This is a genomic window from Streptomyces sp. NPDC001508 (assembly GCF_040298665.1).
Classification (GTDB): domain Bacteria; phylum Actinomycetota; class Actinomycetes; order Streptomycetales; family Streptomycetaceae; genus Streptomyces.
Genome location: NZ_JBEPAP010000064.1, coordinates 1 through 56,510, shown reverse-complemented (window position 1 = coordinate 56,510; position 56,510 = coordinate 1). Strand labels below are relative to the sequence as shown.

35 protein-coding genes and 6 pseudogenes are annotated in these 56,510 nt (G+C 70.7%); 25 read left to right on the top strand and 16 right to left on the bottom strand.

Features of this window, described 5'->3' with window-relative positions:
• Positions 1 to 76: 76 nt before the first annotated feature.
• The 4 genes from ABT245_RS37325 to ABT245_RS37310 all read right to left on the bottom strand — a co-directional run bounded on the left by ABT245_RS37325 (position 77) and on the right by ABT245_RS37310 (position 10,493).
• Positions 77 to 6,037, bottom strand: a complete 5,961-nt coding sequence (locus tag ABT245_RS37325; RefSeq protein WP_502982262.1) for a beta-ketoacyl synthase N-terminal-like domain-containing protein — start codon at positions 6,035 to 6,037, stop codon at positions 77 to 79.
• Positions 6,038 to 6,183: 146 nt separating this feature from the next.
• Complete coding sequence (gene fabD / locus ABT245_RS37320; RefSeq protein WP_351742908.1) at positions 6,184 to 8,394, bottom strand: ACP S-malonyltransferase; 2,211 nt, start codon at positions 8,392 to 8,394, stop codon at positions 6,184 to 6,186.
• 46 nt (positions 8,395 to 8,440) lie between these two features.
• Positions 8,441 to 9,253 (bottom strand): enoyl-CoA hydratase-related protein, encoded by an 813-nt coding sequence (locus tag ABT245_RS37315; RefSeq protein ID WP_351742905.1) that lies wholly within the window; start codon positions 9,251 to 9,253, stop codon positions 8,441 to 8,443.
• Positions 9,254 to 9,260: 7 nt separating this feature from the next.
• The gene (locus tag ABT245_RS37310) at positions 9,261 to 10,493 is read right to left on the bottom strand and encodes a hydroxymethylglutaryl-CoA synthase family protein (protein WP_351742902.1); all 1,233 of its coding nucleotides are present in this window, start codon (positions 10,491 to 10,493) and stop codon (positions 9,261 to 9,263) included.
• A gap of 187 nt (positions 10,494 to 10,680) precedes the next feature.
• Between ABT245_RS37310 and ABT245_RS37305 the strand changes: the two genes are divergently transcribed.
• Positions 10,681 to 11,418 (top strand): 4'-phosphopantetheinyl transferase family protein, encoded by a 738-nt coding sequence (locus ABT245_RS37305; RefSeq protein ID WP_351742899.1) that lies wholly within the window; start codon positions 10,681 to 10,683, stop codon positions 11,416 to 11,418.
• 6 nt (positions 11,419 to 11,424) lie between these two features.
• Here the strand turns inward: ABT245_RS37305 and ABT245_RS37300 are convergent, their stop codons facing one another.
• From ABT245_RS37300 to ABT245_RS37285, 4 genes and pseudogenes are all read right to left on the bottom strand, one after another.
• Entirely contained in the window at positions 11,425 to 12,183 is a 759-nt protein-coding gene (locus ABT245_RS37300; protein ID WP_351742896.1) for a thioesterase II family protein, read from the bottom strand.
• A gap of 43 nt (positions 12,184 to 12,226) precedes the next feature.
• The gene (locus ABT245_RS37295) at positions 12,227 to 19,252 is read right to left on the bottom strand and encodes an amino acid adenylation domain-containing protein (RefSeq protein ID WP_351742893.1); all 7,026 of its coding nucleotides are present in this window, start codon (positions 19,250 to 19,252) and stop codon (positions 12,227 to 12,229) included.
• Between the two features lie 80 nt (positions 19,253 to 19,332).
• On the bottom strand, positions 19,333 to 19,791 hold the full coding sequence (locus tag ABT245_RS37290; protein WP_351742919.1) for a group II truncated hemoglobin: 459 nt from the start codon (positions 19,789 to 19,791) through the stop codon (positions 19,333 to 19,335).
• Positions 19,792 to 19,878: 87 nt separating this feature from the next.
• Positions 19,879 to 20,224 (bottom strand): annotated as a pseudogene (locus ABT245_RS37285) (IS110 family transposase); the annotation flags it as partial.
• A 400-nt stretch (positions 20,225 to 20,624) separates the two neighbouring features.
• Between ABT245_RS37285 and ABT245_RS37280 the strand changes: the two are divergent.
• Positions 20,625 to 21,215 carry a YdeI/OmpD-associated family protein gene (locus tag ABT245_RS37280; protein WP_351742890.1) on the top strand — a complete coding sequence of 197 codons (591 nt, stop codon included), beginning with the start codon at positions 20,625 to 20,627 and terminating at the stop codon, positions 21,213 to 21,215.
• Between the two features lie 333 nt (positions 21,216 to 21,548).
• Here ABT245_RS37280 and ltrA read toward each other — a convergent pair whose 3' ends face one another.
• From ltrA to ABT245_RS37255, 5 genes are all read right to left on the bottom strand, one after another.
• Complete coding sequence (gene ltrA / locus ABT245_RS37275) at positions 21,549 to 22,913, bottom strand: group II intron reverse transcriptase/maturase (protein WP_351742887.1); 1,365 nt, start codon at positions 22,911 to 22,913, stop codon at positions 21,549 to 21,551.
• Positions 22,914 to 23,528: 615 nt separating this feature from the next.
• Positions 23,529 to 23,861, bottom strand: a complete 333-nt coding sequence (locus tag ABT245_RS37270; RefSeq protein WP_351742884.1) for a hypothetical protein — start codon at positions 23,859 to 23,861, stop codon at positions 23,529 to 23,531.
• A gap of 47 nt (positions 23,862 to 23,908) precedes the next feature.
• Positions 23,909 to 25,279 carry a TauD/TfdA family dioxygenase gene (locus tag ABT245_RS37265; protein WP_351742881.1) on the bottom strand — a complete coding sequence of 457 codons (1,371 nt, stop codon included), beginning with the start codon at positions 25,277 to 25,279 and terminating at the stop codon, positions 23,909 to 23,911.
• A gap of 98 nt (positions 25,280 to 25,377) precedes the next feature.
• The gene (locus tag ABT245_RS37260) at positions 25,378 to 26,298 is read right to left on the bottom strand and encodes an AMP-binding protein (protein WP_351742878.1); all 921 of its coding nucleotides are present in this window, start codon (positions 26,296 to 26,298) and stop codon (positions 25,378 to 25,380) included.
• Positions 26,277 to 26,750: an AMP-binding protein gene (locus ABT245_RS37255; RefSeq protein ID WP_351742917.1), complete on the bottom strand. Its 474-nt coding sequence runs from the start codon at positions 26,748 to 26,750 to the stop codon at positions 26,277 to 26,279. The genes ABT245_RS37260 and ABT245_RS37255 overlap by 22 nt, the downstream gene beginning before the upstream one ends.
• A 291-nt stretch (positions 26,751 to 27,041) precedes the next feature.
• Between ABT245_RS37255 and ABT245_RS37250 the strand changes: the two are divergent.
• The 7 genes and pseudogenes from ABT245_RS37250 to ABT245_RS37220 form a co-directional block, all read left to right on the top strand.
• Positions 27,042 to 27,222 (top strand): annotated as a pseudogene (locus ABT245_RS37250) (hypothetical protein); the annotation flags it as partial.
• 185 nt (positions 27,223 to 27,407) lie between these two features.
• The gene (locus ABT245_RS37245; protein WP_351742875.1) at positions 27,408 to 28,199 is read left to right on the top strand and encodes an IclR family transcriptional regulator; all 792 of its coding nucleotides are present in this window, start codon (positions 27,408 to 27,410) and stop codon (positions 28,197 to 28,199) included.
• 79 nt (positions 28,200 to 28,278) lie between these two features.
• Positions 28,279 to 30,579, top strand: a complete 2,301-nt coding sequence (locus ABT245_RS37240) for a CaiB/BaiF CoA-transferase family protein (protein ID WP_351742872.1) — start codon at positions 28,279 to 28,281, stop codon at positions 30,577 to 30,579.
• Positions 30,576 to 31,388 carry an enoyl-CoA hydratase/isomerase family protein gene (locus ABT245_RS37235; protein WP_351742869.1) on the top strand — a complete coding sequence of 271 codons (813 nt, stop codon included), beginning with the start codon at positions 30,576 to 30,578 and terminating at the stop codon, positions 31,386 to 31,388. Before ABT245_RS37240 ends, ABT245_RS37235 begins: the two co-directional genes overlap by 4 nt.
• A gap of 166 nt (positions 31,389 to 31,554) precedes the next feature.
• Positions 31,555 to 32,403, top strand: coding sequence for an alpha/beta fold hydrolase (locus tag ABT245_RS37230; RefSeq protein WP_351742866.1), 849 nt, complete (start codon positions 31,555 to 31,557; stop codon positions 32,401 to 32,403).
• An 80-nt stretch (positions 32,404 to 32,483) separates the two neighbouring features.
• On the top strand, positions 32,484 to 33,338 hold the full coding sequence (locus tag ABT245_RS37225; RefSeq protein WP_351742863.1) for an alpha/beta fold hydrolase: 855 nt from the start codon (positions 32,484 to 32,486) through the stop codon (positions 33,336 to 33,338).
• Positions 33,338 to 34,294: a quinone oxidoreductase family protein gene (locus ABT245_RS37220; protein ID WP_351742860.1), complete on the top strand. Its 957-nt coding sequence runs from the start codon at positions 33,338 to 33,340 to the stop codon at positions 34,292 to 34,294. The genes ABT245_RS37225 and ABT245_RS37220 overlap by 1 nt, the downstream gene beginning before the upstream one ends.
• Before the next feature lie 70 nt (positions 34,295 to 34,364).
• Here ABT245_RS37220 and ABT245_RS37215 read toward each other — a convergent pair whose 3' ends face one another.
• A complete protein-coding gene (locus ABT245_RS37215; protein ID WP_351742857.1) occupies positions 34,365 to 35,888 on the bottom strand; it encodes an AMP-binding protein in 1,524 nt (507 codons plus the stop codon).
• A 168-nt stretch (positions 35,889 to 36,056) separates the two neighbouring features.
• On the opposite strand from ABT245_RS37215, the gene ABT245_RS37210 reads away from it, so the two are divergent.
• The 12 genes from ABT245_RS37210 to ABT245_RS37155 all read left to right on the top strand — a co-directional run bounded on the left by ABT245_RS37210 (position 36,057) and on the right by ABT245_RS37155 (position 50,870).
• Entirely contained in the window at positions 36,057 to 37,313 is a 1,257-nt protein-coding gene (locus ABT245_RS37210) for a Rieske 2Fe-2S domain-containing protein (RefSeq protein ID WP_351742854.1), read from the top strand.
• Between the two features lie 115 nt (positions 37,314 to 37,428).
• The gene (locus ABT245_RS37205) at positions 37,429 to 38,766 is read left to right on the top strand and encodes a M20 family metallopeptidase (protein ID WP_351742851.1); all 1,338 of its coding nucleotides are present in this window, start codon (positions 37,429 to 37,431) and stop codon (positions 38,764 to 38,766) included.
• Positions 38,763 to 39,710: a DODA-type extradiol aromatic ring-opening family dioxygenase gene (locus ABT245_RS37200; RefSeq protein ID WP_351742848.1), complete on the top strand. Its 948-nt coding sequence runs from the start codon at positions 38,763 to 38,765 to the stop codon at positions 39,708 to 39,710. The genes ABT245_RS37205 and ABT245_RS37200 overlap by 4 nt, the downstream gene beginning before the upstream one ends.
• The gene (locus ABT245_RS37195; protein ID WP_351742845.1) at positions 39,707 to 40,558 is read left to right on the top strand and encodes an IclR family transcriptional regulator; all 852 of its coding nucleotides are present in this window, start codon (positions 39,707 to 39,709) and stop codon (positions 40,556 to 40,558) included. The genes ABT245_RS37200 and ABT245_RS37195 overlap by 4 nt, the downstream gene beginning before the upstream one ends.
• 196 nt (positions 40,559 to 40,754) lie before the next feature.
• The gene (locus ABT245_RS37190) at positions 40,755 to 41,756 is read left to right on the top strand and encodes an NAD(P)/FAD-dependent oxidoreductase (protein WP_351742842.1); all 1,002 of its coding nucleotides are present in this window, start codon (positions 40,755 to 40,757) and stop codon (positions 41,754 to 41,756) included.
• Between the two features lie 5 nt (positions 41,757 to 41,761).
• Positions 41,762 to 42,082, top strand: a complete 321-nt coding sequence (fdxA, locus tag ABT245_RS37185; RefSeq protein WP_351742839.1) for a ferredoxin — start codon at positions 41,762 to 41,764, stop codon at positions 42,080 to 42,082.
• Positions 42,083 to 42,639: 557 nt separating this feature from the next.
• Positions 42,640 to 43,605, top strand: a complete 966-nt coding sequence (locus ABT245_RS37180; protein WP_351742836.1) for an ABC transporter permease — start codon at positions 42,640 to 42,642, stop codon at positions 43,603 to 43,605.
• Positions 43,602 to 44,492: an ABC transporter permease gene (locus tag ABT245_RS37175; protein WP_351742834.1), complete on the top strand. Its 891-nt coding sequence runs from the start codon at positions 43,602 to 43,604 to the stop codon at positions 44,490 to 44,492. The genes ABT245_RS37180 and ABT245_RS37175 overlap by 4 nt, the downstream gene beginning before the upstream one ends.
• A 71-nt stretch (positions 44,493 to 44,563) precedes the next feature.
• Positions 44,564 to 46,144, top strand: coding sequence for an ABC transporter substrate-binding protein (locus ABT245_RS37170; protein ID WP_351742832.1), 1,581 nt, complete (start codon positions 44,564 to 44,566; stop codon positions 46,142 to 46,144).
• Between the two features lie 10 nt (positions 46,145 to 46,154).
• Positions 46,155 to 48,056: a dipeptide ABC transporter ATP-binding protein gene (locus tag ABT245_RS37165; protein WP_351742829.1), complete on the top strand. Its 1,902-nt coding sequence runs from the start codon at positions 46,155 to 46,157 to the stop codon at positions 48,054 to 48,056.
• On the top strand, positions 48,053 to 49,495 hold the full coding sequence (locus ABT245_RS37160; RefSeq protein ID WP_351742826.1) for an amidase: 1,443 nt from the start codon (positions 48,053 to 48,055) through the stop codon (positions 49,493 to 49,495). The genes ABT245_RS37165 and ABT245_RS37160 overlap by 4 nt, the downstream gene beginning before the upstream one ends.
• 112 nt (positions 49,496 to 49,607) lie before the next feature.
• Positions 49,608 to 50,870 (top strand): metal-dependent hydrolase family protein, encoded by a 1,263-nt coding sequence (locus ABT245_RS37155; RefSeq protein ID WP_351742823.1) that lies wholly within the window; start codon positions 49,608 to 49,610, stop codon positions 50,868 to 50,870.
• A 270-nt stretch (positions 50,871 to 51,140) separates the two neighbouring features.
• Here the strand turns inward: ABT245_RS37155 and ABT245_RS37150 are convergent.
• A pseudogene (locus ABT245_RS37150) lies at positions 51,141 to 51,460 on the bottom strand (hypothetical protein); the annotation flags it as partial.
• Positions 51,461 to 51,587: 127 nt separating this feature from the next.
• Here ABT245_RS37150 and ABT245_RS37145 point away from each other — a divergent pair.
• A pseudogene (locus ABT245_RS37145) lies at positions 51,588 to 51,734 on the top strand (FAD-dependent oxidoreductase); the annotation flags it as partial.
• Here ABT245_RS37145 and ABT245_RS37140 read toward each other — a convergent pair.
• Positions 51,693 to 53,162 (bottom strand): amidohydrolase, encoded by a 1,470-nt coding sequence (locus tag ABT245_RS37140; RefSeq protein ID WP_351742914.1) that lies wholly within the window; start codon positions 53,160 to 53,162, stop codon positions 51,693 to 51,695. The pseudogene ABT245_RS37145 and the gene ABT245_RS37140 sit on opposite strands and share 42 nt — an antisense overlap.
• 217 nt (positions 53,163 to 53,379) lie before the next feature.
• Between ABT245_RS37140 and ABT245_RS37135 the strand changes: the two genes are divergently transcribed.
• The 3 genes and pseudogenes from ABT245_RS37135 to ABT245_RS37125 form a co-directional block, all read left to right on the top strand.
• The gene (locus ABT245_RS37135; RefSeq protein ID WP_351742820.1) at positions 53,380 to 54,342 is read left to right on the top strand and encodes an NAD(P)/FAD-dependent oxidoreductase; all 963 of its coding nucleotides are present in this window, start codon (positions 53,380 to 53,382) and stop codon (positions 54,340 to 54,342) included.
• A 797-nt stretch (positions 54,343 to 55,139) separates the two neighbouring features.
• Positions 55,140 to 55,846: pseudogene (locus tag ABT245_RS37130) on the top strand ((Fe-S)-binding protein).
• Positions 55,843 to 56,434 (top strand): annotated as a pseudogene (locus ABT245_RS37125) (LUD domain-containing protein); the annotation flags it as partial. The pseudogenes ABT245_RS37130 and ABT245_RS37125, both read left to right, overlap by 4 nt.
• Positions 56,435 to 56,510: the final 76 nt, after the last annotated feature.

Genomic DNA, 56,510 nt, shown 5'->3' with positions numbered 1-56,510 from the left:
GCACCCTCGTCACCGTCCTGCACGCCGAACTCGACCTCGTCCCCGTGCCGCCCTACCAGTCGCTGCTGGTCCTCGGCTACGACGACATCTGCCGCCGTCGGGCGTAGACGGGCGCGGGCAGGGGCGGGCGTACCGGGACTCCCGCCGGACGTGCGGCCGGGTCGAGTGCGGAGGCGACGAGGTGGGCGTTGGTGCCGCCGAGCCCGAAGGAGCTGAGCCCGGCCACCCGCCGCTCGGGCGGTGCCGTCCACTCCTCGGGCTTGGTCACGGGCCGGAACGGCGAGTGGGCGAAGTCGAAGCGCGGGTTGGGTGTGTCGCAGAAGAGGGTGGGGGGCACGAGTCCGTGCTGCAGGCTCAGCGCGACCTTGATCAGACCCGCCACACCGGCCGCGCTCAGCAGATGGCCGACGTTGGCCTTGAGGCTGCCGATGGCGCAGCGGCCGTACGGCTCCTCCGCGCCGGCGAACGCGTCGGTGAGGGCCTTGAGTTCCATCGGGTCGCCGATCCTGGTGGCCGTCCCGTGCGCCTCCACGAGCCCGATCTCCTCGGCCCGTCGCCCGGCGGCGGTCAGCGCCTTGCGGACGACGGCGCTCTGCGCGGCCGGGTTCGGTGTGGTCGTGCCCATGGTGTGGCCGTCGTTGTTCACGGCGACCGCCTCGATCACCGCATGGACACGGTCTCCGTCACGCAGGGCGGCCTGAAGCGGCTTCAGCAGTACGGCACCGCAGCCTTCCCCCGGTACGATCCCGTCCGCCTGCTCGTCGAACGGCCGGCAGCGCCCGGTGGGCGACAGCACCCGGGCGGCGCTGAACTCCAGGTAGGGGCGCTCGTCCAGCAGGATCTCCACCCCGCCGGCCAAGGCCAGCTCCGCCTCCCCGGACAGCACGCTGCGGCACGCCAGCTGCACGCTCACCAGGGACGACGAACAGGCGCTGTCCACCACCAGATTGGGGCCCCGGAAGTCGAACCGGTGCGCCACCTGGGCGGCCAGGAAGTTCTGGTCGGACTGCAGCACATCGGGCCGCAGCGGCGCACGCAGGGGGTACGAGGAGATCCGCCCGCCGACGAAGACGCCCACGTCCCGGCCGCGCAGTTCCTCGCCCCGGTAGCCGGCGTCGGCCAGACAGTCCCGGGTGGCTTCGAGGAACAGCCTGATCCCCGGGTCCAGTACGGTCGCCTCCTCGTCCGTGAGCTGGAACGGCTCGGGGTCGAAGAGGTCGAGCCCGTCGAGGAATCCGCCCCACTTCCCGGTGCTCCGGCCCAGTTCGTACTCGGGCCGGTAGAAGGCCTCGGTGTCCCAGCGTCCGGACGGCACCTCGGTGATCGAGCAGCGGCCCTCCAGCAGGTTGCGCCAGTAGGTGGCGACGTCGGGGGCGCCGGGGAAGCGGCCGGCCATGCCGATGACGGCGACCTTGCCGTCGGAGCGGCGGTCCGGGGCGGATACGGCGGCGGGGGTGGCCGTCGGAACCGGGGCGGGCGGCTCGGGTGCCTTGACGACCGGTTCGGGTGCCTCGATGGCCGATTCGGGGCGTGGGCCGAGGCCGAGGGACGTCAGGTGCTCGTGCAACTGCTCCACGGAGGGGTACTCCAGCAGCAGCGACGGAGGAAGACGCCGGCCGACGGCCTCCTCGACGTGCTCCAGCAGTTCGCCCAGCATCACCGACTCCACGCCGAGGTCGGCGAAGTCGGCGGTGATGTCGAGATCGGCCTCCGGGGTGCCGAGCACCGCGCACACCAGCGGGACCAGCCAGGCGGGGCCGCTGTCGGTGTGCGGGGTGTCCGGCGCTTTGTCCGTGGCTGCGGGCGCCGACGGATCCGCCGTCGCGACCGCCGGCTCGCCGGCCCGTGTGTCGAGCAGTGTCCCGGTGTCGAAGGAGGCGTCCAGGGGAACGGCCGGCAGAACCGTGCCGCCCCAGGGCATGGCGATGACCTGCTCCAGGATGCGCAGCCCCTCGGCGTCGCCGACGGTGTCCAGGCCGACCGGCGCGCAGACGTTGCCCTTCCCGCGTGCCGCGCCGCTCTCGGTCCACATGGGCCAGGCCACGGAACGGAAGTGGGCGCCGCCCCGCCGTAGGCGGTGGGTGAGGAGGAGGTCCATCGCCGCGTTGGCGGCTGCGTAGTCGGTGACGCCCACGGCGAGGCGCGGGACTAGGGCGCAGGCCGAGGAGAACGCCACGAAGAAGTCGAGCCGGTCGCCTTCGCACAGGGTGGCGAGCGTCTCCAGACCGTCGGTCTTGGGCGCGAAGGTGGCGCGGATGGCGGCGGTGTCCTTGCCGACGAAGGCAGGCCGGCCGTCCCCGAGCCCACCCGCACAGTGCACCACACCACCGAGGGGCCCGAGTTCCGACCGCACCCGCTCCAGGAAGGCGCCAAGGGCGGCCCTGTCGGTCAGCGGACCGGTATGGACCAGGACGCGCGCGCCGAGCTGTTCCAGTCGCCGTAGGTGCGCGACGGCCTCCGCCTCGGCGTCGCCGAGCGCCTCGGGCGTGTCCCACTGGTCCCGGGGTGGCAGCGGCCTGCCGCCGAGCACGGCGATCGCCGTGGCTCCGCGCTGGACGAGGTGGGCGGCGATCCGGGCGCCGATGCCCCGGGTGCCGCCGGTGACGACATAGGTGCGGCCGGGGTCCGGGGTGAGAGGGGCGTGCCGGGCCAGAGTGGGGCGCAGGACGGGTTCGTAGCGCAGTCCGTGCCGGTGACAGATCTCGGCCCGGTCACCCGGCCGGTGCCACTCGCCCCACAGCGAGGCGGCCAGCTGTTCCGCGCCGGCGGTGGGCAGGTCGGTGTCGACGACGGTGGTGTCCAGCCGCTGGTACTCGGCGCCGAGACAGCGCAGGAACCCGGCCGTGCGGGCGCCGGACGGGGAGGGGGCGGGGCCGTCCAGGTCCTGGAGTCCGCGTACGGCCTGGATGCCGCGCAGCCTGGCGCCGGGCCGGGCGCCGACGAGCCGGCGGAGCAGCAGCAGGCGGGCGGTCCAGGGGCCGGGCTCGTCGGGGTCGGGCCGGTCGAGGTCGGTGAGGTCGATCCAGCCGTCGATCACCGGATGCCGGACGAGCAGGTCATCAGCGACGGCGTCGGCCTGGCTGTCGTCGGCGAACTCCCTTGAAGGGCTGGGGCTATCACCGTCGATGGCATGGTCGCGGACGAGGACCGGGACGAGGGTGCCCGGCGGTGCCGTACGCGCGAGTGCGTCGAGCAGACCTCGCGTCTGCATGCCGTACAGGCACACCACGACCCCGTCGGCCGGACCTGTCCCGGTGGTCACCTCGCCGGTGGGCATCCACTCGCGGCGCAGCAGCACGGCGTCGTCGGCGTCCTGTTGACCGGCCGGCGTCTCACCCACAGGGTCGGCGTCCTTTCGGCCGGACGTACTGTCCTGCCAGGCGGCGGGCCGGCCGGTGTCGCCCTCCTCGCGGATCCAGCACCGCATGCGGGCGAAGGGATACGTCGGCACAGAGGTGATGCGCGGCGCGGTGCCGGGGTGCAGCCGGGCCCAGTCGACGGGTCCGCCGGCCACCCAGTGCCGGGCGAGTGCGGCCAGGTCGGGGCCGGGGCCGTCCGGGAGCAGGCGTCCCTGTGGCCGACCGCTGTGCGGTGCCCGGCCGCGTACGACGTCGTCGGTGCCCTGGTCCCGGCCGGCCGCGAACTCCTCCAGACGGGCGGCTGCCTCATCCCCGTCGGCGACGACGAACGCGAGCCGCTCGCGCAGTGGCTCACGGCCGACCTGCAGGGTCCAGGCGACGTCGGCGAGGGCGGCCGTGCCCGGTCGGCGCAGCCATGCGGCGAGGCGGGACGCGCAGTCCTTCAGCCGCGGTTCGTCGTGTGCGGAGAGCACGAGCAGTTGGGGAGCCGGAGCCGGGCCGGCGTCCGTGTCGCGGTGGGCGGGGTACTCCTCCAGCACCACGTGGGCGATGGTTCCGCCGGCACCGAAGGAGCTGATGCCCGCGCGGCGGGGGCGCGGTGCGCCGTCCGGTCCCGTGGGCTGCTCCCACGGTGCGGCGGTGCGCTGGGCGCGGAAGGGTACGGCGTCCCAGTCGATGTTCGGGTTGAGCTCCTCCACGTGCAGGGTCGGGGCGAGGGTGCGGTGCTCCAGCTGGAGCAGGCTCTTGGTGAGCGCCGCGATGCCGGCAGCGGCCTCGGCGTGCCCGATGGTGGACTTCACCGAGCCGATCGGCAGGGAACCCGGCGGACGGGCGTCGCCGCCGAACACCCGGGTGAGGCCGTTGATCTCGACCGGGTCGCCGAGCGCGGTCCCGGCCCCGTGCGCCTCCACGTAGTCGATGTCGCCGGGCCGCAGCCCCGCGTCGGCGAGGGCGCCGCGGACCACCTCGCTCTGTGCGACGGGGGACGGCACGATGTAGCCGTTGGTGCGTCCGGCGTGCACCACGGCGGTGCCCCGGATCACCGCGCGCACCCGGTCGCCGTCGTCCAGGGCACGCGCCAGCGGCTTCAGTACCAGGACGCCCACCGCCTCCGCCGGCACGAACCCGTCACCGCCCGCGCCGAAGCTGCGGCAGCGCCGGGAGCTGGAGGTCAGCGACATGAGCCGCTGCTGGACGAACTTGTTCGGGTGCAGCGAGAGGTTCACGGCACCGGCGAGGGCCATCTCGCAGTCACCGGCGCGCAGCGCGCGTACGGCCAGGTGCAGGGCGGCCAGCGACGAGGAGCACATGGTGTCGACGGCGAGGCTCGGGCCGTGCAGGTCGAGGATGTACGAGACCCGGTTGGCGATGTTGCCGAGCGAGCCGCCGGAGTAGCCGGGGCGACCGCGCAGGGTCTCCTCCACGCCGAAGAACGCGTAGTCGGCGTACATGGCGCCCGCGTAGACGCCGACCCGGGACCGATGCTGCTCGCGCAGCCGCTGCCTGGGGTAGGCGGCGTTCTCCAGGGCGGCCCAGGCCGTCTCCAGGAACAGCCGTTCCTGGGGGTCCATGAGGGAGGCGTCGCGGGGGGTGATGCCGAACAGCAGCGGGTCGAAGCGGTCGACACCGTCGAGGAAGCCGCCGATCATGTCGTCGACGGGCCAGCCGGGCCGGTGCCGTTCGGCGGGCAGGCCGGTGACGCAGTCGTGTCCGGAGACCAGTTCGGTCCAGAACGTCTCCAGGTCCGGGGCCTGGGGGTAGCGGCCCGCGACACCGATGACGGCTATCGCGCCCTCGGCCGTTTCGTCTGTCACCGGCACTGGCGCCAGGGCCGGTCGTACGGCACCTTCGGGCCGTTCCGCCTCCTCCCTGCGGCGCCGGGCTCCGCAGCGGTGCACGGCGTCCTCGGCCACCCCGGCCATGTCGCCGTGCTCGAAGAACAATGTCCGGTTGCGGATCCCCCATTCCTGAGCGAGCAGCCGGTTGAGTTCGCCGATCTGCAGCGAGGTGAGTCCGTACTCGACGAAGGGGGTTCGGGCGTCGAGTTCGTCCCGGGGTATGCCGGACACCTCGGCGTACCGGTCCAGGAGGGCGGTCTCCAGGGCGGCCACGCGCAGGGCGGTCCCCGTGTCCTCGGTCCTGGTGGCGACCGGTGCCGGAGTGTGCGGCGCGGGCACGTCCGCAGCGGCGAACGGGTACACCGGCAGGGCGACGCGGGCGCGTCGCGTACGCCAGTAGGTCTCCCAGGGCAGATCGGCGCCCTCGGCCCACAGCCGGGCCGCCTCGGCGGCGGTGGTGGGGACGCCGCCCGGTGCTCTTCCGGCCTGCCCGGTGTGGACGGCGGGGTCGGGGCGGCCGGCGAGGAAAGCGCCGAGCGCGGCGACGACGCCGGCGAGATCGGGGTGTACGACGGCCAGCCGGTGCCGCATGGGCACTCTGCCGGTCTGGGTCGTCCAGGCGACGTCGGCGGCAGCGGGCGCCCGTTCCTGGCGCAGCAGCCGGTCGAGGCGGTCGCGCAGGTCGCGGGCGGCGCGGGTGAGCCGGTCGGGGTCGCCCGCCGATACGAGGACGACGCACGGGTCGGCCGGAACCGCCCCGCTGCCGCCGGGCAGCGCGTCCGGGGGCGGCGGGACGGACGTACCGCCGCCGAGGTGGATGCCGATGTCGGTGCGCTCCATAGGGTTCATGCCGTCTCACTCCACGGGTGTCGGCCTCTGCTCGGTCCGTGTCGGTCCCGGGCACGCCGTATGCCCGTGGGTCCCGTGTGCGGGATGCCACTGTCCGTCGCAGACCGTATCGGCGATTGCTTGACATGTCCGCTGGTTCATGGGCGCATTCCGGCCCGACTCGGCGCCCTCGCGGCCAGCAGTTCCGCGGCGTTTGTCAGGACGTGTCCGGCCACCGCGTCGGGGCTCCGGGCGGCCCACTCGGCCAGTGCGGTGCCGGCCGTCGCGCGGTTGAAGTGCGTCAGCTCGGGATCGCAGGGGAGTTGGTGGTCCAGGGGCCGTACGGGGTCACCGCCCGCCGTACGGCGGGCGGTCTCGCGTGCATACCAGCGGAACACGTCGGCTGTGCGGACGCGCCCGTCGGCGCGGTCGGCCGCCGGCAGTTCCGTGACCGGTCTGCCCAGTACCTGCTCCTCGATGTGCCGTCGTCGCTGTTCCGGGACGTCGGCGAAGTACCGGTGTTCGCGCAGGAGTCGGTGCAGCAGACCGGCCCGGGCGGGGAACAGGGTGCCGTGGCGGACGACCCGCGCACGGACCCCGAGGGTGGCGTGGCGTTCGGTGGGCGCCCAGGTGACGTCGTCGTCGCCGGCCCGCGCGAGGGTGTGCTTGAGACCTTCGGCCAGTCGGGCGGCCGGTGCGCAGGCGGTCAGCGAGGTGGCGACGAGGAAGGCGGCGCCGAGCGCGAACGCGGTGGCGGCCTGTTCCGGTGTGCCGACGGCACCGCGCAGGCCCACGTGTACGGGTTCGGGGCCCGGGCCATGGGCGGCGAGCACGGCCACGGAGGGCAGGAGTTGGTAGACGTCGGCGCCGTCGGTGTGCCAGCCCTGCGGGGTCTGGACGGCCAGGTCCGAGGCGACGGGCAGATCGCGGGCCGCTTCGGCTTCCTCGGCCGACAGGCCGCCGGTGCGGACGAGTTCGGCGAGCAGGGCCGGGGTGGGTGGTCGCAGGAAGGCGGCGGCCTGGTCGAGGCCGGTGACGCGGGCGATGACGTGCCGCACTGCGACCGGAGTGCCGGCCGGGCCACGCCGGGCGCCGGTGAAGCGGAACCGGACGAGTGCCGCGTCGGGACCGTGCGGGTAGTCGGCCTCGACGTATCGCACCTCGTGGGCGAGGAGCTGAGTGACCAGTTCTTCCGCGTCCGGTCCGGGGCGCAGCCCGGTCCCCCACCCCTGGCGGCCCGCCTCGCCGTAAGACGCCCCGTCCGAGGCGTCGAGGACCGGATCGGCGAAGGCGGCCATCCCGGCTGCCCGAGCCTCCCGGCAGACTTCCCCCCGGACGGCCCCGTCCCCGGTCCCGGACGCGACCCAGGCCAGCTCGGCTCCGTACCGCTCCCGGAACCGCGCCGCGCCCAGCCGCTCCTTGGACACCGGCCGGCGCCGCAGCCGATGGCGCTGCCCCGTATCCCCGGCGTTCCCCAGCGTTTCGGGCACGGCTCCGGTGTCACCCTGCCCTTCGGCCGGCGGCGGCGTCAGTTCCGTCCGGGCCGTCGCCCACAGCTTGGTCAGCACGCTTCCGGGGCCCACCTCGACCAGCTCGGTGACCTGATGGTGGATCAGGTAGTCCAGGCTCTCCCACCAGCGCACGCCGCGCCACATGTGCTCGCGCAGCCGGGTGGCGATCCGGTCGGCGCGGTGGGGGCGGGCGGTGACGTTGGAGATGACGGGGACGCGGGGTTCGTGGAAGGTGACGGTGCCGAGGACGGTGCCGAGTTCGTCCGCCGCCTCGGCCATGTACCGGGAGTGGGCCGCGACGCTGATGTGGAGCAGCACGCACTTGCCTGCGCCCTCGCGGCGGAGCACCGGCGCGAGCGCGCGGACCGATTCCTCGGGTCCCGAAAGGACGGTCTGGGCGGGCGAGTTGTGGTTGGCGATGTCGATGTCGTCCACGCCCTCGCGGCGCATGATGTCCCGCAAGCGCTCGATGCCGAGCCCTACGACGGCCAACATGCCGCCCCCACTCGCGCGGCCCATGATCTGGGCGCGGGCGACGACGAGACGCAGCCCTGTCTCGAAGTCGAGGGCACCGGAGGCGTAGAGCGCGGTGTACTCGCCGAGGCTGTGCCCGATCATGTAGTCGGGCTGTGGCTTGCGGGCGGCAAGGTCGAGGTAGGTCAGCGCGCTGATGGCGTAGAGGACGGGTTGCAGGACGCGCGTGTCGCGCAGCGCGGCCTGGTCGGCGCACAGTTCGCGCACCGAGCGACCGAGCACGGCGTCCGCGCGGGCGAGCATCGCCGGGTACCGGTCGAAGAGGCCGGCGCCCATGTCCTTGCGCTGTGAGCCCTGGCCGGGAAACGCCCAGACGGCTCTCATCGACGGCCCTCCCTGTGGTGCGGTCGGCGACGGCCGGACATCAAGGTCACCGCTCCCACGGATAGCGCCCTTCGGCGGCGAACCGTGCGATGCCCTCGCGGACGCCCGGCACGGCGGCGAGCCGGGCGAACTCGGTGACCGCGCGGTGCTCGGTCTCGGCGGTGAGGGGGTGCAGCGCCGACAGGTAGCCCTTGGCTTCCCCGATCATCCGGGCGTCGACCTTGGTCAGCCGGGACAGCAGTCGGCGCACCAAGGGGCCCGGGTCCGGCGAGAGTTCGTCGGCGAGTCCCCGGTCCACGGCCTCCCTGGCGGTGAGCGGCAGGGTGGTGAGGGTCATGGTGCCGACGGTGCGGAAGCCAGTGCGGCGGATCAGGAACGGCAGCACACTGCACGGCAGCAGGCCCCACAGGGTCTCGGGGAGGCTGAACACGCCGCGTTCGGTGGAGTGCACGAGATCGCAGGCGGCTGCGAGCCCGACCCCGCCGCCCGCCACCCGCCCGTCCACACAGGCGAGGGTCAGCATCGGCACCTCGGTGAGCCGCCGCAGCAGCCGGAAGAATCCCGACCCGTCGGGCGCGGCCGAATCCACGTCCCGCTCGTGGACCGGCTTTTGTGACGCGTCCGGGTTGAAGCTCTCGTCCCCCGCCGCTTCCGCCATGTCCATCCCGTTGCAGAACACCCGCCCGGGCGAGTCGAGCATGACCAGTCGGCAGGTGCCGGACTTCTCGGCGGTGTCCAGGGCCTCGTGCAGGTCCGCGATCAGGTCGGAGTCGACGGTGTTGCCGCGCTCGGGCCGGCTCAGGGTGATCCGCAGGACGGCGGGATCCTGGTGCTGGACGCGGACGGTGCCGTGGTTCATCGGTCGGTCAGCTCCAGGAGTAGAGGCGGTGGAAGTTCTCGATGCGGTCGAGCATCAGCAGTCCGGCTCCGTCGAACAGGTCGGCGTACAGGTCCGCGTAGGGCTTGGTGTCGACGTCCAGGTCCCGCACGCCGAACGCGCGGTCACCGCCGAGTTCGGTGACGGCGTCGTACTCGTCCATGGTCAGCGGCCGTCGGGCATCGAGGGCGGCGCCGATCCGCATGCCGCCGACAGTGGCCACGGCCTCCCCGCCGAGGACGCCGCTGAAGAACTCCGACGCGCACCCGGAGCCGTAGGAGAACAGCCCGATGCGGCACGGCAGTTCGGGGCTGCCGTGGTCGAGGAGGGAGCACAGGGCGAGGTAGAGCGAGGCGGAGAAGAGGTTGCCGACCCGGGCGCCGTATTCGAGGGTGGGGACGACCCGACGGGTGAAGTCCTCGGCCGCCTCGCGCGGCCCCAGGCCCTTGTGGGTGCGGAGCAGCTTGCGGTGGGCGCCCTTGACCATGCCGGCGAACGGGGTGTGCAGCACCAGGTGCTCGAAGCTGTCGACCACGTCGGCACCGGCCACGCGCTCGCGGTAGGCGGCGAAGCTGCGTTCCAGACAGGTCAGGTACGACAGCAGGGACACATCGGAGTCGACGACGTCGAGGTCCGGGCGGGGCCGGAGGGTGTCCATGACCTCGAAAGTGTGCAGGCCGCTGGCCCCGGGGTCGAGTTCCAGGACGCGTGGTGCGCGGCCGACGAGGAGGGCGACGGCGCCGGCGCCCTCGGAGGGTTCCCAGTAGGTGCCGCGGGCCGCGGCGCTCGGTGCGTCGGCGGCGATCACCAGGGCCTTGGCGGCGCCGATGGGTGAGGCGCCGATGATGCCGGCGGCGGTCTGCAGCGCGGCCGTGCCGCCGTAGCAGGCGTGTTTGACCTCGAAGGAACGGCAGCGGGAGCTGAGGCCGAGGTGGTGGTGGATGTAGGTGGAGATGGGTTTGCCGAGGTCGAGCCCGGACTCGGTGCCGACGACGAGGAGTTCGATGGCGTCACGTTCCTCGGGGGTGAGCCGGTCGAGGAGGGGCTTGGCCGCGTTGACGGCGTTGGTGACCGCGTCCTCGCATGGCAGGTTGACCGACTTCTGGCGCATCATGAGGTTGTCGAACCGGGTCATGTCCAGGCCTCGGCCGCGGAAGAGTTCCGCCACGTCGAAGCAGGCACGCGCCACATAGGCGTTGATCGCCTCGATGCCGACGGCCATGGTCGCTCCCGCGGTCGGGGGCCTCACACCGGGCCCCGGCTCTCCCGGTTGTAACCGTCGCGGGCGCTTGGGATCTGCTCACTTTTGCACGGCGGGGCCGCTCCGTGCGCCGCAGGCTCGGTGTCCCGTGCGAGGAGTCCGACGGGCCTGGAGTCGTCGTACGGGCCGATACCGGGGGGAGGCCGCTGTGCCCGACAGGTCGCCGAAACCTCCCCTTCCCCTGCACCGGACGGTCACCGGCACCCCCCTCGCCCATGTGTGGGCCGCCGCCCCGGACACATACGGCGACGGCACCTTGCTGTCGGCCGAGGAACGACGGCGTCTTGCGGCCTTCCGCCGGGAACGTGACCGCCGGCTGTACATCACGGCTCGTACTCTGCTGCGCACCGCGCTCAGCCGCTGCGTGCCCGATGTCCCGCCCACCGACTGGCGGTTCACCACGGGACCGTACGGCCGGCCCGAGCCCGCCGGGCCGCAGACCGTGCCCCGGCTGCGCTTCAGCATCGCCCACGCCCCGGGCCTGTCCGTCTGCCTCGTCTGCCCCGAGCTGGACTGCGGCATCGACGTGGAGGTCCGCGACCGCACGGTCGACCCGGTGCGCGTGGCCCGCACGATGTTCCACCCCCGTGAGGCCGCGCAGGTGCTCGCCGCACCGCCCGGCGAGCGCGGCGCCGTGTTCCTGCGCCACTGGACGCTCAAGGAGGCGTACGGCAAGGCACGTGGCCTCGGCTTCCTGCTGCCCCCGGACTCCTACGCCTTCACGCTGCTCGCGTCCGCCGCGCCCCGGCTCACCGCCGCCGACGACGACGGCGCGCGGTGGCAGTTCGCCCAGTGGCCCCAGGGCGACCGGCACCTCGTGGCGGTGGCGGTGAGCCGGGGCGACGGGCCGGACGTGACGGTGGTCCGGCACTCCGGCTCGCCGTGACGCGGTTCAGGACACAGCCTGCCGGATGTCGGCGCGGAGGTCCTGCCGCAGGTCCGAGCGCAGCGGCTCGGGAAGCCCGGCCAGGTAGAAGTGGTCGCCGTCGTACACCCGCATCCGGAACGGGCCGTCGCTCGTGGTCTCCCACAGCCGCAGTTCCAGCGGGGTGACTTCCGGGTCCCGGTCGCCGGTGAACCCGGACAGCGGGCAGCGCAGCCGGGGGCCCGGCAGCGGCCGGTAGCTCTCGTTGAGGTGGAAGTCGGCGCGCAGCGCGGGCAGGAACATCCGCATCAGGTCGCGTTGCCGCATCACCTCCTCGGGTGTGCCGCCCAACTCGGCGACGACCCGCAGGAAGTCGTCGTCGCCGAGCCCCGCGAACGCAGGACGCCGCGCCGCCAGATGCGGGGCCCGCCGCCCGGAGACCAGCAGCCGGCGCGGGCCGCGCGCCGGGTCGTCCTGGAAGCGGCGGGCGACCTCGTAGGCGATGGCCGCCCCGGTGCTGTGGCCGAACAGCGCATACGGCCGGTCCAGGTGGGGGGCGAGACCCTCGCAGAGCGGGCCGATGAGGTCTTTCATGCGTCGGTAGGCGGGTTCGGCGACGCGGACCTCGCGGCCGGGCAGGATCACCGGGCACACCTCGATCTCCGGCAGCAGCAGTTCCCGCCACGGCCGGAAGAAGCCCCCGCCGCCACCGGCGTGGGCGAAGCAGAACAGGCGCAGCGGTGCGTCGGAGGTGGCGTCGCCGCTCTTCAGCCAGGTACCGGTCACCGGTGTCCCTTCGCTCGGTCGTGTCGCGGGCAGGTGGGCCCGGTCATCGGGCGGTGCCTTCGGCGGAGCGGAGCACGGCATGGCCGTACGAGCCCGTCGCCGAGACGGCGTTGACGAGCGCCCGCAGGGGCGCGTCCGGTGTGACAGGCGTCCAGGGCCGGGCGGTGTCGGCGACCGTGAGCCGGGTCCAGTCGGCCAGTTCGGTGCGCCGGGGCGCCACGGCAGTCGGTGCCAGCGTGCGTTCCCGCAGTTGCAGGAGCACCTTGGTGAGCTGGGAGAGTCCGGAGGCCGCTTCCAGGTGGCCGATGTGCGGTTTGACGGTTCCCACGAACAGCTTGCCGAAGGCACCGGACGGGCGCAACGCGGCGAGCAGGGCGTCCAGTTCGGCCGCGTCGGCCAGCAGGGCACCGGAGGCGGCGCACTCGACGTATCCGATGTCGGCTCCGCCGAGCCCGTGCCCGTCCAGCATGCGGGTGAGAGAGCGGGCGAGCGGGCCGGCGGCGGGCATCCCGAACGGTCCCGGCCGCCCGGCCGCGCCGGCACCGGTCGCCTCGATCACCCCGTGCAGTACGTCGCGGCGCTCCACGGCGTCCCGGAGCGGGCGCAGCAGCAGGGCGCCCGCGCCCTCACCCGGCGACCAGCCGCCGTCCTCGGCGGCGAAGGCACCGGCCGACGGCGCTTGCGCCGCCAGCCCCAGGTCCCGTAGCAGGGCCAGGTGGTAGGGGTGGGCGACGACATTGACCCCCGTCACCACCGCGGCGTCGCACTCCCCCTGCCGCAGGCTGGTCACGGCGAGGTGCAGGGCGGTCAGCGACGAGGAGCAGGCGGTGTCCACCGCGACGGCCGGGCCCTCGAACCCGAAGCAGTGCGCGATCCGCGCCGGGAGGTCCGAGGCGGCACCCGCCTGGCGGGCCGGCCCGCCCGCGCGCCACTGTGCCTCGCCCGCCTGACGGTGATCGTGCCACATCGCCGCCGTGAACACGCCGACCCGCTCGCCGTCCCGGGTGAGACTGCCGGGCGTGTGCCCGGCGTCCTCCAGGCACTGCCACACCACGGGCAGCAGCAGCCGTAGTTGTGGATCCAGACCCTCGGCTTCCTGGGGCGAGACGCGGAACATACGGCCGTCGAAACCGTCGTCGCCGCTCAGGTAGCCGCCGTACGGCAACGCGTCCGCACGGTCGGGTACGGTGCCGGCGGCAGCGGCGAGCGCGGCCAGTCGCTCGGCGGGCAGCGGGCCGAGCGTACGGCGTCCCGACCGCAGGATCTCCCAGAACTCGTCCAGACCGCCCCCGCCGGGGTACCGGCCGGCGGCACCGATGACGGCCACGTTTGCCGGTGCCGGCCGGACGCCCGGGCCGGCCCCGGTGATGATGTGCCGCTCCCGGGACGGCTGGACGTGCGGCGCGGAGTTCTGCGGCAGCGGGCCGGCGAGGAAAGCATGCAGCAGCCGCTGGCCCGGATGCAGCCGGAAGGCGTCGCGGACACGCTCGAAGGCGAGGCTTCCAACGGCGCACAGGCCGACCCCGCTCTCCTGCTGGCCGCTCATCAGCAACTGCCCCATGTAGCCGGCCTCGATCGCCAGATACAGCTCCGACTCCTGGCCGTACAGCGGCTCGATACCGCGCGGTTCGGAGATCAGGTACACCTCGAACGCCGCACGGTCGAAGACGGGCCGGTTGTACGAGAAGTGGACGGTGCGGTCGATCCCGGGGCGGGCGGTGACGCGTTGCAGGGCGTGGTCGTCCGGCCGGTGGTAGTACAGGCCGCCGGGGATGCCCTCGACGGCGCCCGGCTTGATGTGCAGGTAGGTCTGTACGGCGTAGGTGTCGCCGGCGGACGCGTACAGCCGGCGCGGGCCGTCACCGGCCGGCCGGGAGCGCAGGGCGCCCAGGAAGCGGAGGAAACTGTCGTGCGCGAGCGGGCCGTCGGCGAAGTCGCGGTGTGTGGCGCGCTCGCGGTACCGCTCGGCGGGCGGGAGCGGGCCGTCGAGCGCCAGGAGGGGTTCGTCGGCGTGCCGCCGACGCAGGTGCCAGGCGGCGGACTTGAAGCGGTCTCGGTCCTCGTGGGAGAAGAACTCCACGGGCTCCGGGGCGGGTTGGGGTTCGACGGTGGCGGGCTCCGGGATCTCCGTCGCACGCTGCGGGTCATCGGCCGCCGGTGTCGGGATCCCTGCCGTGGGCCCCGGGGTGCCGGCCGTCGGCTCCGGGACCGCCGCCGCCCTCTTTCGGACCGCTGCTTCCGGCTCCGGGAGCCCTGCGTGCGAGGCGGTCCGGGCCGGCTCGGTCCGGTCGCCGTCGCCCGCGAGATGGCGGGCCATTCCGGCGACGGTCGGCTCGGCCAGCAAGGCCGAGACGGGGACACGGCGGCCGTAGCGGGCCCGGAGCGCCGAGGACAGCTGGGCCAGGGTGAAGGAGGTGGCGCCCTGGTCCCACAGGTCGAGCGTCGGGTCCAGCTCGGGGACGCCGATGAGACCGGCGAGCAACGAGCCGATCTCTTCGGTCAGTTGGCCTGCGGGCGGGAACACCGGGACGTGTCTGCCGTCGGCCTGCTCAGCCGGTGTGTCCGGGCTCGACGCCGGCCGTTCCGGCTCCCCGGGCGCGGGCAACGGCCACGGCAGTGAGTCCCGGTCCAGCTTGCCGTTGCCCGTCGCCGGGAACGACGGCAGGAAGGCCACGAAGTTCGGGACCATGTAGTCGGGCAGGGTCTGGGCGGCGTGGGCGCGCAGCTCGGTCACGGAGGGCCGGGCGGTGCCCGGTTCGGCGAGCAGGTAGGCGACCAGCCGCCGGTCCCCCGTGCCGTCAAGGCGGGCCACCACCACCGCGTCGTGCACGGCGGAATGGCTGCGCAACCGGTGTTCGATCTCGCCGAGTTCGACGCGGAAGCCCCGGATCTTCACCTGGTGGTCGCGCCGCCCCAGGAAGACCATGACGCCGTCGTCGCGGAAGGCCGCCCGGTCGCCGGTGGCGTACATGTGCGACTGCGGGCCGCCCGCGAAGGGCTCGGGGGCGAATCGCTCCCGGGTCAGGTCCGGCCGCCCGTGGTAGCCGAGGCTGAGGCAGTCGCCGGCGATGTAGAGGTCGCCCTCCTCGCCGGGCGGGCAGGGCTCCAGCCGCTCGTCCAGGATGTAGTACCGGGCGTTGTCGATGGGCCTGCCGTACGGGATGCTGCGCCACTCGGGATCGATGTCGCCGATGGGGTACCAGTTGGACCAGACCGTGGCCTCGGTGGCGCCGCCGAGACTGATCACCCGGGCCCCGCCGAACACACCGCGCACGTCGTCGGGCAGGGACAGCGGGATCCAGTCGCCGCTGAGGAAGACCAGCCGCAGGTCGCCGGTGCCGGGGTGCCCGCGGTGTTCCTGGAGGAGAGGCGCAAGCCGGGCCAGGGTGGTGGGCGCGGAGTTCCAGAAGGTCACCGGTTCCCGCAGCAGGGCCTCGATCATCAGCTCCGGGTCGCGCTGTTCGGCCTCGTCGGCGATGTAGAGGCCGGCGCCGTACCCGAGGAGTCCGAGGATGTCGAAGACGGACAGGTCGAAGCCGAGGGAGGTGACGCACAGCCCGGTGTCGCGAGGGCCGAAGCCGAAGGTGCGGTGGCACCAGTCGAAGAGGTTGTGCAGGGAACGGTGGGCCACCACCACGCACTTGGGCCTCCCGGTGCTTCCGGAGGTGAACAGCCGGTAGGCCACGCAGTCCGGTCCGGTGACGGGCTCGGGGTCTCCCGGGTCGGGCAGGTGCGGGCCGGTGTTCTCCGGCGCGTCCAGGTCGAGGACGCGCACGTCGTCCGGCACGTGCCAGCCGGGGCCGCCCGCCGTGACGAGGAGATGGCCGGCTCCGGTGTCCTGGAGCATGCCGTGGGCGCGCTCGCGGGGCAGCGAGGGGTCCACCGGGACGTAGGCGCCGCCCGCCTTGAGGACCGCGAACACGGACACCGCCATGGCCGGGCCGCGCCGCACGGAGATCCCGACGGAGGTGCCGTCTCCGACGCCCGCCTGCCGCAGCCGGCGGGCGATCAGGTTGGCCCGGCGGTTCAGCTCGCCGTAGGTCATGGTGCCGTCGCGCCAGCGCAGCGCCACCGCGTCGGGGCGGCTGTGTGCCTGCCGTTCGAAGAGCAGATGGACGGGGCCGTCGGCCGGGTAGGGGCGGGCGGTGTCGTTCCAGGCGTACAGGAGGCGGTGGCGCTCGTTGTCGGCGCGGTCCGTGGCGGACCCGGCGCGGGAGGATGTGTCGTCGCCCAAGGCGTCGGCGCCCTCGGCCCGACGTGGGGGCGAATCGACGCCCTCCGCGGGACCGGCGGCCTTGTCGCCCTCGCCGGCCAACCCCGTGAGCAGGTCGGCGTACCGCTCGAAGGCCGCGTCCAGCACCCCCTCCCCGAAGCGATCGTCCAGCGCGTCCCACGCCAGGTGCAGGGTCGCGCCGTCGTCGACCGTCACGCAGTCGAGCGCCACGTCGGTGGTGGCCGTGCCCGAGGGGCCGGGCCGGACACCGGCCGGCAGCGGGTGGCCGGAGAGGTCGAGCACGGTCGTGAACACCACGGGATACTCGAAGCTCTCGTCCCTGCGGCGCCGCATGACGAGCGAGCGCATCTCGGCCAGCCCTGCACCGCCGCCCTGCTCCAGGTCGGCGGCCATCTGCCGGTGGCAGGCGCGGGCGACGGTGGCGAGGTCGGTACCGGGTGCCGGTGAGCGCACCCAGGTCAGTTCGGTGAACTCGGCGGGCCGCTCCGTGTCCGCTCCGGTGAAGCACACCACCGGGAGCGCGAACGGCTCGTCGCAGGTGGCGCCGAGTGCGGTGCAGTAGGCGGCCAGGAGGGCGGCGTCGAGGCTCACTCCGTGCCGCCGCGCCCAGGCCGCCAGGGCCGTACGGTCGGTAAAGAGGCGCTCGCGGCGCCGAGGGCGCTGCGGTCCCTGCTCGTCCCGCAGCGGCGGGCCCGCCGGCAGGCCGGCAAGCCGGTCCCGCCAGTACGCACGGGCCTGCTCGGGCACGGCCCGGGGCGCGCGGGGCAGCATGGTCGGCGCGGGCGGGGCGCCGACGGGGTCGGCGTACCGGTGCAGCAGTTCGCGGGCCAGCAGCACGATGCTGCGGGCGTCCCCGACGAGCAGGTCGACGGCGAGGTGCACGGTGGCCGGGCGGCCCGGTGCCCGGACGACCCTGAGGTCGGCGTGCGCTGCCCGGTCGAGGCCGAAGGGCCGGTAGGTCATGTCGGCGCGTACGGCGCGGTCGACGTCCTCGGCGTCCGCGCCCTCGGGGACGTCCAGGACGGGGATCCACGCGTCCGCCGGCGCCGTGGACAGCACGCCGAGCGTGCCGTCAGCACCGGTCCGCAGGCGCAACGCCTCGTGCGCGGTGACGAGATCGTGCCAGGCGGTGCGCAGCCGTTCGAGGTCGAGGTCGTCCACGTGAAAGCTCTGGTGGTACTGGCAACCGCGTCCGGTGTGTCCGTCGAGCCGGGCCACGAGGTACGCCTGCTGCAGTTCGCGCGCGGGCACGGCGATGTCTGGGGCCGGTTCGCACAGGCCTTGCAGGAGCCGGCAGAAGCGGCCGAACAGGGCGTCGGGCGCGCCCGGCGGGAAGAGGGTGTCGGCCGTGTCCCAGCGGAAGTCGAGGCCGCCGTCGCGTTCCCGCATCTGGTGGTCCAGCGCGATCCCGGAGGTCTGACCGACGACGAACCGCTCGTGGTCGGTCATGCTGCCCCGCCCGGCACCGTCGAAGTGCAGGTCCAGCAGGCTGGTGAACACCACGGGCAGCGCGGGCGCCTCGGTGCCGTGGGCGCGCAGCTCGCGCAGCACCTCGACGCTGCCGACGGTCGCGTGCGACAGCGCCTCCCACACCCGCTGGTGCGTGGCACGTGCGGCGTCGTCCAGGGACGGGGCGAGTGTGTGGGCCTCCATGACGAGCAGACAGCCGGAGGTGTAGGGACCGACGAGTCCCTCTGCCGCGGACGGCAGCCGGGGCCGGTCCGTGGTCGTCAGGACCAAGGTGAACGGGTCACCCGAACCGGCCGGCGTCAGGGCCTCGGTGAAGGCGGTCAGCACGAGCGAGGTGGGTGAGACGCGCAGCTCGGCGGCCCGGGCGCACAGGTCCCTCCACTGGGCCGGGGTGAGCCGGCCGCGGCGCGGGGTGCGCAGATGGCCGTCGAGGCCGGGCGGCGGCTCGGGCGGCTCGGCGAGCAGGACGGCCGGGCCGCCGGGCAGGCCCTTGAGCCGTTCGGCGGCCCGGGAGAGGGCGGCCCGGTGGGCGGTGGAGGCTCGGTGACGGGCGAGGGCGTCCAGGGTGTCGCGGAGGCTGAACGGCGCCTCGGGCAGCCGGTGGCCGTCGTCCGTGCAGGCCTGCCACCAGTGGTGCAGCAGCAGGTCGGTGCCGTGGGCGTCGGTGACCGTGCCATCGAGGCTGAGATGGACCACGGCGCGTCCAGCAGGCTCCCGGCAGATCTCGACCTGGAACGGCGGCCAGTGGCCGGGCGGGTAGCGGTGGTGCGACAGGCGGCGCCGTACGGCGCTCGCCTCGGTCTCCAGTGCGTCTGCGTCCACGGTCTCGTGGACGACGGGCTCGGGCACCCGCACGCTCTCCTGGACCCGCTGGTGGCGTCCGACCCCGGTCATCCTGAGGGCGTCGAAGTGCTCCACGAGCCGCCGCCAGGCCCGGGCGAGACGGTCGACGTCCAGCCCGTCGACGGCGAACTCGTGGTAGTGATGGCAGCCAAGGGCATCCGGGTCCAACTCCGGGTACTTGCCGACGACGTACGCCTCCTGCATGGGGGTCGCCGGGGCGGGTTCGTACCGCAGTTCCGGCACGGCCACCACGTCGACGGGGCCGGCGGCGGCGCTTTCGCCGTCCTCGCCGGCTGCCCCCTCGATCCAGTCGGCGAGGTGGCGCGGAGTGCGGCAGTCCAGGAGCCGGGAGAGGGGCACCTCCCTGCCGAACTCGGTCTCGATCTCCAGCATCAGCCGCACTGCGGCGAGCGAGGAGAGTCCGGCGTCGGCCAGCTCGGTGTCCGGGTGCAGTGGCCCGGCCTGGGTGACCAGTGGCTCCAGGATGCCGAGCAGCCGCTCACAGGCCGTGCTGGCGGTCACCTCGGCAGATGACTCGGGGACGGGCTCCGCGGGCTTCAACGCTCCCCCTTGGTTCGGTGGTCGGTCTCAGCAGGGCCGGTTCACCACTCCCAGCGGCCCAGCACCGGATACGGCGGCTGAAGCATGGGGTGGTTCTCGTCCTGCGAGGCCCTGGTGGTGAAACCGGCCGCCTTCTCGACGTTGGCGGTGAACGCCTTGCGGAAGCGGTCGTCGCCGGGCAGCCCGGCATCGTCGGCCGCTTTGATCATCAAAGTGACGAAGCGTTCACTCTGTTCCGGGGTGATCCGCATGCCGACGTGGGCCCTCAACAGCGCGATGAATCCGCCGAGTTCGTCGGTGTAGCGGGCCGGGCCGCCGAGCATCTCGACGAAGAACGCGGTCAGGTGGTCGGCATGGTGCGGTGATCCGGCACGGAACAGGTCGCCCAGCAGCGGGTCTCCGAGAACCAGGTGGTGGAAGTGCTCCGCGAACCGCCGCAACACCTCTTCACCACCGACGTGTTCGTACATCGTCGTCATTACGTCCGCCCTTCGGTGCACCGCTCGACCAGCGGGGACGGTACAGGGGACGCCGGATCCCGACTGCTCAACCTTGTGCACCGCAGGCGGGCGGTCCACTAGCCCCACGCGGGCGGCGTCGGCGATGACCGCGGCGTCCTTGGCGTCGGTTTTCGCCTCGCCCGAGTAGAGGTCGGCGATCCGCCGCATGGCGAGTCCGGTCAGTCGACCTTGCAGCCGACATCGCGGAGGACGGTGAGCGGGAAGGCGCCGATGGAGGCGGCTGGTCGACGATGACGAGCGCAGTGCCGAACTTCGCGGCCGGCTTGTCGAAGACGGCCCGCAGCTTCGGCTCTCTGTTGGGCAGCTACTTGTCGAAGACCTTCTTGCCGACCGGGGCGAGTCCGAGGCCGTGGTGGGCGGTCTTGCCGACGTCCAGGCCGAGGAAGGCGCCCACGTAGCCGATGTCGAACATCGTGCTCCCAGCTGCTTCGGTGCGGTGCTGGCCAGGGAGTCGGCGCCGTACGCGCGCATCCACGTTATGCGGACCTGCCGCCCGCAGGGTGCCGGGCACTGCACTCGGCGGGGCGGTAGTCGGACCTCCCATCAGCGTCTCCAACGGCACCGCTCGAGCCTGGTGACACCACTGCCCAGGTCATGTCTTCGATAGGGAGGGGGACCAGTCACGCCGAGCCCGGAGGCCAGCGGCCCTCTTGCAGGACCGCGAAGAGGATAACGGGGAGGGGCGTCGCAGCCTGTCCAGTCGGCGCACGTCCTCCTCTCCCCTCCTTCGGGTATGCGTCGCCCCGCAACCGGGTGCGCGCCGTGTCGGGTCGTTGTTGACCCGGTCCGAGCCGTGGGATTTCATGAAGGCCATGTCTGAGGGATCACAGAAGCAAGCGAATCCGGTTCTCTTCTTCGCAACGCAGGAGGAGTGGGAGAAGTGGCTGGCGGAGAACCACTCGGAAGTGCCGGGGGTCTGGTTCAAGATTCCCAAGGACGGCTCCGGAATCGACGGCGTCGACTACGCGCACGCGCTGGAGTCGGCGCTCTGCTACGGCTGGATCGACGGGCAGAAGAAGAAACTGGACGAGCAGCACTGGCTGCAGCGCTTCACCCCACGGCGGCAGGGTAGCAAGTGGTCGAAGGTGAACCGAGAGAAGGCCACCGATTTGATCGAGCGGGGCCGGATGCGACCCGCCGGTCTGCGCGAGGTGGAGAAAGCCAAGGCTGACGGCCGTTGGGAGGCGGCTTACACGGCCCCGAGCAAGGCGACGGTACCCGACGACCTCCAGGCCGCCCTGGACGCGGCACCGGCGGCCCGCGACTTCTTTGCCGCTCTGGACGGCCGCAACCGGTACGCGATCCTGCACCGAGTAGAGGATGCCAAGAAGGCGGAGACCCGGGCGGCCCGCATCGAGAAGTTCGTCGCCATGCTCGCCGAGGGGAAGAAACTCTATCCCTGAGCCGCGCGGGTCAGACCCTCCGGCTCCAATCGGGATGCGTTCGCGACATGGGTTCGGACGCCCGTATAGAGCCTGCCGACGCATACGCCCGTCGGGCCCATCTCTCTGGCTCTGACGTCGTTCAGTAGGATCCGCGATCATGGGGAGCCGTCACGGTCGGTTACTGGAGCAGGATCATCTTCCTGAGCAAATCGAACTCTGCGCACCCGAAGAGTCGCTTTTTGATCTTTTTGATGCGATTCACGGCGCCCTCCGTGCCGCCGGAGCTCCAGCGAAGGGTGAGCCCGGCAGTGACGGCGTCGAGGTCGCCGGTCAGCCCGCGGGCGGAGCCGGTCAGTCCAGGCAGGTCCGCCGCGAGGGCCTCGTCAATCCAGACGGGCAAGAGGACGCCGGTCTGCTGAGTGAGGGGGTCCGGTAGGAACGGACCCGTCCTGGTCGCCAGACGCGCGGTGCATGGGTGGTCCAGACCCACTGGGCGAAGAACCGGGGTCGTCGTGCGACGGCCTGGTTCCACGCCGTCTGGGCTTTCTTCCTGCCCCGCAGCCGTTTGAACTTCTTGCGCATCCACCGCATCACGTAGGAGTTGACGCGTTCCAGGAGAGGATGGAGGGCCGACTGGTAGAAGGCCCCGTAGTACGCCATCCACCCGCGAATGATCGGGTTGATGAACCGTGCGAGGTCCGCTTCGGTCAGGCTGGTGCGGTGGTGCAGCCGCCAGGACCGCACCTCGGAACTGATCCCGCGCAGGGCTTCCCCGCTGATCGCGGGAAGGAACGACCGGAACATCTGGCCGTCCTTGCGGACCGCGGAGCGTGTGCGGAAGGTGAACCCCAGGAACGTGAACTCGGTGTCCTCGTACGAGGCACGCCGGTTGGCGTCCTGGCAGTACACGATCCGTGTTTTCTCCGGGTGCAGTTCAAGCCCTACCTCGGCCATCCTCTTCCTGATCGCCGCGAGCACGAAGCGTGCCTGGCGTTCGCTGACGCAGTGGACCACCGCGTCGTCCACGTACCGTTCGAACCCGATGGCGGGGAAGTTCCGCGCCATCCAGGCATCGAAGGCGTAGTGGAGGAAGAGGTTGGCGAGGACCGGCGAGACCGAGGAGCCCTGGGGCGTCCCCCGGTCCCGCTCGCGCTGAGTCCCGTCGGGCAGCTGCAGCGGTGCGGCGAGCCATCGCCGCACATACAGCAGGACCCAGGACTGGGACGGATCAGTGTGGGCGGCGACCGCCTTGAGGACCAGGTCCCACGGAACACTGTCGAAGAATGCGCGGATGTCCAGGTCGATGACCCAGTCCGCCTTCCAGCAGCGCTCCCGGCACCGGCCCACAGCATCGATCGCCGACCGCCCGGGGCGGTAACCGTAGGAGTCCGGATGAAAGACCGGCTCGGCCTTCGCCTCCAGCACCCCGGCGACCACCGTCTGGGCGATACGATCCCCGATCGTGGGCACGCCCAAGATCCGGACGCCCCCTTTCTTGGGAATCTCCACCGCACGCACCGGGGGTGGAAAGTAGGTGCCGGAGGAGAGGCGATTCCAGATCCGGTACAGATTGTTCTTCAGATCCTTCTCGAACTTTTCCATCGACACCGCATCCACACCCGCCGCGCCTTTGTTCGACCTGACTTTCTCGTACGCCTCCCAGACGGACTGCTTGGAAATATTGAACGGCTTACCTGATGCTTTCAACTCGCTCACGCGACTCCTCCCGGGTAACGCCCGGTTGGTCGAATAAACACAGTCACGAACGACCCGGCCCCTTCGCTCCGCCCTCATTACAGGGGTTTCATCACTACTACGAGCCGGTCCGCCGGCGTGCCTGGCGTCGGTACTCAGTCCCTCGCGGCTTCGGACCGCCCGGGACGCTCCCTCTCTCCCCGCTCGCCAGCGGAGACGTATCCGGGCCCGCCTTCTCCTGTTCCGTACGAAGGCCGCAGACCGGGCTCGCGTCGCCTGCATGCCGGACACCGCCTGGCCAATAAACGGGCACCCGCCAGACTCATCCCGGGACTGCCTTGACACCCCGGTTCTGATGTCAACTCTACTTTTCGACACGTCAGCAGCGATTCACTTGCGCTCGCCTTCCCGATCCCCACCTGACGCCTCAATGGACGCCTTTTCCTCATCGTTCACCACGGCAGTCTTCAGCTAGCGCAGCATGAGGTGGTTTAAATCCTCCCCCCGCAGGGCGAATTTGAGGGGCCAAAACCCTCATCCTTCGTACAGCATCGCTACAAGAAGAGTTCCTACATGCTTCTTCCTTTCGCGTTCAGGACACAACAAGGCCGTGAAGTTTGTGGCTGGGTCTCGTTGTCAAGGGCCTGTGGGCGCGAGGATGTCGATGCCGGTGGTGGCTTTGTAGCTGGTGCGGTCGGTGCGGGGGCCTCGTGCCTGGTACTTGGAGATGGCGCGTTTCACGATGCGGGGGCTGATCCGCAGTCGCCGTGGGGGCAGCAGTGCGGCCAGGACGTGCCGTCCGATCGTGCCGGCCAGGTCGATGACGGTGTCGGCGATGACGCCCGCGGCGAGGATGAGCTGGTCGCGGGCGGCTTGGAGAGCGATGCTGAAGCCGGCCCGGTCGGGGTCGGTGCCCGGCCGGTGGACGTCACCCGAGCACCGGCGCACCAGGTCCCCCGTGCGATACATCCGGGCGCCGGTTTCGCCGAAGGGATCGGGTACGAAGCACGACGCCGTCAGGGAGGGCCGGGGCCGGGATCCAGTGGCACGTATGCCGCCCCCGCACGCCACACTCCGAGGAACGCGGTGATGAGTCCGGCGCCACGGTTGAGCTGCACACCGACCCGGTCGCCGGGGCCGACGCCCCGTGCAAAGAGCCGGCCGGCCAGTCGGGCGGCAGAGCGGTCGAGTTCGGCGAAGGTGAGGTCGCCCTCGCTTCCCCGTACGGCGAGCCGTTCGGGGTGTTCGCGCACGGCCCGCTGGAAGCGGCTCAGCGGATCGGCCGACGCGCTGGTCGCAGCGCCCGTGCAGCGGCAACGTTCCACTGGTGGGGTGGGACGCACGGTCCGGTTCCTCTCGTCTACGCCGAGGTCGCGGCGAGTCGGATGCTCGGCCGGCAGGCGTCGATCTCCACGGGGGTTGCCCATGGCCACGACGATCTTCCGCTCTCCTCGGAACGGGTCACGTCCGTGGGCGGCCAGGATGTTGTCGACGAGCAGCAGATCGCCCGCCTCCCATCGCTCCCGTACGGTGGCGGCGTCGTAGGCGGCTCGGACGGCCTGAATGTCCTGCCTCGTCGGCGGTTCGCCGTCTCCGAAGGCCGAGTTGAAAGGCAGCCCGTCCGGTCCGAACTCGTCAAGGAGGGTTTCCCGGAGTTCGTCGTCCAGCGACCATGCATTCCAGAAGGCCAGGCGGTTGAACCAGACCTCGGCTTCCGTGGACGGGTGCCGGACGACGCCGGGGCGCAACTGGCTGGTGCGGAGGTTTCCGTCCTGCTGCCATTCATAGGCGATGAGGTTGTCGTCGCAGTACCGCTCCACGTCCTTCGCGTTCTCGGCCGAGAACGCGGTGCGCCAGTCGGTCGATATCAGGTCGGAGTACGACCGCTTCAGCTGCCAGCCGACGGACCGCATCCTGGCCACGAGATGCGGCGGCAGACTGCTGAGGACCTTTCGGCAGTCGGCGATGGGTGTTGCCCCGCCGACCGCCGGAGCGAGGAGACAACCGAAGAGCAACAGTCCCGGAAAGCGAAGGGTGTAGCTTTTCTCGTTGTGCATGGCGATGGATTGCGACGGTGGAAGGTCGGTGGACGAGAAGACCCCGTCCCCGTAGTCGCTGCGTGGTGTCGCCTTCTCCCGATAGGGAGTACTGCTGGGAATGAGCACGTCGCGCACCCGGGCGAAATCGTCCACGCTGCGTACGGGAAGGCCGCGGATGTACAGGGCGCCGTGTTCGTGAAGTGCGTCGATGATGTCAGGGTGAAGCGCGGTCAGCCGACGGCAGGCTCCGTCGATGTCCCGCACACCGTCGATTCGTGTCGTGGCCGGCTTCCCCGGAGCCGATCGCCAGGCGAGCGGTCCTGTGGGTCCGTCTGTGGGTGCACTCATTGCTCCTCCTCCACGCGCGCAACTGAGGCTGCCAGATCCACGTCGCCCTGTGCGGGGCGACGGCCTGCCACGATCTGAACGGCTGTCTGAACGGCTGGTCAAAGCCCGCCGCAGGCTTTGCGGTCCACCTTGCCGTTCGCGGTGAGCGGCAGGGCGTCGAGGTGCACGAATCGGGTCGGGATCATATGGCGGGGCACATGGGGGTACAGCCGGTCGCGGAGTTCGGCGGGCGCGGCCCGTTCGCCGCTGTGGACCGCGGTGAGCATCGGCTCGCCGCGCGGACCCGGCGCGGCGACGACCACCGCGTCGTCGAGGCCGCCCCACCGGCGGATCGCGGACTCCACGTCGCCCAGTTCGAGCCGTCGGCCCATGATCTTGACTTGCTGGTCGAGCCGGTCGAGGTGCACCAGTTCTCCGTCCTCGACCACCACTCGGTCGCCGGTGCGGTACCACGCCTGCGCACTGGGAGCCGGGCCGGCGTTCGACCCGGGCTCATGAAAGTGCCCCTCGTTGTCCGCCGGGTCGAGATAGCCGTCGAACCGCTGCGGTCCGCGGACCTGGAGTTCGCCGGTGCGCGGATCGATCCGGTGGTCGAGATGCGGGTAGACGCGGCCGATCGGGACAGTGCCGTTGGAGGTCTTCGGCCACGCGGAGTGGTCGGCCGGGAGCCGGTAGGCCGTCATCGTGATGACGATCTCGGTGGGCCCGTACAGATTCTCCACCATGCTCCCCGGAGCGGCGGCCGACCAGACCCGGGCCTGTTCCACGGTCAGCCGGTCCCCGGCGAACAGGCTGCGGCGCAGCGTCGGCAGGCTGCCGGGGTCGAGTGAGCCGGTGTCGCGCGCCATGGAGATGATCGAGGGCACGGAGAACCAGTGGGTCAGGGCGTGGTCGTTCACAAAGCCGACCGGGTCGACCAGTTCGCCACGCGAGGGCACCACGAGCGTCGCGCCGCCGCCCCAGGCGGTGAACATGTCGAAGACCGACGGGTCGAAGGTCAGGCCGAAGGTCTGGGACATCCGGCAGCCGGGCCCGATCCGGTACCGGTCGGTTTCGGCACACCGGTGGAGCCCGAGGTGAAGAGGATGTACGCGACTGCGTCCGGGTCGAGCGCGTCGTCGGCCGGGGCGGCCGGGGCGGTGGGGGCGGCCCGCAGGGACCGCCGCACGTCGTCCTCGCCGACGGTGATCACCGGCACTCCGGTGCCGTCCGCGAGCGAGGTGTCCTTGCCGTCGTCGGCCAGTACGGCGTCCAGCCGGGCGAGTTCGAGGATCTGACGGTTTCTGGCGGCCGGGTAGTCCTCGCTCAGCGGGACCACGGTGCCGCCGCCACGCAGTACGCCGAGGTAGCCGGCGTAGGCGGCCACGCTGCCTGCGGCGAGTAGCCCCACCCGGGCCGGCCGCGGCCCGGTCGCCGCGACCACGCGGGCGGCCAGCTCACGGGAAACGGCGTCCAGTTGGCCGTAGGTCAGCCGTTGCCCGGCGACGACCAGCGCGTCTGATCGGGGACGCGGCGGGCAGTGTCGGCGAACCAGGAGTGCAGGGTCTTCGCGGGCAAGGAATCACCCTCCCTCCGTGGGCATGCCCCCGCGGCGTCCGAAGCGGCCGGCAGATGACGTTCAGTCAGGCGGTCTTCCAGATGCCGATCGTACAGAGTGCGAAATCATACAGATCGTCAAAGTATCGTGGAGCCACGGGAGTTGGTGGCTGATACAGATGCGTCAGATCGTGCGCCAAGAAGTCCTGAAATAGGTGTTGGACGTGTGCAGGAGGCGCTGTGGTCCCTGACTGCCCGCGCCGCCGTACGCCGGGCGAGCCCAAAATCGCCGCGCGTGCCGAGGCCGCCCTGCGGATGCCCCTGCAGAGCACGCGGGCGCCGCCGGCGGAATGCTGACCCTGGGCCCGGTGGCGCGGTACCTGGCGGAGGCGGAGGCGTGCGCCGGAGCGGGATGGCGACAGCGATGCGCGACCCCCGAGCCCGTGGCGCCCGCTCCACGGTCCCGGCGTGATCAGATCGCCAGGGCGTCCGGAGGGCGTCCATATTCCCGATGTTCACCCTGTCATCCCTCTATGCAATGTGCACCTGCTGCCTTTCCAATGGCACCTAGCCAGGAGAAGGAGGCACGCTGATGGGGTTGTATGCCGACGAGGACGTCACACTTCCCAATTCCGTGCTGGGCAAGGCACAACTGCTACTCGCCGCGTTCGAATCGGGTGCGGTCCGGCTGCGCCTGAGCGAGCTGAGCCGACGATCGGGGGTGCCGAAGGCGTCGGCCTACCGCCTCGCTCAGGAGCTGGTGCAATGGGGTCTGCTCGACCGGCAGGAGGAGACGTACCAGCTCGGTATGCGGCTCTTCCAGCTCGGCCAGCGCGTTCCCGCCTCCGCGGTGCTGCGCTCCGTCGCGCGCCCACTGCTCACCGACCTGTTCACGCGCACCCGGGCCACGATCCATCTCGCGGTGCTCGACGGAACCCATGTTCTCTTCCTCGAAAAGATCGCCGGAGGGGCGAACGTGCACACGCATTCCCAGCTCGGCGGCAGGTTGCCGGCGTCCTGCACGGCGACGGGAAAGGTGCTGCTCGCCCTGTGCCCGGACGGCCACCGGCACATCGGGCGACTCGCGGCCGGCGTCGGCCTTCCGACGCTGACCGACCGGTCGGTGAAGTCCGCGGGCGCGCTCAACCGGCAGTTGATCGCAGTGCAGCGCCGGCGCTTCGCCCACGAGGTCGGGGAGGTCAGGACCGGATACGCCAGTCTCGCCGTGCCCGTGGTGCACCCCGACGGGGGCGTGCACGCGGCGGTGTCGGCCACCGGGCCGGTGTCCGAGGTCTCGGTGGAGCGCCTGCTGCCCATGCTGCGTACTACGGCGGCCGGCATCGCCAGGGGGCTCACCGGAGACCCGGAGCCGCGGGTTCGGTGAGCGGAACAGGTATCTGGCCGCCCGGCACCCGGGGAGGTGATCGTGAGGCTCCGCCCGCAGAGGAGGGGAAGGAGCCGAAGTGGGAACAGACCCGTCGCCGCTGCGCGTGCTCGATCTGACCGATGAACTGGCCTATCAGAGTGCACGGTTGCTCGTGGGCCTGGGCGCGGACGTGGTACGGATCGAGCCGGGCGCGGACTTGGATCCCGCGGCCGCGGTGCACTGGCACGCGGGGAAACGCTGGGTGGAGGTGTCCGGGGAGGACGGGCTCGACGAGCTGGCGCGAGGCGCCGACATCATTCTCGAAAGCGGACCCGCCGCACGGTTGCGCGGGCTGCGTGCTGACGACAGCACGTCCCGGTGGCCGCATGCCGTGCACGTGGTGGTGACACCCTTCGGCCTGACCGGCCCGCGGCGCGACTGGGTCGGCGACGACCTGGTTCTGGCGTCGGCGGGCGGGATGACCTGGCTCGGTGGGCGGCCCGACGGGCAGCCGAAGCCGCCGCCACGCGAGCAGGCACTCCAGACGGCCGGAGCGCAGGCGGCGATCGGGGCGCTGCTCGGCCTCGTGTCGGGGCGGGGACAACTGGTCGACATCTCCGTTCAGGAGGCCGTCGCCGCCACCCTTGAGACCGCCGCCCTCGCCTGGATCCACGCCGGGCGCTTCCCGGTACGCAATGGCGGAGTGTACGAGCATGTGGCGCACCGGATCTTCGCCGCGGCCGACGGATATGTGGCCGGCGGCTACTCGGGCAGCGACCGTATGTGGACCGACCTGTTGGCGTGGCTGGTGGAGCGCGGCGAAGCCGGTGACCTGGCCGAGGAACGCTGGAACGACGCCGCCTTCCGCTGGCGGGGGCGACCCCATGTCGACGGGCTCGTACAGCGGTTCGTGGCGCGGTGGCCGGCCGCCGACCTCGCGCGGGAGGCGCGAGCGCGCGCTCTGCCCTGGGCGGAAGTGGTACCGCCGCAGCAGCTGCCGGCCAACCCGCAGCTGCGTGACCGCGGCTTCCTCGTCACGGTCACCGGCGACGGGCTGCCCGAGGGCGGTGTGGTGGACGTCGGCTTCCCGTGGACGCGGCTGCCCCGGCCCCTCGTGCTGGAGGCGATTCGCGAGGTGCCGCGGACCGAGAGGCCCTGGCGGCACCCGAAGCCACGCGGCCGGAGCGCCTCGGCGAAGTCCCGTGCCTTGCAGGGGGTGCGGGTGCTGGACCTGACCTGGGTGCTCGCCGGACCGTACGTCACGAAGCAGCTCGGTGAGCACGGCGCGGACATCGTCAAGGTCGAGTCGAAGCACCGGCCGGACCCCACGCGTTTCGCCCCCTCCATGCATCTGCGACCGGGTGACGACCCCGACGACAGCGGGTACTTCCTCAACTTCAACCGGAACAAGCGGAGCGTCGCCCTCAACCTGCGGACCGGGGAGGGCCGGCACCTGCTGCGGGGGCTGGTGCCGCACTGCGACGTGGTCGTGGAGAACTACAGCCCGGGTGTGCTCGCCCGGTGGGGCATGGACTACGCGTCGCTACGCGAGCTGAATCCCGAGGTGATCCTGGTGTCGATGGCGGGGGTCGGACAGACCGGCCCCTGGCACCGGGCCGTGACGTTCGCCGACACGCTCGCCGCGATGTCGGGCCTGTCCAGCGAGACCCGCGACCCGGGCGGCCCGCCGCAGGGCCTCACCTTCGGCCTCGGCGACATGGTCGCCGCCAATGCCGCCGTGCTCGCCACGCTCGACCTGCTCGCGCAGGGGCGCGGCGGACAGGTGGACCTGTCCCAGCTGGAAGCGATGGCCGCGACCATGGGACCGGCCGTGCTGGAGCCGGTGCTCGGCGGGGGCGTGCCGGATCCGCGGACCGCCGCGTACCCGAACCGGTCACCGAGTGCGGTGCCGCACGGTGTGTATCCGGCGGCCGGGGACGACCGGTGGGTGGCCGTCTCCGTGACGGACGAGGTGCAGTGGCGCGCGCTGACCGGTCTCGTCGCCCTGCCGTGCCGCGACGGCGGCCTGGCGGCTCGGCGCGCTCACGAGGACGCCATCGACACGGCCCTGGCGGCCTGGACCCGGACAACGGACGCCTGGGAACTCGCGGCGCTGCTGCAGGCGAAGGGCGTTCCGGCGGCGGTCGTGGCCACCGGGCAGGACCTGGTGGAATCCGATGAGCAGCTCGCGGCCCGCGGCTTCTACCCCGTGCTTGAGCATCCGCTGGCCGGACCGGTCCGGCACGAGGGCATCGTCTTGCGGCTCGCCGCGACCCCCGGAGCGCTCACCGCGCCCGCGCCCCTCCTGGGCCGGCACACCCGCCAGGTGCTGCATGAGCTGCTCGGCCTGGGCGCCGACGAACTCGACGTCCTGGCCGCGAAAGGCGTAACCGAATGACCAAGGGGACCGAGAAGAACAAGGAGAACATCGTGACGGCACCCTCCGTACTCGACGTGTCCCGTGACGGCGCCGTGGCCACGGTCCGGGTCGACCGGCCCAAGGCGAACGCCGTCGACCCGGCGATGATCGAGGAGTTCCGCACGGTCCTGCCGTCGCTCGCGGGCGACCCGCGGGTGCGCTGCATCGTCATCACCGGCACCGGCCGCTTCTTCATCGCCGGTGCCGACATCGCCGTGATGCGGGACCTGTCGGCGGGCAACCAGGCTGAGATGCGGCGCTGGATCGACGTCCAGCGGCTGATCGAGCAAGCACCGAAACCGGTCGTCGCGGCGATCAACGGACATGCTCTCGGCGGCGGTGCCGAGCTGTCGCTGGCCTGCGATCTCCGCATCATCTCCGCCGAGGCCACCTTCGGGTTCCCGGAGATACGACTCGGTCTGTTCCCCGGCGCCGGGGGCAGCCAGCGGCTGCCGCGGCTGGTCGGACCGCATCTGGCGAAACGGCTGATGATCGAGGGTGAACGGCTTGCGGCGCAGCGGGCCCTGGAACTGGGACTCGTCGACGTGGTCGCGGAACCCGCCGCGTTCGAGGCCCTGGTCGCCGAGCGGGCCCGGCTCCTCGCCGCGAAGCCGACGGCGGCCATCGCCCTGCTCAAGCGCGTGGTGGACGAGGGGTACGGGCTGCCCGTCGAGCAGGCGCTGGAGCGCGAGGAGAAGGGCGTGGCCGAGCTGACCCGAACCGCCGACGCGGCGGAGGGCCTGCAGGCGTTCCTGGACAAGCGCGCAGCGGTCTTCACCGGCCACTGATCATGGACGGGCGATCGAGTCGGCAAGGGTCGGTGCCGCCTCGGATCCCGCCTCGGGTGCCGGGGCGCCCGGTACAGGTTCGCTGAGCGGACCGTCGTGCTGGGCCTGGGGCCGGCACGGTGATGGGCTCGACTCCGTACAGCCCAACTCGTACAGGAGGACTGGCATGTCACCAGCACCGGAGAGCCACTACGCGGATGGCGCCGGAATCCGCTACCACTACCACGATCTGGGCTCCGGGCCCGACACGGTCTTTCTGCACGGCGGGGGCCCGGGCTGCACCGCGTGGAGCGACTTCGGGCCGGTCGCCCCGCTGTTCGCGGCCGACCGGCGCTGTCTGCTCGTCGACATCCACCAGTACGGCAGGTCGGAGAAGTCCCGTATCGAGGGGCCGATGTGGGACCACCACGCGGCCAGGACGGTCGGCCTGCTCGACACCCTCGGCGTGGACCGCGCCGATTTCGTGTGCAACTCCTGGGGCGGCACGATCGCGCTCAACCTGGCCGCGAAGTACCCGGACCGGGTCCGGTCCCTGGTCGTCACCGGCAGCATGCCGGTCTTCTACGGCCCCCTCGCCCCGCTCCCCGAGAACGGGCACCGCGGCCGCACGGCCCGTGACGTCTACTACGGCGGCGAGGGCCCGACCCGCGAGAAGATGCGCCAACTGATCACCAGGCTGGAGTGGTACGACGGTGCGAAGCTCCCCGAGGAGACCCTGACCCTGCGCTACGAGCAGAGCCTCGACGAGGGCGAGCGCGCGCTCGCCGCGATGTCCGACTCGCCGCGCGGCGACTGGCAGGACCTGACGGAGGAACTGGGCCGGATCCAGGCGCCGACGCTCTTCATCTGGGGCATGCAGGACGCGTTCCTCACCCCGGACTATCCGCTGATGCTCGCGCGCATGGTGCCGGGCGGCAGTCTGCATGTGATGGACCACGCCTCCCACCACCTCCAGGAGGAGCGTCCCGATGCCTACCACTCGGTGGTCAGCGGCTTCCTCGGCTCCTTTTCCTGAACCGCCTTCTCCCCTTCCTGAACCGCTCCTCCCCTTCCTGAACCCGCCCTCTCCCCAACTCCCGGACGGAGTACCAGCCCGTGACCATCTGGACCGAGATCAGCCCCACCCCCTTCCGCCTCGAGTACGTGGATGCCGCGGGCGTCACCACCCGCACACTGCGGGCGGGCGACCCGGCCGCGCAGTCCGTCGTCTTCCTGCACGGCACCAGCGGCCACCTGGAGGCTTTCGCGCGTAACATCACCGCGCACGCCGGGTACGACGTGCACGCCATCGACCTGCTCGGCCACGGCTACACCGGCAAACCCGACCGGCCCTACGAGATCGCCGACTATGTCGCCCACCTCATGGACTACCTGGACGCCGTCGACGTCGACAGCGCCCACATCGTCGGCGAGTCCCTCGGCGGCTGGGTCGGCGCCCGCGCCGCCATCGACCACCCGGAGCGGGTGCGCAGCCTCCAACTGCTGTGCTCCGGCGGCACTGTGGCCAACCCCGAGGTCATGCACCGCATCCGCACCAGCACCAAGAACGCCGTCGTGAGCGACGACATCGACCTCACCCGCAAGCGGTTGCGGCTGCTCATGGCCGACGACAAGGACGCCACCGAGGAACTGGTCGAGGTCCGGCACGCGATCTACCACACACCGGAGTTCGTCGCGGGCGTCGACAACCTCCTCTCCCTCCAGGACATGGAACGGCGCCGGCGCAACCTCCTGCTCCCCGAGCAGCTGGAACGGATCACCCAGCCGACGCTGGTCGTGTGGGGCCGCCAGAACCCGTTCGGCGAGGTGCCCGAGGCCGCAGCGATCCATCGGGCCGTGGGCGGCTCACAGTTGGAGCTGCTGGAGAACTGCGGGCACTGGCCGCAGCACGAGCAGGCCGAGCAGTACAACGCTCTCAGCCTCGCCTTCCTGAGCAAGGCGGCCGGCTGATGCGGGCGGCCCGGTTCCATACGTGGGGCGCCGCACCGGTCGTCGAGGAAATGCCCGAACCCGTACGCGGGCCGGGAGAGGTCCTGGTCCAGGTGGAGGCGGGCGGCGTCGGGCACCTCGATGTGACCGTCTCCTCGGGCGAGTTCGACATGAGGCCGCAACTGCCGTACATCGGAGGCGTCGAGGGAGCGGGGACCGTTCTGGAGGCCGACGACGACTCCGGGCTCGCACCCGGCGCCCAGGTCGTACTGCGCGGCGGTGGCCTCGGCATCGTCCGCGACGGTACGTGGACGGAGCGGGTCAGCGTGCGCCGCAAGGCCGTCACCCCGCTGGGGGCTCCGCTCGAACCGGCCGTGGCGGCCGGCTTCTTCGTCCCGGCCACCACGGCCTACGTCGCGCTGCACGACGTCGCCGAGGTGGTCAAGGGCGAGGAGGTCATCGTCGTCGGGGCGGCCGGCGCGGTCGGCGCCATGGTCGTCCAGCAGGCGCTCGCGGCGGGCGCGCGGGTGACCGGCGTGGTGGGCCGGGCCGATCAACTGGCCGATGTGCCCGAGGGGGCGCGGGCCGTGGTGTCGGCCGACGCCGAGGACCTCGCGCAGACCCGCTCGGCCTCCCTCCTCGTCGACACGCTCGGCGGCGAGGGCCTGATCGGCCGCAGCCGGTGGGTGCGGCAGGGCGGTCGTGCGGTCGTCATCGGGTACGTGGCCGGTCCGCGCGTCGAACTCGACCTGCCCAGCTGGCTCCTCGACGACGTCGCTCTTTTCCCCGTCAACATGATCCGCCAGGAACGCCGGGCCCGCGAGGTCTCCGGCGAGCTCGTGCGACGGCTCTCCTGCGGTGACCTCACGCTGCCCGTGGAGACATTCGGGCTCGGCGACACCCCGGCCGCGCTGGAGGCGCTGCGGAACGGCCGGGTGCGGGGGCGGGCGGTCGTCCTCCCCGGCCGAGCCGGGTAGCGCTGCACACGGCGAAGCCGGACCCCGATATCCCCCGCGCCCCTCGGTGGCGCGGGGAACGGCGCGCACGTCACGAGGCACCCGGCTCAGTACCGCGCACTGAGCCGCACCGGTCCCAGGTCACGGCCGTGACGCCGCGCTCGCGCAGCGCCGCCTTGCGGACCTTGCCGGTCTCCGTGAGCGGCAGCGCCTCGACGATGTCGACATACCGGGGCACCGCGAACCCGGGCAGCTCCGCCGCACAGTGGCGCGCCAGGTCCGCCGGGTCGAGCGCGCACCCCGCACGCGGTACGACGGCCACCATCACCTCCTCCTCCGCCAGTTCGGAAGCGACCGGGAACGCGGCCGCCTCGGCGACCGCGGGGTGAGCGCGAAGCGCCGTCTCCACCTCGTACGAGGAGATGTTCTCGCCGCGGCGCCGGATGCAGTCCTTGACGCGGTCGATGAAACGGAACCAGCCGTCGGGGTCGCGGACCACGCGGTCCCCGGTCCGGCGCCAGGAGCCGGGCGGTTCCTTGGGATGCCCCAAGTAACCGGTGGCGAAGGCGAATTCCCGCTCGGTGCGGACGACGAGTTCACCTGGTGTGCCGTCGGGGACCGGGGTGAGGTCCGCGCCGACGACCTTGGCGTGGAAGCCTGCACGGACCGTTCCCATGAATCCCGGCCGATGGTCGTCGGGTGTGTGCCCGATGACCAGGTTGGTCTCCGTGGAGCCGAACCCGTCGACGAGGGTGATGCCGAAACGCTCCCGGAACGGGTGCCACAAGGGGCCGGGAGTGGCGGGCGCGAGGCCGCGCCACGCCCGGTGTGCGCGCTCGCCCGGAGCTGGGGGCCGGGCAAAGAGCATCGGGACCATCGCGCCCAGGAGGTAGACACAGGTGGCCTTGGTCTCGGCCACGCGTGACCAGTAGCGCGAGCCGGAGAAGCGCTCGTCGACCGCCACTTGCGCCCCCACCGTCATCGCCTGCAGCAGCGTGTTGAGGGCGTTGGTGTGAAAGAGGGGCAGACACGTGTAGAGGGTGTCGTCGGCGGTGAGGCGGAGGGCGTCGGCCACGTTCCGTCCCCACCACACGAACTGTGCCTGCGGGCAGCGCACCCCACGTGCGGGTCCGGTGGTGCCGGAGGTGAACAGTACGGCTCCGGTGTCACCCGGCTGCGACGTGAAGGGGGCGACCGCCTCCGCCGTTGCGGGCGTGGGGGCGTCGGCCGCGCCGAGCACCCACACCCGGCCCTCGTACCCGCCATCCGCCGCGCGCTGCGCCGACTCGCCCTCGGCGTAGAGGAAGCGCGGCCCGGCCTCCTGGAGTGCATGGCGCAGCAGCCGCCCGTGCAGGGCGGTGTGCAGCGGCACCACGACCGCGCCCAGCCAGGCACAGCCGAGGATCAGGTCGACCAGTTCCACTCGGTTGGGCAGCAGCGCGGCGACCCGGTCCCCCGGCCGACAGCCCCGTGCCGCCAGCGCGCCGGCCATCGTGGCCGCGGCCGTGCGGGTCTCCTCGTAGGTACGCCGAACGCCACTGGTCCGCAGAAAGGTCCGGTCGCCGAACTGCGTGGCCGCCGCGTCGACAAGGCCGGGGATCGTCATGCGGTTCATGCGCGGATGGTGTCCGTCGGCCATGTGCCGATCAAGGCCGCCGGTTCGCTCAGCGGTCCACCGCCGCTCGGGTCCGTTCACCGGAACAGTCCCATAGGCGGCGGCCGGGCCGCGGCGGATGCTCGTGGCCGCATACCGGCAGAAGCAGGAACAGGAGGCCACGGCAGGATGACGACGAGCGAAGAAGCACCGGACCGCAAGGAGGCCACCGCCAGGACGCCGGCCCGCTCGCGACGCGGGGCCGCCGACCGGCCGGGCCGCCAGGACTGGTCGTCCTGGCCCCACTACGACGCGGCGGGATCCGGCTTCCGCGGCTACTGGTACCCGGTCACCTGGTCGACCCACATCACCGGCAAGCCGCTCCCGTTCACGATCTGCGGCGAGAAGATCATGCTGATCCGCGACGGAGGCTGGGCGTACGCACTGCACGATCGCTGCCCGCACCGCGGTGTCCCGCTGTCCGAGGGCGACCAGCAGTTCCGTGGCACGGTCAGCTGCCCGTACCACGGCTGGACCTTCGACCTGCCCACGGGCAAGCTGTCCGCGGTCATCACCGACGGCCCCGGCTGCCGCCTGACCGGCAAGCTGGGGGTGCGCACCTACCCGGTCGAGGAGCGCCTCGGCATGGTGTGGGTGTACATCCCCGTCGCGGCCGAGGAGCCGCACCCGATTGACGAGCAGCTGCCCGAGGAGCTGGTCTCCAACGCGTTCGTGATGGGTGGCCGCATCCAGCCGCGCGCCGGCAACTGGCGCTTCGCCTGCGAGAACGGCTTCGACGAGGGGCACGCCAAGTACCTGCACCGGACGGCTCTTTGGCGGCTGTTCAAGCCGATGCCCACCTGGAACATCACCAGGATCGTGCCGCAGGGCCGCTGGATCTACCGCGTGCAGGAGGAGGTTCACTGGGAGGCCGACTTCCCGGGCGTCGGCCGCTGGACCAACAAGCGCTGGTGGAAGAAGCAGCCGCCGAAGGAGACCTTCAACATCGGCAACACCGGCACGCCGGACAGGGTCGACCCCACCATCGAGGCCCAGGAGTTCCCGGGATTCGCCTCGCTGTCGATGCCGGGTGTGCTGCGCATCGCGTACCCGAACTTCATCCACTACGAGTTCTACGTCCCGGTCGACGACCACCGCCACCGCTACGTCGGCGTCATGGTCAACTTCACCCAGGGCTGGGAGACCCTCCGCTTCTACGGCAAGTACCTGGGCGCCGTCCGCTGGTTGTTCCACGGCCAGTTCTCCGGGCAGGACGCCTGGATGGTCGATGTGACCGACGCGCCCCCGGAGAAGCTCTACCGGCCCGACGTCTCGCTGACCGCCTGGCGCAATCTCAGCGAGGAGGAGTACGGCAGAAAGCTCGCAGCCGTCGAGGTCACCGCGACCACCGCCGACTCCGACCCCCAGACCGCGAAGGAGACCTGACCATGGCCCGTACTCTGTTCACGCTACTCGCCGGGGCCGCCGTCGCCCTGGCGCTCCCGCTCGCCAAGAAGCGCTTCGAGCGGACCACCATGACCCAGGTCCACCGGGTGAACCAGTGAGCGCGGTGGGACTGGCGGGGCTGGACGAGCAGCGCCGCGCCTGGGTGTCGGAGGCATGGCGGCATGTCACCGCCGAGCGGCTGCGCGAGTTGGTCGTGCACCTGGTCGGCATCCCCAGCCCGACCGGCGACGAACGGCCGCTCGCCGAGCACATCGCCGCCACGCTGGCCTCCGTCGGCCTGCGCGCCGGCCTCCAGCCGATCGACGGGTGCCAGGCCAACGCCTGGGCCCGGCTCGACGGCGACGGCAGCGGTCCCGACCTGATGCTGTACGCGCCCATCGACACCCTGACGGTGGGCGTGGAGAGCGAGGACCTGCCGTGGATCGGGCCGGAGTTGCGGGAGGACATGCGCCCGCAGGCCACCGTCTACGACGACCTGGTGACCGGTCTCGGCGCCTCCAACCCCAAGGGTCACGCGGCCTGCGTGATGATGGCCGCCGAGGCGATCTCGCTGGCCGGCGTCCCGCTCACCGGCGACCTGGTCGCGGCCTTCGGCGCGGGTGGTATGCCCACTAATGCCCGCCCGGGCGGTGGCCGCGCCAACACCGGGCAGGGCGTGGGCTGTTCGTTCCTGCTGGAGCAGGGTGTGTGGACCGACTACGCGATCATCGCCAAGCCCGGCTGGACGGTGTCCTGGGAGGAGGTGGGCCTGGTGTGGTTCGAGGTCACCGTGCACGGCATCCACACCTACGCGGGCTCGCGCCACCGCCTCCCGTACGACAACGCGATCGATCGCGCCGGCGACGTCGTACGGCATCTGGAGCGGTGGTTCGTCGAATACGCCGGGCGGCACACGCGGGGCACGGTCGCCCCGCAGGGCATCGTGTCGTCGGTGCGCGGCGGCTGGCCGCGGATGGCGGCGGTGACGCCGGCCTGCTGCACCCTGCGGGTGGATCTGCGGATCGGCCCGGACACGACGCCGATCCAGGCGAAGCGGGAATTCACCGCGGCCGTGGCACAGTTGCGGCGCGAGCTGCCGGGCCTGGACGCCACGGTGGAGATGCTCCTGGCCATCCCGGGCACCCGGACCAGCCGGGAGAGCTGGATCTTCCGCAGCGCCGTGGCGGGCTGGGAGGCATTCGAGGGGCGCGCGCACGAGATCATCCGCGGCAACAGCGGCGCGACCGACGCGAACATCCTGCGGGGGCGGGGCATCCCGACCGTGCGGGTGGGCATGCCGAAGGTCACCGAGGCTCCCTTCGACATCGACTTCTCCCGTGGCATGAACACCGTGTCCGTACGGGACATGGAACAGCTGACCCGCCATCTGATCCGCACGGCTGTCGACACCGTCACCCGCTCGCGCGAAGAGGTGGAAGGAGCAACGGCATGACCGAGATCGTGCTGGGTGTGGGGGCCTCCCACAGCACGTTGATGAACACGCACTGGGAGCAGACCCGCCACAAGGACCGCGCCGAACGCTTCCGCGACGCGCTCGGCGAGGCACGCCAGGCGCTGGCGAAGGCCCGCCCGGACACCGTCGTCCTGGTCGGCTCCAACCACTTCCGCGGGTTCTGGCTCGACCTGATCCCCGCCTTCACGCTCGGCGTCGGCGAGTGCGTCGCGAGCGGCGAGTCCGGCACTCCGAAGGGGCCACAGCCCGTGGACGTGCCGCTCGCCCGGCACATCGCGAACTCCCTTGTGGAAAGCGGGCGTTTCGACACGGCGTTCTCCGCACGGCTGCAGATCGACCACGGGCAGTCGCATGCGATCCAGTACTTGCTGGACGGGCTGGACGTGGAGATCGTGCCGCTGGTGGTGAACGTGTTCGCGCATCCCTTGCCGACGCCCCAGCGGTGCGAGCAGTTGGGACGCGCGATCCGCGACGCGGTGCTCGCCTTCCCGCACGACCGGCGCGTCGCGGTGGTCGGCTCGGGTGGGCTCTCGCACCGTCTTCCGTGGCCGGACTGGCGCGATCCGCACGGCGAGGACGAGGAGTTCATGGTCGGCGCCTGGCTCGACGGCCGGGAGAACTGGCAGGAGTACGATCCCCGCCGCCGCGAGATCATCAGGGCCGCGGAGGCGGCCATCACACCCGAGTTCGACGAGGAGTTCCTCTCCCTGATCGAACGTGGCGAGGCACACCGGCTCAGCACCTGCACGACGGAGCAGTTGGAGCAGGCGGCGGGCAACGGCGGGCAGGAGCTGCGTACGTGGCTGCTCATGGCCGCCGCGCTCGACCACACGCCCGGTCGGCGGCTCGCCTACGAACCGATGCCGGAGTGGCTCACCGGGATGGGCGTCGCGGTGCTGGAGCCGCAGGCGCAGCGCGGATGAGCATCGCGGCCGGAGTGCCGACAGTGCCGACGGCCGACCGGTGCCGGCCGGCCGCAGAGACCCGCGGCTTCCCGCTCCGCCCCCGGCCCGCCGTGCCGGAGGCCGAAGCGGTCGCCGACTCGATGAACTCCGTTCTGGGGAAGGTCCGTCCGATCCTGGAGGCGTTCACCGCCGAGGACAACGCGCTCTCGCTGGCCGAGCTGGTGCGCCGGTCGGGGGTGGCCAAGGCCACCGTGCACCGGCTCGCCCAGGAGCTGGTCGCCTGGGGGCTGTTGGAGCGAGAGGGCTGCGACTACCGGCTCGGCCTGCGCATGTTCGAGCTGGGGCAACGGGTGCACCGGCAGCGGATCCTGCGCGAGGCCGTGCAGCCGTACCTGGAGGACCTGCTTCTGATCACCCAGGAGACCATCCACTTCGCCATCCACGACAGCCTCGACGTCGTCTATCTGGACAAGATCTTCCCGCACCGCGGGCTGAACGCCGAGTCCCGGGTGGCCGGACGGCTCCCCCTGTACTGCACGGGGACGGGCAAGGCGATCCTGGCCCACTCGCCTGCGTCGCTCTTCGTCGACGTGGTACGGGGCGGCCTCAAGCCGTTCACCCGGCACACGGTCGTCTCCCCCGGCCGGCTGCGCGCGCAACTGGACCGGATACGCGAGGACGGGATCGCTCTGGAGAGCGAGGAGATCCGGCTCGGTTACGCCAGCCTCGCCGTGCCCGTCTTCGCCCAGGGCACCAGTCTGGTGGGCGCGCTGTCCATCACGGCGCCCAGTTACCGGATGGATGTGGCCGGGCACGCGGCGGCGCTGCGGACCGCCGCACTGGGCATAGGCCGGTCGCTCGCCTGAGCACGTATGACGAAGGACGAAGAGAGGGGCCCGCTGTCCTGCGGGCCCCTCTTGTTCGTCCGCCGGACGTCGTCCTGTCCGGGTGTCCTGTCCAGCCGTCCTGTCCGGCGCCCTGTCCAGCCGTCCTGTCCGGCCGTCCTGTTCAACGGAACGGCTCCGTTGGTAGGACCGCCCGTTCTTCCTACGCTCGCCAACCATGAGCCAACTCACCGACGACACCGATGACACCGATGTCCTTCTCATCGGTGCCGGTCCGACCGGCCTCTACGGCGCCTACTACGCCGGATTCCGCGGTCTGAGCGTCACCGTCATGGACGTCCTGCCGCAGCCCGGCGGGCAGATCAGCGCGATGTACCCCGAGAAGCCCATCTTCGACATCGCCGGTTTCCTCGCCGTGCGCGGCCGCGACCTGGTGGAAAGCCTGGTCGCCCAGGCCGAGCCGTACTCTCCCCGTTACCTGCTCGGACACCGGGCCGTCGAGCTGACACACGATCCGGACGACGGCCGCCCCGTGGTCCGCACCGACCAGGGCCGTCCGGTGCGGGCGGGGGCCGTCGTCATCACCGGCGGAGTGGGCACGTTCACACCGCGTCCGCTGCCGGCCGGCGAGGAGTTCGTGGGGCGCGGCTTGGTGTACTTCGTGCCGGACCCGGCCGAGCATGCGGGTAAGGACGTGGTGGTCGTCGGCGGCGGCGACAGCGCCTTCGACTGGGCCGCCACGCTCTCCCCCGTCGCCCGCACGGTCACCCTGGTGCACCGCACCGCCCGTTTCCGCGCGCACGCCGCGTCCGTCGAAAAGGCCCGTGCGCTCGGCGTGGGCATCGTCACCGACTGCGAGGTCAGCCGACTGCTCGGTGCAACATGCCTGGAACAGGCGGAGATTCGGCACCGCACGACGAGGGAGACCCGGCTGGTCCGGGCCGACACGGTGGTCGCGGCCCTCGGGTTCGTCGCCGACCTCGGCCCGCTGCGGCACTGGGGCCTGGAGCTGCGGGCCCGGAAGATCGCCGTGGACACCCGCATGGCCACCAATGTGCCTCGCGTGTTCGCCGCGGGCGACATCACCGACTACCCGGGCAAGGTCCGCCTGATCTCGGTCGGCTTCGGCGAGGCGGCCACCGCCGTCAACAACGCGGCCACGGTCCTCGATCCACAGGCCGCCCTCTTCCCCGGGCACTCCACCGAGAAGGAGCACTGACAGACATGGCGTACGTCATCGGCGCGCCCTGCGTCGACATCATGGACCGGTCCTGCGTCGAGGAATGCCCGGTCGACTGCATCTACGAGGGCGAGCGCAAGCTCTACATCAACCCCCTGGAGTGCATCGACTGCGGCGCCTGCGAAGTGGCCTGCCCCGAGCAGGCGATCACCGTCGACCGCACGGCGGAACCCGATTTCCGGGAGGACAACCGGCGCTTCTTCACGGAGGTCCTGCCCGGGCGCGAGGCCCCGCTCGGCTCTCCCGGCGGGGCAACCTCTCTCGGTCCGGTAGGCATCGACACGCCCCTGGTGAGCGGCCGGTGAGCGCCCGGTGAACGCCGCGCGGGCCCTCGGGCGTCCCGTCGGACCTCTTGACGCGGGTCCGATCACCCGTACAAAGTACGAAGAGTAAGTGAACGAACGCACTGCCCCAAGCCCACGAGCGGGTGCGACGGACGGGCCGCCCACAAGGTGACCCGTTGTCTCCCGATCGCATGGACACACGGGCCGCACGAATCGTTGCCCCGGACATGCATGTGACCTCGGACGGGAGAAGGCATGCGAGAGCCGGCGTGCCGTTCCCGGAACAACCGTCGGACGAGTTCGCCGGGCTCGTACCGGAGGCCGTCGTCGCCGAGGCGACAGATCACGGACGGCAGTAGCGGCCCACAAACCCATCCCTCTCGGTCACGGCAATCGCATGCACGGGTCCGCTGAGCGGAATGCGCCCCTTGGCCGCCCTCGTCCGGCAGGGAAAAGTATCGGCCACTGTTCACGATCCATATGACGGATCTCAACCGAGAGGTCTGGCAATGCTCCACGTGACCGGGCTGGGCCCACCCAGCCGCCCCCTCGCAGCAGCCGCTGGACGAGCAAGACGGATGCTGCGCCTGCCACCGCTGATACGGTTCCTCGCCGGCAGGGTCCTTCGTGGGCTCGCCGTCCTCTTCATCCTGTCGATCCTCGCGTTCGGACTCGTTCGGCTACTGCCCGGCAATCCCGCCGACGTCCTGGCCGGCCCGTACTCCGACGCGGCCACCCGGGCACGGCTGGCCACGGATCTCGGGCTCGACCGGCCGATGACCGAGCAGTACCTGATGTGGCTCGGCAGGCTGCTCCACGGGGACTTCGGACTCTCGGTCTACAACGGACTGCCGGTCCTGGACCTCATCGAGCAAAGACTGCCGAACACCTTGGAGCTGGCCCTCGCCGCGACGGTGGTGTCGGTCCTGTGGGGCGTGCCCGCCGGCGCGCTCGCGGCCCTTCGCCAGGGCCGGATCTTCGACCGGCTGGCCCGCGCGTCGGCCTTTCTCGGCCTGGCCACGCCGGTGTTCGTCTTCGGTCTCGGTCTGATACTGGTGACCTCGTACATCGTCCCGGACTGGCCTTCCGTCGGGTTCGTGCCCCTGTCCGATCACCCGTTGCGGAACCTGCAGAGCGTCGTCCTGCCCGCGCTGGCGCTGGGGCTCCCCCTCGGTGCGACGCTGTGCCGGTTCATGCGTGCCTCGATGATCGAGGTCTACGAACAGGACTATATGCGCACCGCTCTGGCGACCGGGGCGACCCGTCTGGGGGCGACACTGCGGCACGGGCTGCGGAACGCGTCGGGACCCGTGGTCACGGTGGCCGGGCTGCAACTGGCCGGTCTGGTCGGCAACTCCATCCTGATCGAGAACGTCTTCGCGATCCCCGGCATCGGCCAGCTCACCGTGAACTCGCTGCTGCAGAAGGACTATGCGGTGACGCAGGCATGCATCCTGCTGCTGGGACTGACCTACATCCTGATGAACCTCGTGGTGGACCTCATCCACCGGCTGATCGATCCCAAGGTGGGTGAGGCGCGATGAGCGAGTCGTCGTTGCTGTCGGAAGCGCAGGTGGCCCGGACACAGCCCCCGGCGGACACACCCGCCGCTCCCCCTGCACGCCGGATCCGCCGGCTCGGCGCCGGGGTCACCTGCGGTCTGGGCATCCTGATCGTGCTGTTCGCCATGGCGTATGTGGCTCCCCTGATCCGGCCCTTCTCGCCGAACGACGTGGCCGGACCGCCCTTCGCCGCGCCCAATGGGACCAACTGGCTCGGCACGGACGACCTGGGCCGGGACTATTTCGTGCGGCTGTGCGTCGCCGGGCGCACCTCACTGTCGATCGCACTGGCGAGTTCGGTGCTTGCGCTGGTGGCCGGTTCGGCCATCGGGTTCGCGGCCGGCGTCGGTGGCCGATGGCTGGACACCGCGCTGATGAGCGGGGTGGACCTGCTGCTGTCCTTCCCTTCCCTCCTGCTCGGGCTTGCCGCGGTCACCGTCCTCACACCATCGGTGACGACCCTGATCGCGGTCCTGTCGTTCGTGTCACTGCCGCACTTCGCACGGATAGTCCGTGCCCGGTGCCTGGAACTGCGTGATCTGGAATTCGTGCTCTCCGCGCGGATCTCCGGAGTGCGGTCCCCCGTGATCGTCCTCAAACACCTGCTCCCCAACGTCTTTCCGCTGATGATGGTCCAGCTCGCCAACTCGGCGGCCATCGTCATTCTGCTGGAGTCGGCGCTGAGCTACCTCGGCCTCGGAGTTCAGCCACCGACGCCGAGCTGGGGCCGGATGATCGCCGAGTCTCAGATCTATCTGACGATCTCCCCATGGCTGGTTCTCGGCGCCGGAGGGGCCCTGCTGCTGTCCTCGATCGGATGGGGACTCATCGGCGAAGGTTTCGCGACATCACGCCGCTCCGTCGTCTGACCGGACCGCCGCGCACAGCGGCAGTGGTCACCTGTCCCCTCCCCGGGGCCTGGAAAGAAGGAACCCACACCATGGCATCACCCAGGCCGGTCAGACGACTGGTACTCGTCCTGGCGGCGGTACTCACCGCGTCGACGGCCCTCACGGGCTGCGGAGGCGGAGCCCAGGCGCGATCCGGTGGCTCAGTCGGCACGCCGCATCGTGGCGGCACCCTCACCATCGGCGACGAAAGCCAGCCACTGAACGGACTCGATCCCATCCTGGCCCAGGCGTTCGACGCGAAACGCCTGGCCGCACAGTTCTACGAGGGACTGCTCTCCCTCGGTTCCGATGGCAGTACTCTGCGACCGTCGCTGGCGACCTCGTGGAAACAAACCACGCCCACCACTTACAAATTCACGCTCCGCAGGAATGTCGCATTTCACGACGGCCGGCCGCTGAAAGCCGGCGATGTCGTCTTCAGCCTCAAACGGATCGTCGATCCCGCGGTCCACTCGCCATACGCGTCGCTCTACCACATCAAGGATGTGACCGCGCCGAGCGACCACACGGTCGTGGTGAAGCTGGCCAAACCGCAGTCGTCGCTGCTGCATCTGCTCGCCCAGCCCTGGAGCGCCGGCATCGTGAACGAACGATGGGTCCGGTCCCACTCGGCCAACCATCTCAAGACGCACGAGAACGGGACGGGTCCCTACAAACTCGCGGAGTTCCGGGAAGGAGCCCTGATCAAGACCGTTCGGTTCGCCGACTACTGGGACCAGCCGAAGCCCTATATCGACACCATCAACTATCAGGTCATGCCCGATGAGTCCACCCGGGTCCAGGCATTGGAGTCGGGAACCGTGGACGCCATCCAGGTGACACTGCCGAAGATCGCGACGATGCTCAAGCAGCGTAGGTTCACGGTGGGCCCCGGATACAACGTGGGCGCCTACTGGCTGGGTCTGAACACCGTGGACGGCCCACTGGCGAACGAGAAGGTGCGCGAGGCGATCAGCATCGGCATCGACCGCAAGCAGCTGATCAGCATCGGGGCACAAGGGGCCGGTGTCCCCTCGGGGATCGTCCCGCCTGGCGACCCGTTCGTGTCCGAGCAGGCGAAGAATCTGCCCAACACCCAGTACGACCCCGCCAGGGCGAAGCGGCTCCTCGCCGAGGCGGGGGCCAAAGCCGTGCGGCTCAAGCTGGCGATCCGGTCGAACCGGCCGGACAAGCTCGCCACCGCCCAGCTCATCAAGGAACAGCTGTCGAAGATCGGGGTGACGGTGGACATCACCCAGGTCCCCTTCGAGCAACTGGTCAGCAATCTGCTGTCCGGCAACTGGAACGCCGACATGATCCAGCTGACCTCCGCGCTCAACGCGGACGCCAGTCAGTATATGAGCCTGTGGTTCGAGAAGAACGCCAAGGCGACGAAGGTCGACGACCCAGAACTGTGGCGATTGATGTCGGACGCCGTGCAGAAGGCGGACGGCGACCAGAACCGCCGCCGGATGTACCGGGAGCTGAACCAGTACGTGGCACAGCGGGTGTACATGATCGTCCCGTATGCCACACCCACGGTGTACGACGTGTGGTCCAGCAGGCTCGCGGGGTTCACCACCGAGGCGTCGAACACCCGGATGTTCCTCAAGGACGCCTGGATCTCATGAGGGAGAGACGATGAACTCCGCAGCTGTGGACGGCTCCAGCACAACGGGGAAGGACGAGGATCGCCGCTCGGAAACCGTGCTGCGGTTCTCTGATTTCAGTGTCCGGTACGGCTCCGCGCCGGCCAGTGTCCGTGGGATCGATCTGACGGTCAGGAGCGGGGAGATCGTCGGCCTGATCGGTGAGAGCGGGAGCGGCAAGACCTCGGTGGCGATGGCCTGCCTGGGACTGCTGCCGAAGCAGGCACGTGTGTCCGCCGAACGGTTCGAGGTGTGCGACACCGACCTGGCGGACGCGGACGACAAGGCGCTCACACGCTTGCGTGGCGGTGAGGTCGCGATGGTCTTCCAGGACGCCATGGGGGCTCTGGACCCGAGCATGCGCGTCGGTCGGCAGATCGGGGAGGTGGTCGCGCGGCACCGAGGTCTGAAGGGCGAGGAGCGGCAGCAGGCCGTCCTGGAGCTGTTGCGCCGGGTGCGTGTGCCGGGACCGGAGCGCAGGGCACGCCAGTATCCGCATCAGCTCTCCGGTGGGCTGCGGCAGCGGATGGCGATGGCGCTCGCGCTGGCGGGCGAGCCACGGCTGCTGCTCGCCGACGAACCGACCACGGCCCTGGACGTGACCGTCCAGGCGGAGATCCTGCGGCTGCTGCGGACGATCCGCGACGAGTTCGGGGTCGCGATCCTGCTGATCTCGCATGACATCGGTGTGATCGCGCAGACCGCGGACCGGGTGGCGGTCATGCGGGACGGCGAGATCGTCGAGACCGGCACCGCCGAGGAGGTGCTGGTGAGCCCGGACTCGGAGTACACGAAAATGCTCCTCGGCTCGGTGCCCACCGTGGGCAGGCGCATCCGGCCCGAGCCGGCCGATCCGCCGCACGGCAGGGCCGATCCGCCGCACGACAAGACCGATCCGCCGCATGGCAAGGCCGACCCGGACGGCTCCGTGCTCTTTGCGGTGGACGGACTGAGCCGCAGTTTCCGCTCGGGTGGCCATGCCGTGCACGCGCTCCGCGATGTCTCCCTGCGGGTCGGCAAAGGGGAAGTACTGGGTGTCGTAGGTGAGTCCGGTTCGGGCAAGAGCACCCTCGCCAAGATGCTGGTCCGACTGGACCGGCCCACTTCGGGCCGGTTGGAGATGGACGGAGCCGACTACGGCAAGCTGCGGGGCAAGCGGCTGAGAGCCTTCCGGCGCGCCGTGCAGATGGTGTTCCAGCATCCGGCGGGTTCACTCAACCCGAAACTACGGGTGGCGTCCTCGGTGCGCGAGCCGCTGGCCGCCGGCGGCGTGAGCGGAGACACGGCACGGCAGCGGATCGACGAAGTGCTGGCGGAGGTCGGTCTGCCGGCGGAGGCCGCGAACCGGCTGCCGCACGAATTCTCCGGCGGCCAGAAGCAGCGCATCGCCATCGCACGGGCGATCGCCGCCCGGCCCGAGGTCGTGGTCCTCGACGAACCCACCTCTGCGCTCGACGTCTCCGTGCAGGCCCAGGTACTCGATCTGCTGCTCAGAATCCAGCGGGCGGAGGCGTTGACCTACGTCTTCATCTCCCATGACCTCGCGGTGGTCCAAGCCGTCTCCGATCGGGTGGTGGTGATGTTCGCGGGGCGGGTCGTGGAGATCGCCGAGGCGCAGACCCTGTTCGCGTCGCCCGCGCACTGGTACACCAGGGCGCTGCTCGAAGCCGTTCCGTCTCCCGATCCACGTGCTCGGCCCGAGGCGGCGACGGCGGACCCATCGGCGGACAAGCCACGCGAACAGCGGGCGGCGGACACCGGGGGATGTCCCTTCGCCCCCCGATGCCCCAAGGCCGGACCGCGTTGCCACGCGGAAGCACCGGAACTGGTCTCGGTCCGGCCGGGGCATGCGGTGGCCTGTCACTTCCCCGCCACAGAGGAGATATCCGCATGACGAACCTGGCCACCATGGATGCCGTGGCCCAGGCGGAGCTGATCCGATGCGGTGAGGCATCACCCAGAGAGCTGGTCGAGGCCGCCATCGAACGGATCGAGGCGACCGATCCACAGATCAACGCCATCACTCACCGAAGATACGACCAGGCTCTGGACGAGGCCGGGCGCATCCGCGGCGACGCCCCCTTCGCGGGAGTGCCCCTGTTGGTGAAGGCACTCAACGACAGCGAGGGCGACCCCGCGAACTTCGCAAGCGCCTGGGTGGCCAGGCACCGCCGTACCGCCCGGGAGGACGCCGTCATCGTCCGGCGTCTCAAGGAGGCCGGCTTCCTCGTGGTCGGCCAGACCTCGGCGCCGGAATTCGGCCTCGCCTCGGTCAGCGAGAGCACAGTCCACGGGGTCACCCGAAATCCCTGGCACACCGGTTTGACTCCCGGCGGCTCGTCGGGGGGCGCGTCGGCGTCCGTCGCCGCGGGCATGGTGCCCGTGGCCCAGGGGGGTGACGGCGGCGGTTCGATCCGCATGCCGGCCGCGTTCTGCCACCTGGTAGGTCTGAAGCCGAGCGTGGGGCGCATCAGCGCGGGCCCGGGCCGGACCAATCGCTGGGGGCACAGTGTCCCGGCAGTGGTCACCCGGACCGTACGCGACACCGCGGTGGTACTCGACGCGGTGAGCGGTCGCGCACCAGGAGACCAGGGCGGCCCCGCCCCCCTTCCGCCAGGCGGCTTGGCCGCGATGGTCGGCCGTGATCCCGGGCGGCTCCGGATCGGTGTCCTCGCCCACGCGCCCGACCACGCCCCCCAGGTCGTGGCTCCGGTGCGGGACGCCGTACTGGAGACCGCAAGGACATTGGAGCGGCTCGGACACGAGGTCGCATACGCCCATCCGGAGCTGATGCTGGATCCGATGTGCCTGAAGGCGTTCTTCGACGCGCTCAGCGTCACCGCGGTCCAGACCCTTGAGGCATTGATCGCGGAGCTGGGTGAGCGGCCCGGTCCCGACGACCTCGACGCCGTCACCCGGTTCTGGGTGCGGCGCGGACGGGAGATCACGGGACTGGAGTTGGCCGACGCCTTCGTCTGGCAGGGGCGGCTGCGCGCTGCCATGGCGCGATGGTGGCAGGAGTTCGACCTGCTGTTGAGCCCGGTGTTCGCCACCCCGCCGAAGCCGGTGGGCTGGCCATGGCGGGAAGCCGACGGCCTGCAGAAGTCGGTGGATGTGCTCACCTTCACCGCGCCGTTCAACACCACCGGGCAGCCCGCGATCGCGGTGCCCGCGTCGCTGACCGAGTCCGGCGAGCCCATCGGAATCCAACTGGCGGCGGGTTACGGACGTGAAGACCTGCTGGTCTGCGTGGCGGCACAGCTGGAGGCGGAACGTCCCTGGGCGTCGCTCCATCCGCCGGTCTTCGCGGGTGAGGCGAAACACGGCGGCTGAAGACACCCGCGAAGAACTGCTTCAAAAGGCGCACTCGCGCACCGGAGCAGGCAACCAGACATCCAACGCACCGGACTGGACGTCCGGATCCCCCTTGGGACAGGAGTACGCAATGACCGAGGACCGTACAGGTCGATCGCCGGATCCGATCGTCTTCACCGGCGCCCGGGTCATCGACGGAACCGGGGCCGCCCCGGCCGAGTCGGTTGCCGTGGTGGTGCAGGACGGCAGGTTCACCTATGTCGGGCCGGAGAGCTCAAGGCCGCGGATCGACGCCGCGACGGCCATCGATCTCGGTGGACGCACGCTGCTGCCGGGGTTCTTCGACTGCCATCTGCATTTCCTCATGGACAGCAACGCCGATTTCACGGGAAGGCTGCTGACCAATCGGCCGATCGTCACCGTCTTCCAGCGCGCACAGCGTATGCGCGAGACGTTGCATGCCGGGATCACGACGGCGCGCGACCTCGGCGGTATCGAGGCCGGCTACCGGGACGCGGTGGCCCAGGGTTTGATCGAGGGGCCCCGGTTGCATGTCGCGTTGCGGTTGATGAGCCACACCGGCGGACACGCCGACTTCCGCACGCCGAGCGGCTACGACCCGTCGGCCCTGCTTGAGCCGTTCAGCGAACTGGCCGACGATCCCACCCAGGTCCGGTTGGCGACGAGGAAGTTGCTCCGCGACGGCGCCGACGTCATCAAGATCTGCGCGACTGGTGGCGTCAACAGCCCGAACGACCAGCCCGAGGACGAGGGCCTGACCACCGAGGAGATCTCGGTGGTCGTGGACGAGACACGCCGCCATCGCGGCCGGCCGGTCGCCGCGCACGCACAGGGCGCGCAAGGCATCAAGAACGCCCTGCGCGGCGGGGTGACCAGCATCGAGCACGGCTATCTCATCGACGACGAGGGCATCGACCTGATGCTGGAGAACGACGCGTTCCTGGTTCCCACCCTGTCGACCTTCCACGGCGACGGGGGACGCTTCACGCCCGCGGCCTACGAGAAGAAGATGCGCATGGCCGACGCTGCCATGGAGCGATTGAGCGAAGCGGTTCGACGCGGGGCGAAGGTGGCACTCGGCACCGACGCCGGTGCCGGTCCCCATGCCCAGAACCTCCGCGAACTCGGCCATCTGACGAAGCTGGGACTGACGCCACTGGAGGCCATCCGCGCCGGGACACTGAACGCCGCCCAACTGATGGGACTGGATCAGACGCTCGGCACCGTCGAAGAGGGAAAGACCGCCGATCTCGTCGTGTGCGACGGCGATCCGCTCGCCGACATCGATGTGCTCGGCGACCCCGCGAACGTGGTGCTGGTGATGCAGGAGGGCCGCATCGCCAAGCACGCACTGCCCGAAGCCGTCCGGTAGATACTCGTCCAGGCGTAGATACGCGTCCAGGCCGGGAGGCAATGGTGCCCCGCCCTCTCCCGCAAGGCACGGCGAGGGCGGGGGCCGACTTTTGTGGGTGCCTTGTCTGGGTGTCTTGTCGGGGTGCCTTGTCGAGGAACAGCACTCGGTGGCGGGCGCGAGTCTGCCGCTGAGCGCGACCCGGGCCCGGTGGCAGGGCTGGAGTCGTTGATCGAGCCGCGGGAGGTGGGCGGCCCGGTCTCTCCTTTGCGCCGGCCAGGATGGGGCAGATCAGTCGCCGTCCACACTGGACAGAGCTTCGGTGATCAGGCGAGTGGCGAAGTCCCGGTCATCGGTGAGTCGTTGATGTGCTCCGCGAGCAGAAAGGCAGTCGCTTCCAGGGGAGTCAGCTCGGCCTCGGTCCAGTACCCGTACTGCCCGCGCCACAGGCTGGGAGCCAGACCCGTGCCCGCAGCGATCACCAGACCGGCCATGGTGGGAATGACCTCGGGACGGACACTCCTGGGCATCAAACGCATCGTGGCCACAAAGCTGGGAACCACGTACTCGATGACATCCATGTCATGGGCCTCATAAGCCTCCCGCAGCCACGCGCCCGCCGGCGATGTGGTGTCGGGCTGTCGGCCCGATGTCGGCGGCTTGTCGGCGGGGGCTGGAGCCTTCCTGGAGATCCTGCCGGATGCCCGTCCGGCAGGCGTACGACAGGCAAGGATCACCATGACCACTGACATCACGATCGTCGGAGCCGGACTCGGCGGACTGACGCTCGCCCGTGTCCTGCATCTCCACGGCATCCCGGCCACGGTCTACGAGGCGGATGCCTCACCCACAGATCGTTTGCAGGGCGGGATGCTCGACATCCATCTGGAGATGGTGAGCGGCGTCGATGGTGAGCGCCTTGAGCGCCTCACCGATGCCGACGCGCTCCCCCTCGCCGAGGACCGTGCCGGATTGAGTCCTCCGGGTGGTGGCGAAATAGAGACACACCAGGGGATCGGGCCAGGTCATCGGTGAATCGCAGTGGTACGAGATCCTCATCCCTAGTCGGGTCGCCGTGCCGAACGGAAGAATCTCCTCGCCGAACTCGGGACCGAACATGTCCTCGCGCATGGGGTCGCCCCAGTAGTAGGCGAGCGGGTTGAAGAAGCTGCACACCAGCCCGAGCTTGTGAGCCCGCTCGACCTGATCGGGCCTCATCATGGTGCAGTGCTCGAGTCGGAACGGACCGTTCGCGTTCGGAAACGCTCTCAGCAGTTCCTCGAAGAGGTCCAGGGTGACGTCGATCGTGACGTCACCCTGGGTGTGCACAGCCAGCTGCCACCCCTGGGAGATTGCGGCTTCCATGAGCCGCTTCTGCTCTTCTCGGGTGTAGACCTCCTGGCCCCGGTTGTCCCTCGGAAGACCTAGCTTGTTGATGGTGAGGTCTGTGTTGAGATACGGGTTCGTGACCGCCGCGGTGCCCACAAACACAGAGCCGTCCGCCCAGAACTTGATGCCGATGGTCTTGAAGTGGTCGTCGCCGCTGCCGAGCTTCGACACATAAGGTTTGTCGAGGAATCCCTGTTCGTACACGCGGATGCGGATGGGCAGCGTCTCCTGCTGCCGTAGCGCGTCGAAGTAGCCGGCCCATTCGGGAACCATCCCCATCTCGGCGGATGTGGTGTATCCCGCTGTGGCGTACTTCGACACCCAGTCGCGCAACTCGCGGACAGCACGGTCCTTGCCGCACTTCTCGAAGAAGATGTCACGCGCGTACCAGCTTGCGTTCTCGCAGAACTTCCACGGACGTCCCTGCGAGTCACGAATGATCAGGTCCTCGAAATCCGGAGTCAACCTTCGGTCGAGTCCGCAGGCCTCGATGGCCTTGCTGTTGAGGAACGAGCCATGGAAGTTGAAGTACGTGACTGAAAGCGGGTTGTCCGGCGCAAGCTCGTCGAGCTCGTCGAGCGTCGGCTCTCTCATGCCTACGTGGAGCGTAGGGTCGAGCCCGACTGCCAGTATGTACTCGCCGGGCTGCGCCTTGGCTACGCGCCGTCTGATCTTGGCGAGCGCCGCCTGGTAGGTCGGCGTATGCACCGCGCGGATGTCGATGACGGGGTCGCCCCAGGTCAACGCGCTGAAGAGCGGATGCCCGTGCGCCTCTACGAATCCGGGCAGGAGCGCGGCGCCCTCGAGATCGACTACGTCCGTTGCCGGGCCTCGGAGCGCGACCACGTCGTCCGTGGCCCCGACCTTGACGATCTCGCCATCCTGGACAGCCACGGCGGTCGCAAGCGGCTGGGCAGGGTTCATCGTCACAACAGTGCCGTTGACGAAGATGCGGTCAGCCATCTTGTTTCCTCTCATCCGTCATGCTTACGCGCCAAGTTGTTGGGACGACGCGGGGAAGGTGTTGACACGATCGTGCACGTGCCGCCCAGCCGTAGCTTGGGCCTGAGTGTCAAGTGATTCGCAGACCTCGTACAGCAGTCGGGGTTATAACTTCCACAAACAGCACTCGTACGAGAGTATGAGTGCTGACGAAGCAGCGGCCGGCCTCCTGGAGCGGTGTCCACCTCACCGTCGAACAGGTCCGCACCCGCTGAAGCCTGCCCGGGGCTCCGGTTCATACTTCGTTATGAGTCATCTGGGCGAAGTTCTGAACTCCGACTGGTGTACAGGATGTTGCGGGTCACTCGAAGCTCTTGCCATGTCACAGCGTGAGTCCATAGCGGACTACCGAAGCTTGAGTCTCTGGCATGACAACTGTCCTGGGAACTGGCGCCCACGACCCCGACTGGACGGCGACGCGGAGGCCGACATCGTCATAGTCGGCGCCGGTTACACGGGTTTGTGGACCGCGTATCACCTTACCGAGCGCGATCCGCAGCTTCGGATTGTGGTGGTCGAGAGTGAGGTTGCCGGGTTCGGGGCTTCGGGTCGCAATGGTGGCTGGTGTTCGGCCATCTTTCCCGCGACCCTGCGCAAGGTGGCCCGAAGCGCCGGCCGGTCCGGTGCCGTGGCTCTGCAGAGAGCCATGAACGCGACCATCCCCGAGGTGGGCAGTGTCGCGGCCAAGGAGGGTATCGACTGCGACTTCGCGCAGGGCGGATACATATCCGTGGCCCGCAACGATGCGCAGTGGGCCCGTGCGATGGCGGAGGTTGAGACCTGGCGGTCCTGGGGCTTTGAGGAGGACCACATCCGGCTTCTGAGCCGGGACGAGGCGGCCACCCACCTGGGGGCCACGAGGGTGCTGGGCGGCACGTTCACTCCGCACTGCGCCGCGCTGCACCCGGCCAAGCTGGTGCGGGGTCTGGCCGCAGTGGTGGAGAACCGGGGGGTAGTCATCCATGAACGCACAACTGTCCACCTGGAGGTCGTGGCGACTGCCGGTGAGGCGTGCCTCTTCCTCCGAAAGCGCGGGAACATGACAGCAGCCAAGGCGCTCTGGAAGCGTCCTTACGCGATGGCCTACGACCACCCCCGGTAGTGCGCACTGCCCCCGGAGCCGACTCGGTTCAGGCGGACCCACCCCCGCTGGGTGAGCCCGCACTCCCCCAACTCATGGGAAAGGCACGGCCGGTGCCCAGAAGTCCTATCTGCACCAGGGAAGTGGACATGACCTACCCGGTGGCCGTACTCACCGATGTGGAGGCCTCGGTCCCGCACCTGCCGTCGCCTTGCTCACCGGCGCAGGATTCGAGGTGCGAATTGCCGACAGCGCTCATCCGGAGGCCGTCGTTCGTGCGGCCGACGGCGCGGCGGCCTGCTGGTGGGCTGTGCCCGCGTCGACGCCGACCTGCTCGGCCGGCTGCCGCAGGTGCGTATCCTGGTCCCGCTTTCCGCCGGCTGCGACATGATCGACACCGAGGCGGCACGTGCTCGTGGCGGGGGCTGGATCGCCGAGTCGCCTCGGCTGCCTCCGCGGGGCGAGCGAGATTACTCTCTGCATCGTCGGAGTGGGCCGGACCGGTGCGCGGCTGGCCGAGTTGGCCGCCCGATCTTCGGGCGCGTCCTCGGCCACACCCCGCGCGGCCACAGCGGCGGCCGGCCCGCAGGGGCGCATCCGGCCAGCCTCGACACATTGCTGGCGTGCAGCAACGTGGCGTCGCCCCGGGGGGCGCATGGCCCGGAACTCCCGTTCAGCATGAGGGTGGGCCGCCATCCACCTACCCGAAGGACAGGTGACGACATCGACACCCATGTCGGTGCAGCGCAAGGCAGTCCCCACTCCGGTCTCACACCCTGCCCACCCGGGCGCCTGCTCACCCATGCGAAGGAGTTGCGATGCGTGTCGCCCTGTTCCTGACCTGTGTCAACGACACGCTCTATCCGGACACCGGGCGCGCCGTGGTGAAACTGCTGACCAGGCTGGGCGTGGACGTGGACTTCCCCATGGACCAGACGTGCTGCGGCCAGGCGCACTACAACACCGGGTACCGGCACGAGGCCGAGCCGCTGGCGCGGCATTTCTCCGCTGTCTTCCGGGGCTACGAGGCGATCGTGACGCCGTCCGGATCATGCGGGGCGATGGCCGAGGCAACACGCTGGCCCGGACTCTGGAACCGGTTGTGCCGAGGACGTACGAACTGACCGAGTTCCTGGTCGACGTGCTCGGGGTGACGGACGTCGGCGCGTACTACCCGCACACGGTCACCTACCACCCGACCTGCCACGGGCTGCGCGTTCTGGGCCTCGGGGACCGTCCTCGTCGGCTACTGCAGGCCGTGCAGGGGCTGGAACTGGTGGAACTGCCCGGCGCGGAGGAGTGCTGCGGCTTCGGGGGCACCTTCGCGGTGAAGAACGCCGACGTCTCGGCGGCGATGGGCAGCGACAAGGTGCGCAACGCCGAGTCGACCGGCGCTGAGGTGCTGTGCGCGGCCGACAACTCCTGCCTGATGCACATCGGCGGGACCATGACCCGGCTGCGCACCGGCATGCGGCCGGTGCACCTGGCGGAGATCCTGGCGAGCACGGAAGAGGCCGCGGCATGAGCGCTACGTTTGTGGGGATGCCGGGATTCCCGGCGTTCCCGGCCTTCCCCGAAGCCGCGCACGAGGCCGTGCGCGACAAGACCCTGCGCGGCAATCTGCGCCACGCCACACACACGATCCGCGCCAAGCGGGCCAAGGCGGTGGCCGAGGTGTCCGACTGGGCGGCTCTGCGTGAGGCCGGCCGGCGGATCAAGGACCACACCCTGCGGCACCTGGACCGCTACCTGGTTCAGGTGGAGGAGGCGGTCACGGCGGCCGGCGGCCGTCCACTGGGCGGTCGACGCCGACGAGGCCAACCGCATCGTGGCCGACCTGGTCAAGCGGACCGGGGAGCGTGAGGTCGTCAAGGTCAAGTCGATGGCCACGCAGGAGATCGGCCTCAACGAAGCCCTGGAGGCCGAAGGCATCCACGCCTACGAGACCGACCTCGCCGAGCTGATCGTCCAGTTGGGCAAGGACCGGCCCTCGCACATCCTGGTGCCCGCGATCCACCGCAACCGCGGCGAGATCCGTGACATCTTCCGTTCCGAGATGAGCGCGTGGGGTCGACCGGCCCCCGAGGGACTGAGCCTCGATCCACCGCGTGAATTCTGATCAAGGGTGTCGGGCGGGTTCCGGGTGTTTCTGCGGGGTGCGGGCAGCGGCGATCGCCGGGTGTCCGTCC

Bases quoted from the DNA above. Each gene is read 5' to 3' on its own strand.
- ABT245_RS37260 (WP_351742878.1), bottom strand. From the start codon at position 26,298: ATGTCCCAGACCTTCGGCCTGACCTTCGACCCGTCGGTCTTCGACATG.
- ABT245_RS37140 (WP_351742914.1), bottom strand. From the start codon at position 53,162: ATGAACCCTGCCCAGCCGCTTGCGACCGCCGTGGCTGTCCAGGATGGC.
- ABT245_RS37160 (WP_351742826.1), top strand. From the start codon at position 48,053: ATGACGAACCTGGCCACCATGGATGCCGTGGCCCAGGCGGAGCTGATC.
- ABT245_RS37220 (WP_351742860.1), top strand. From the start codon at position 33,338: ATGCGGGCGGCCCGGTTCCATACGTGGGGCGCCGCACCGGTCGTCGAG.
- ABT245_RS37280 (WP_351742890.1), top strand. From the start codon at position 20,625: ATGTCTGAGGGATCACAGAAGCAAGCGAATCCGGTTCTCTTCTTCGCA.
- ABT245_RS37190 (WP_351742842.1), top strand. From the start codon at position 40,755: ATGAGCCAACTCACCGACGACACCGATGACACCGATGTCCTTCTCATC.
- ABT245_RS37265 (WP_351742881.1), bottom strand. From the start codon at position 25,279: ATGAGTGCACCCACAGACGGACCCACAGGACCGCTCGCCTGGCGATCG.
- ABT245_RS37315 (WP_351742905.1), bottom strand. From the start codon at position 9,253: ATGAACCACGGCACCGTCCGCGTCCAGCACCAGGATCCCGCCGTCCTG.
- ABT245_RS37235 (WP_351742869.1), top strand. From the start codon at position 30,576: ATGACCAAGGGGACCGAGAAGAACAAGGAGAACATCGTGACGGCACCC.
- ABT245_RS37195 (WP_351742845.1), top strand. From the start codon at position 39,707: ATGAGCATCGCGGCCGGAGTGCCGACAGTGCCGACGGCCGACCGGTGC.
- ABT245_RS37325 (WP_502982262.1), bottom strand. From the start codon at position 6,037: ATGGAGCGCACCGACATCGGCATCCACCTCGGCGGCGGTACGTCCGTC.
- ABT245_RS37245 (WP_351742875.1), top strand. From the start codon at position 27,408: ATGGGGTTGTATGCCGACGAGGACGTCACACTTCCCAATTCCGTGCTG.
- ABT245_RS37135 (WP_351742820.1), top strand. From the start codon at position 53,380: ATGAGTGCTGACGAAGCAGCGGCCGGCCTCCTGGAGCGGTGTCCACCT.
- ABT245_RS37200 (WP_351742848.1), top strand. From the start codon at position 38,763: ATGACCGAGATCGTGCTGGGTGTGGGGGCCTCCCACAGCACGTTGATG.
- fabD (WP_351742908.1), bottom strand. From the start codon at position 8,394: ATGAGAGCCGTCTGGGCGTTTCCCGGCCAGGGCTCACAGCGCAAGGAC.
- ABT245_RS37215 (WP_351742857.1), bottom strand. From the start codon at position 35,888: ATGAACCGCATGACGATCCCCGGCCTTGTCGACGCGGCGGCCACGCAG.
- ABT245_RS37165 (WP_351742829.1), top strand. From the start codon at position 46,155: ATGAACTCCGCAGCTGTGGACGGCTCCAGCACAACGGGGAAGGACGAG.
- ABT245_RS37170 (WP_351742832.1), top strand. From the start codon at position 44,564: ATGGCATCACCCAGGCCGGTCAGACGACTGGTACTCGTCCTGGCGGCG.
- ABT245_RS37175 (WP_351742834.1), top strand. From the start codon at position 43,602: ATGAGCGAGTCGTCGTTGCTGTCGGAAGCGCAGGTGGCCCGGACACAG.
- ABT245_RS37155 (WP_351742823.1), top strand. From the start codon at position 49,608: ATGACCGAGGACCGTACAGGTCGATCGCCGGATCCGATCGTCTTCACC.
- ABT245_RS37270 (WP_351742884.1), bottom strand. From the start codon at position 23,861: ATGTATCGCACGGGGGACCTGGTGCGCCGGTGCTCGGGTGACGTCCAC.
- ABT245_RS37310 (WP_351742902.1), bottom strand. From the start codon at position 10,493: ATGGCCGTCGGCATCGAGGCGATCAACGCCTATGTGGCGCGTGCCTGC.
- ABT245_RS37230 (WP_351742866.1), top strand. From the start codon at position 31,555: ATGTCACCAGCACCGGAGAGCCACTACGCGGATGGCGCCGGAATCCGC.
- ABT245_RS37180 (WP_351742836.1), top strand. From the start codon at position 42,640: ATGCTGCGCCTGCCACCGCTGATACGGTTCCTCGCCGGCAGGGTCCTT.
- ABT245_RS37210 (WP_351742854.1), top strand. From the start codon at position 36,057: ATGACGACGAGCGAAGAAGCACCGGACCGCAAGGAGGCCACCGCCAGG.
- fdxA (WP_351742839.1), top strand. From the start codon at position 41,762: ATGGCGTACGTCATCGGCGCGCCCTGCGTCGACATCATGGACCGGTCC.